The sequence below is a fragment of the Enterobacter sp. BIDMC109 genome (assembly GCF_001037885.1).
Classification (GTDB): Bacteria; Pseudomonadota; Gammaproteobacteria; order Enterobacterales; family Enterobacteriaceae; genus Enterobacter; species Enterobacter hormaechei_C.
Window position 1 is genome coordinate 4355679 of record NZ_KQ090002.1, and the last position, 57671, is coordinate 4413349.

The following is a 57671-nucleotide window of genomic DNA, read 5'->3' on the forward strand; positions in this document are numbered from 1 at the left end:
AGGCGACGGCAATATTCAGCTCACCGCCAGCGGAAGCGTGCAGGCCAATGCGCCGCTGAAGCCGACGGTGAATGGGAAGCTGAGCGCGGTGAATATGGATAAACGGCAGGTGCAACAGACGATGACCGGCGGGATGGTGTCGACGGTGGCTCCGGCACAGTAAATAGCCGGGTGGCGGCTTCGCCTTACCCGGCCTACGATCTAATGTAGGCCCGGTAAGCGAAGCGCCACCGGGCATTTTTCCAGCTCAGAGGTGAACCACCACCTCATCCCCCTCGGCTTTCACCACCACCCCCCACTCGCTGCCCACATGTGAACCGCCTTTTACGCCGCCGACCTTCTGCACGTTGCGCAAGCACACCGACCAGTTTTGCGCATCTCCCGCGCCGGTAAAGGTCACGACGTCGCCCTGACGTGACGCCTTCAGCGCAAACACTACAGAACCGTCCGCCGCAGGCACTTCACTCACCGCCGTTGCGCCATCGCTCAGGTTGAAGAGCTGGAAGGCCGTCCCCTCGTGCCACGCATAGTCTGGCTTCTGGTTATTGTTACCCAGCGCCAGCAGCGTGTTGTCGCGCACATAGACCGGCAGGCTCAGGAAATCATGCTGCTGCTTATGCCAGCGGCTACCCTGAATTTCGTCGTTGTGCCACAGGTGCGTCCAGCGCCCTTCCGGCAGGTAGAACTGCACGTCGCCCGCCTCGGAGAACACCGGCGCCACCATCATTGAATCCCCCAACATGTACTGGCGGTCGAGGTAATCGCACGCCGGATCGTCCGGGAACTCCAGCATCATCGCCCGCAGCATCGGCGTGCCGGACTCGCGCGCCAGCACAGCCTGACGATACAGGTACGGCATCAGCTGGCATTTCAGCTGCGTAAAGTAGCGCACCACGTCGCAGGACTCGTCATCGTACGCCCACGGCACGCGGTAGGATTTGCTGCCGTGCAGGCGGCTGTGGCTGGAGAACAGCCCGAACGCGCACCAGCGTTTGTAGACGTGCGCCGGAGCGGTGTTTTCGAACCCGCCGATATCGTGGCTCCAGAACCCGAAGCCGGACAGGCCAATCGACAGCCCGCCGCGCAGGCTTTCGGCCATCGACTCATAGTTGGCGTAGCAGTCGCCGCCCCAGTGTACCGGGAACTGTTGCGCCCCGACGGAGGCAGAACGAGCAAACAGCACCGCCTCTTCTTCTCCCACCGTCTCTTTCAGCACGTTCCACACCAGTTCGTTGTAGATGTAGGCGTAATGGTTATGCATCTTCTGCGGATCGGAACCGTCAAACCACTGGACCTCCGTCGGGATACGCTCGCCGAAGTCGGTCTTGAAGCAGTCGACGCCGATCTCCACCAGGCCTTTCAGTTTGTCCGCATACCACCGGCACGCGTCCGGGTTGGTGAAGTCGTAGATCGCCAGCCCCGGCTGCCATTTGTCCCACTGCCACAGGGAGCCGTCCGGGCGCTTGAGCAGGTAGCCCTTCTCTTTCAACTCCCGGAAGATCGGCGATTTCTGGCCGATGTACGGGTTGATCCACACGCAGACCTTCAGCCCTTTCTCTTTCAGGCGGCGGATCATGCCTTCCGGATCCGGGAAGGTCACCGGGTCCCACTCAAAATCGCACCACTGGAAGGCCTTCATCCAGAAGCAGTCGAAGTGGAAGACGTGCAGCGGCAGGTCGCGCTCGGCCATGCCGTCGATAAAGCTGTTAACCGTCACTTCGTCGTAGTTGGTGGTGAACGAGGTGGTCAGCCACAGGCCGAACGACCATGCAGGCGGCAGCGCCGGACGCCCGGTGAAGCGGGTATAGCGGTTCAGCACCTCTTTCGGCGTCGGGCCGTCGATCACAAAGTACTCCAGATATTCCCCTTCCACGCTGAACTGCACCTTGGAGACTTTCTCGGAGCCGACTTCGAACGACACGTTTTCCGGATGGTTTACCAGCACGCCGTAGCCGCGGTTGGTCAGGTAGAACGGGATGTTTTTGTAAGACTGCTCGGTGCTTGTGCCGCCGTCGCGGTTCCAGGTTTCGACCGTCTGACCGTTGCGCACCAGCGCGGTGAAGCGCTCGCCCAGGCCGTAGACCGTTTCTCCCACGCCCAGATCCAGACGTTCAAACACGTAATTGCGGTCGGTGTTGGTATCCTGCACGTAGCCGTTATTTTTCAGTTGGCTGCCGGTAATGCGCTGGCCGTTGCGCAGGAAGTCCAGCGCCCAGAACTCGCCTTTAGTGACGCGCACGCTGATGCTGCCGCTTTTCAGCTCGGCAAATTCGGCGTTGTTTTCAATCCCGACCTTCACGTCTTTCAGGACGTTCAGCGGATAGTGCGGGCCGTTGTTCAGCGCGCCCTGGAAGTGCTCAATGCGCACCCCGATAATCCCCTCCTGCGGAGCAAACAGGCGCACCGTGAACATCAACGTGTCGAGCTGCCAGGTGCGTTCGCGCACGTCACGCGGCGCCACGTACACCACCAGGTCATTGCCCTGCTGCTCCACGTCGAACACCTGCACCGGATACGTCACGTTAAGGCCCGGTTGGATAAGCCAGTTTCCATCACTGATTTTCATGCTTACGTCCTCTTAGTTCTGCAATTCTTTGCTGACCGGCAGGTTTTCAAACTCCTGCTGATTGCGGCGCGCGCCCTGCGCCAGCTCGCGCAGAATTTTGGTCAGGAAGGGGGTTTTCAGCATGTAGTAGCGTTTGGCGATAATGGCGCTCAGCACGTAGCAGATCGCCGGTGCCAGGGTAAACAGGCCGATAATGATGCTGATGGTCGCGCTGTTCTGGGTTTTGGCTGCCGCGTCGTAGCCGCCGCCTGCCAGCATCCAGCCTATCATCGCCCCGCCCAGCGCCAGGCCGAGCTTCAGCACAAACAGCGTGCCCGCGAAGCTGATGCCGGTCAGACGTTTGCCGTTGGTCCATTCGCCGTAGTCGACGGTATCGGACATCATGACCCACTGAATCGGCGTCACCAGCTGGTGCAGCACGCCGATAACGAAGATGAAGCCGAACATCAGGACGGTGGCATGCATCGGCACGAAGAACATCGCCACGCTGACCACCGCCAGCGCGGCGTTGGTCCACCAGAAGATGCTGACCTTACATTTCCAGTCGGTAAGCGGTTTCGCCAGCGCGGAGCCGATCAGGTTGCCGACGCAGTAGGTGGTGAGGAACGCGACGAACACCTCCGGCGAGCCCATGATCCAGGTGCAGTAGTACATCATCGCGCCGCCGCGCACGCAGACGGCGAGGATGTTGAGGATGGTGAGCACGCCGACGATGCGCCACTGGTCGTTGTGCCAGATGTCGCGCAGGTCTTCCCGCATGGAGGTGGTGCTCGGCGGCACCTGGATGCGCTCTTTGGTGGTGAAGAAGCAGAACGCCAGCATCAGGAACGCGACCACCGACAGCACGGCGATCCCGCCCTGGAAGCCGAATGCCTTATCGTCGCCGCCAATCAGGTTCACCAGCGGCATCATCAGCACCGTAGAGAGCATGCCGCCCGCCGTCGCCAGCACAAAGCGCCACGACTGGAGGGAGATACGCTGCGTCGGGTCGTTGGTGATCACCCCGCCCAGCGCGCAGTACGGGATGTTGACCACGGTATAGAGCAAGGTCAGCAGGGTGTAGGTGATGGCGGCGTAAACCATTTTACCGTTGAGGCTGAGGTCCGGCGTGGTATACGCCAGCACGCAGACGATGCCGAACGGGATCGCGCCGAACAAAATCCACGGACGGAACTTGCCCCAGCGGCTGCGGGTGCGGTCGGCAATCAGCCCCATGCACGGGTCGGAGATAGCATCCAGCGCGCGGGCCAGCAGGAACATGGTGCCGACAAACCCGGCGGGAATACCAAAAATATCGGTGTAGAAAAACATCATATAAAGCATGACGTTATCAAAAATGATATGGCTGGCGGCGTCTCCCATGCCGTAGCCAATCTTCTCTTTTACTGACAAGACTTCGCTCATATTTTTATCCTTCACGCTGTAGGGGGCGCTGAGACCGGTTACCGTTTTTTAAACCATTGTTTCAGGGGCGGGTATTGCGTTTTCTGGTTAAGAGATTACGTTTCTTGTTTTTTGTGATCGGGATAAAAGTTGGTGAGCACGAAATGCTAACCTGAGGATTTTCTTAAGAATTAGCTGAAACAGGGGGGTTAAGGTCAAAAGAGAGGTGAAAAAAGTGGTGTGGGGTATGTGGTAAATGCCTGAAAGTAGCTATAATGCGCCCCGCCTCCATGTAGCAATGCAGGCGCGGAAGATCGTCATCTCCGGTGAGGTGGCTGGACTTCAAATCCAGTTGGGGGCGCCAGCGTTCCCGGGCAGGTTCGACTCCTGTGATCTTCCGCCAAAAATACAGCTAAATCTACTTTCAGAGTTAATAACATGTATAAATATCTTCCCTCAGAAAGAATCGATATACTTGAAAATAACTTAATATGTTTTAATAACCCTTTAAATTTTAACGACCCATTTGAATTCAATACTTCTCTTAACTTTAGTAGCTTTGAATCCAATTTATACGATTCGTTAAGCACTGTAGACCTTCTCAAAGAATTTCCAGCTGAATTATTAAATCAGATTGAAAAACTGCCTAAAGAAATTGTCAGTAATTTACTTAAAGATGCAAAAAAAACAATGCTCTCGATGTATAAAAAAGAAAGAGGAAATATAATAAGAGCAGCAGATACTACAATGCAAAGTTTTAACTCTAAGTTGATAGGAATAACGAGGATTCTATCATTAACAGAAACCCCTACGAATATTTTGATGTGGGGACACTATGCACAGGCCCACAGTGGGTTTATCATTGAATTTGATATCACTCATCCATTTTTCTCACAACGTCGCGGCCAAAAAGATGAATTTGGTTATTTACGAAAAGTTATATATCAAAAAGAATATCCATTCTTGGATCCATTCTCAGACGATCAAATAAATCATTTCCTAGTAAAAAGCAAAGACTGGGAATATGAACATGAATGGCGAATGTTGTTACCACAGGCCAATTCTGGTAAAACAATTAATGTATGTGAAAAAGAATTTGATCTCTATGAACTACCATCCGATGCTATCAAAACGATAATTTTTGGTTGCAATACCTCAGAACATTTTAAAACTAAAATGTTCAGGTTAATAAGTTCACGAACCGACTATGAACATATCAGTTTTATACAGGCTAAAAAATCAAATTCAAGATTTGAGATTGTATTAGACCCGTTATGACTACTTTTTTAATCTATTTAATTCATTTCGACCTAAATTTTTTAACCAATTCCCCAAACTCATCCCTTCAGCCTTCGCCGCAGCCTCAAACTGGGCCTTCAACTCTGGCGTAATACGTATCTGAAAAGTCGGTGCTTTTCCGGATTTTGACTTATTAGGATCGCGTTTAGCTGTTGACATGTACGTACCTAAAAGAGCAGTATATCTTCATTGAGGTACGTACCTTAACATATAACGACCTCAGATTGGAACGCCCTCGCCAGGTGCTCGCAACACCAGACGAGAGCTAACCTCACCAACTATCAAGGAGTTGATTATGGCTGATTCTCATTCTACCCCAGACACCGACCAATCCGGAACCGAGCGTTCGTTAATTGTGGGATACCGCCCGAATGTTTACGACAAATCCACGCCGAAAATCATCCTTTCCGGTAAGTGGTTGCGCGCAGCGGGGTTTGATACCGGACAGCAGGTCACGGTAAAGGTCATGAAAGGATGCATCGTTCTGGTGGCGTATAACGAGCAGGAGCAGCGTTTGCAAGATGATTATAAACGGACGAAAGCAAAGCTTATTGAGATAGAGGACGCGCTTGCAGCGATCCAAATTCCACATGCTGGAAAGCGCCTCGCAAAATCAAATACAAACCACCTGGCTTAGCGGCTGTTTCTGGCATACTACCTGCCTGGTGCATTAGATGTGGAGGCGACATGGCAGATAAAGACGTAATCCAATCCCCGGCAGGCGAATTTGTTATGTTTGCCAGTGATGATGGAACGGTTCGCATCACATGTCGCTTTGAACATGAAACACTCTGGCTGTCGCAAGCAGCCATTGCGTCTCTTTACCAGGTCACCCCTCAAGCTATTACTCAGCATATTAAAGCTATTTACGAAGAAGGTGAGCTTGAACAAAAAGCAACTTGTAAGGCTTACTTACAAGTTCAGCAAGAAGGTCAGCGCAAGGTCAATCGCAACACACTTCACTATAGCCTGCCCGTCATTCTCGCCATCGGCTATCGCGTCCGATCCACGCGAGGTACGCAGTTCCGCCAGTGGGCCACCCAAACGCTCCAGGAATACCTGGTTAAAGGCTTCGTTATGGACGACGAGCGCCTGAAAAATCCGCCTGTGGGATCTTCCGCCGTCCCTGACTATTTCGATGAAATGCTGGAACGCATTCGCGATATACGTGCCAGCGAACGCCGGGTCTACCTTCGCGTGAGGGAGATTTTCGCATTAGCTGCTGACTATCAGCCGTCGCTCAAAGAAACCACGCAATTCTTTCAGACCATCCAGAATAAACTGCATTTTGCCTGCACTGGGCACACCGCTGCTGAGTTGATTCACCAACGTGCGGACGCCACTCAACCGCATATGGGGCTGACCAGCTATAAAGGCGAAGAAGTCCGTAAAAGCGATGTCACCACCGCAAAAAATTATCTGTCTCAGGATGAGGTGAGCGAGCTTAATCGCGTCGTTAATATGTGGCTCGATTTTGCCGAAGATCAGGCCAAACGCCGCAAGCAGGTATTTTTACGAGACTGGCAAACCAAGCTCGATCAGTTTCTGCAATTTAATGACCGGGACGTTTTAGAAGGAGCAGGCAAAATCAGCAAGAAAACGGCTGATGAAAAGGCGTGCTCAGAATACCTCGAATATGAAAAAAAGCAGCGCCTGCTGAAAGAGGCCGAAGGTGAGAAAGATATTGTCGGCTTATTAAAATGGGATAAGCAGGCTAAGCGCTAATCCCGGCATAGGTTCATTATTCAATGATATTCATCATTTCAATATTTGATGCTTTTTTAGTGACTATTATTCTTGCGATGGAAGAATAGTCATAAATCAACATTATAAATTTTTAAACGTCAATTGATACCATCCATATCTCGCAACTACAACTTTCTATTAAACCAACCGAAATTCTTTAACATTCCTGTTTTGAAATGAAAGTCACAATTTAAATCCATTATGAAGAGTAGTTTCCCTCAGTCTATAAAAGGAGATTGAGATGGCTATACCTGTTTACTTATGGCTCGAGGATGATTCAGGCCGGAGGATTAATGGATCTGTCGATATAAAAGATCGCGAAGGTTCAATAGAAGTGATTGAATTTATGCATTCTATAGAACAACCTATAGATAAATTCTCCGGTAAAATCACTGCAAAACGCATTTGTAGTACCTATGCATTCATGAAAGAGATTGATTCATCATCCTCTTATCTATACAAAGCCTTATGCACTGGGCAAACACTTAAAAAAGCAGAGTTCATATTTTACAGAATCAACTATAACGGACTTGAAGAGGCTTACTTTAAGACAACTTTAGAAAATGCAAGAGTAGTTCAAATTGAACCACTCATGTTTGACATTAAACTACCGCGAAACGAACGCTATACACATTGTGAATATGTAGATCTAACATATGAAAAAATAACATGGCATTACATAGATGGAAACATCATTCATTCTGATACCTGGAAGGAACGCGCTTAAGGAGAAAGTATGTCCTGGGAATATGATGTAAAAGAGCACAAATTTTATCTGGATGGTGTCTACCAATTTGATGCAGATTACGCAGGTGCTAGTGGTTACAAAAACGATCCGTCACAAGAATGTGTAAAAAACAGCGGACCGCTGCCACGAGGTACCTACACTATTGGGTCCCCTCATAATTCAGCCCACACCGGGAAATATACTCTCAGCCTCACGCCCTACTCGACAAATGATATGTGTGGTAGAGACTCATTTAAAATACATGGTAAAAGCAGTTTGCACCCTGACGACTCTTCAGAGGGCTGCATCATTGCTCCTCTGAGTGCCAGAAGGAGTATCTGGAAAAGCAACGATACGGTATTGATAGTCAAATGAAGCGTTTATTTTGTTTATTGCCATTACTCGTTGCAGTCAGTTCGCACGTCTCAGCAACGGAAATGACCGGCTTCGCGACCGAGTATTACGATGAAGACGGATCACTGACGGAAATTTCTACAACAGTGCCCCTTTCACCGACCATCGCTATAAGCAAGCAAGCCGTACGAATGGAGGTTACTCACCTGTCAGATATCACCAGCACACCAGTTAACAAAGACAGCTCAGCACGCTGGGTCTGCCTTCATGACGACGATGGCACGAATTACTGGTTCATTTCTGATAACGAAATGGGTGCAGGATTGTTAACTGCGCTAGTTATTGCCAAAGATGGCATCCATAAAGAGTGTGCTAAAACAACGGAACCTGTCAGCGTCTCAGTCGCGAATGTTCCATTGTTGAATGCTACTCACAGGAATCTAATTGAAATGTTCGGCAAGAAAGGGATCGCCAAAAAGAAAGCGATACTTTTTTATCAGGAGACGCCAGTACAGAATGGATTCATCCAGAGTAATACGGTCTCGTATTACTTTGATGGCGAAAAATTGCGCGGCGTAATTATCGGGCAAATAACCAGTAACTAGCTTGCAGGCTCCCTCTTTTACAGAAGAGGGCGTTAAGCCTGTCCACTCAACCGCATATGCAACAGCGGAAACGGATTCCCCTGCCCATCCAGTTCTGAACGCCCGACCTGCTCAAACCCCATATGACGATAAAACGCCACCCCCTGCGGATTCTGCTCGTTCACATCCACTTCATTTACGCCGAATTCTGCAATGGCATATTGCAGCAGCATTTTCCCGATACCCTTCCCCCGGCTCGCATCATCCACAAACAGCATTTCAATGCGATTTTTATCCACGCCCAAAAAGCCGTGAATAATACCCACGTCATCCCGGGCAATCACAACCCTGAGATTAGGCAAATATGCGTTGAGCAATAACGGACGCAGCGCCGCGTTATCGCTTTCCTGCAAAAAGCGGTGCGTGGCGCGAACGGACGACTCCCAGACTGCGACGAGGCGTTCAAATTGTGAGGGGTGTGCGGCTTCTATTTTCATGATGATATTCCGGTTGAGTAAAGTTTCAGGGCAGCAATGTAATGATATTCAGCTCTGCGAAGTGCGCCACACGCCAGGCGTACAACCATACTCCGTCTGAAAATGACGAATAAAGTGCGCGCAGTCGCTGAACCCCATCCGCTGCGCAATATCCGTCACGCTTTGCTGTGAGTTCTTCAGCAGCCAGCAAGCATAGCGCAGTCTGGCACTGCGGATAAATTCGCGGGCCGTTTTGCCGAATTCTGCGTGGAACAGACGGTTGAGCTGGCGTTCACTCAATGCCACTTCTCGCGCAAGCCCGGCGGTGGTGAGCGGCCGGGTCAGGAACTGTTCTATCAGCATGACGGCGCGGCGCAACCGCGAGTCAGGGATAAGCGCAAAATTCGCCGGACGCGGGGTGGCAATTTCATGCGGAACGAGCGACAAACGCTGACAGGTGGTGCTGGCGATATCATCCCCGGCATGGGCGCGGATAAGCTCAGTTGCCAGCGTCAGGGTGGAAATACCGCCCGGGCAGGTCAGCACATCGCCATCGTCGATGAAATCATACCCTTGCTCAGCATAAACCAGCGGGAAAGCCTGCCGAAATGCATCAAGGTGGAAAGGATGGATGGACGCTCGTCGTTCATTCAGCAATCCTTCCTGTGCGAGGACAAAACTGCCGGTGCCAATGCCAATGAGCGGAACCCCGGCATGGTGGGCATGTGCCAGATACGCTTTATCCCCCTGATACCCTAAGTCCAGATACTGCAATTCACCGCCGATAACAGCAAGGTAGTTAAAACTGTCCGGCGGCGCATGGGGAGAATCCGGTCTCATGATAATCCCCGCATTGCTGATAATCGGGATATCAGGAAATTCACTTATCAGGCTGATTTTAAATGCTAATTTATCCTGAGCTTTCGCTGCATAACGCAGCGCCTCCAGCAACCCGGAGACGGCCAGGAGTGAATAACGGGGCCATAATATCAACCCAATATGCAGACACTTTTCCGGTACTGATTTCCCCCCATCGGAGGAGTCAAATACACTTTTCATTTACTTGCCAAATTTAAAATTAATTACATTATCGCAACATGTTCTGTCGCACTTTATATTTCTAAGATAATCCTGATATTTTAAATCAAGCATAAATGAGACGGGAGGAAAATATAATGTTTTTCTCGTTTATATCATTCTTTTTTTGAGCCACGACACACATATGTCGGTAATGTTCCTAAGGTAAAGATATAGTTACCATTATGTTGTTCATTGATCCGCATATAAATACTCTTGCCCGGATAGACAAAGAATTGCGGTTCATATTTTTCCAGCCAGCTGTCGTCGACATTATCGTCCGGGAACGTCATATTTTTTTCTGACGTCAGCAAATAGAGATGATCTTGTCTCTCCACCCGAAAGGAAATTTTCCTGTCGATGGTTTTACCCGGATCGCTCTTTGCCCGGCCATTCATGCTCAGGGTGCCGAATTTCCCGTCGAAGGTGTAATTCAGCCAGACCGTCAGCGTCTCATCCGGATGGTGCTGGACCAGATTAGCCTGGCATGAAAAAGGCTGAACGTAAGTTCGGTGCCACAGGTAATAGCCCGTCAGCACGCCTGCCGTGACGAGGCCCGTCACGATGATATACAGCATCTGCCGAAAACGAGTCATGCTAGCTATCCTTCAGGAAATAATCAGATATACAGCGGTTCGGTTCTTTCATTGGCCGGTCGCAGCGAATAACCGACGCACGAGGAAGCAGAGCGTACCAGCTGATGTAAACCCAGGGATATTGCGCGCATTCAGCCTTGAATTGTTCCACATAGGTCAGCGCGGAAGCGCGTTCAGCGTAGGTCTGAATGTCGTTCGCAAGATAAACGCGACAGGCTCCGACGGATGCCGCAAAACGGTAATCCTCAACAAAACGGTTTTCTGTGGCGTTCATATATCCCGTCACGCCTGCCCCGGCCAGGATGATCAACAGCCCCATGACAACTGCCAGCCAGCGCGTGGGCTTCCTGACAACGGGCGCTGCTGGCGCGGAAGTTGTAGATACCTCCTCGATCGCTGGCGCCTCCACACATTGTTCCTCTGCGGGTTGAGGCGCGACAGGTGAAGACTCTCTGACGGTTATTTGCGTGTCGCTTGCCAGCGTCAACCCAATCCGGGGAATGGTAACGATAGGGTCAGTTTCAAAACCAATCTTTTTGAGCCCTTTGCGCAGGATGGAGATGTTCTGGTAATAGGTATTGGAGGAGACAAGCATGCCGCGGCTTTGCCAGACAATATCAAGGAACTCTTGCTGAGTGACAATCGACCCCGCTCTGTCGATTAATAACAACAGGCATCGGCCTGCTGGCGAATTTAACACAACCACACGGTCAGGATTGTTGATATCACGTAACGTGCTGGCCGCAGGATGAAATTCGACGATATTATTTATAATGTAATGCTTATGCATAGGGGCAGTATGAATTCTCCGGTTAACAGATGTTGAACCTGGGTCACCGCATGTATGGGATGACATTCACGTCGGGATTAATGTGACTGATTAACGTCATGCTGTATATCTTCGCCATTGGCGAAAAATCTTAATTTATATTTCATCCCTTAAGCTTCACTGAACCTGCATAAGAACTCAACCCTTGTAGAATGCGGCTTGCAGAGCCGCTTCATCCGCGATCATCCTCATTATGATGTTTTGTGAAGTGAATTTCCGCTCCACAGATGTATCTGACTACCGGCAGCATCTCATTTATCAGGGCCTCATCTTTTGGCGCGCTCCTCGCCTCTTGACATTGACAAATATCTACATAAAAAAACATTGTACGCCACGGACATGCGTGTCTGAAATATTCAGCATCCTTAAGCCTTAAGTTTTCTCAACCTGACCAATATCAATAACTTACATGGTTTTTGTATGCTTTTAAGCCACCTTTCTATCAGTTTTTATCGATGATAACATTCGTAAATTGTTATTCCCCGTCAGCAACTTCACACCCGCACTGACACCAGACGACAAACTCCTTACAAAACGTTTATCAAAGCTAAATTTTCATTAAAAATAGCGGCTATCATAATTTACAGAAAGCGAAGCGGAATAAGACCAATCAGAGGGAAGCGTCGTAACCGGTCTCGATCTTAGTAATTAATACAATTTTAGATTAATTCAGATTACCTCTTTATTGGCCGACGTATAGTAGGCCTACAGTATGCAATACGTCATTGCTTCGAGAATACTGGCGATAACCTTATAAATAATTCGCCTGATTACTATTATAAATCGAGGAATAACATGACGAACAATAGCCAAATAACACAGCATATAACTGTTGCACTGATGGGCGGCGATCATTATGCAAGAAACGGCATTAAAACGTTATTAAGCAGCATCCGCGACGACCTTCACATCATTATCATCGAAGGAGGTTATCAGGAACTGGATAAGGCGCTGTCGTCGATTCGTATCGATATCTTATTTATATCCGGCGCAGAGAAATACCATACAGGGTATGACTCACTGAAATATTTAAAAAAAATCAAAGTCACGCAGCCTGAAGTGATTATCTGCCTGTACTCAACCTCTGCCCATTCCCTGTTATGGGTCCGGGAAGATATTGATGCCTATATCTCGCTACAGAACACGGTTTATCAGTGGCGGATAAAGCTAGCAAAAATGGTCGATAGCCATTATCGGCCCCAAAAGCAGCCAGCGGCGTTATCGCTGACGCCTGGAGAAAGGAGGGTATTAAAGGAACTCAGGAACGGACTGGATATACGTTACATCGCAGAACTGGAGAAACTTTCTTATCGCCGCGTGAGCGCCTTAAAAAGCTCAGCGATAAGGAAACTCGGGCTCAGGAATAAGACAGATTTGCTGGTCTTTTTAACCAGTTAGACCTGCCGCTTTCAGAGCAAATCTCGGAATAAAAAAACCAAGGAACTATGAAATGAAAGCACGCCTTACTTGCCATTCTCTGCTGGCATTAAGCATTGCCGCCCTGCTGCCAGCGGGCTCAGCACTGGCCGCCACCACCAGCGGCGGCACGGTTAACTTCAGCGGTAAAGTGGTGACCTCCGCCTGTGCCATCAGCGCCGGTAGCGCCAATATCGACGTCGACATGGGTGAAGTGCGTACCGCCACGCTGGCTGCCGCAGGCAGTGAAGCCAGTACCGCAAAAGCCTTCTCCATCACCCTGGAAGATTGCGAAATCGCCGATACTTCCGCGTCCACGGAAGATAACCCTATTGCCGCAACGACCGTGGCTATCACCTTCACCGGTACACCGGACAGTACCGATGTGAATAGCCTGGCCGCGGGCGTAAACGGCGGCGCGGGCTCGGCGCAGCATGTCGCTATCCGACTTTATGACGAACAGGGCAACGTCGTCAGGCTGGGTGAGCCGGCAGCAGCGATCCCCCTGCGTGCAGGGGCGAACATCCTGAACTTCAGCGCGAAATATTACTCCCCACTGGGCAACGCCACGGCGGGTGATGCCAGCGCGGTCGCCACCTACACCGTGACCTATTCGTAATCTTCAGGCCCGGTCTGCTGGCCGGGTCTGACTCAGCTTTCAGGAGACGCACTATGCGCGTAAACACATGGATTTGTCTGGCTGGCACGTTATGTTCATCCGCCGTGTACGCAGGCGGCGTGGGGTTAGGCGCAACGCGGCTGATCTACACCGGCGCGGCAGCGCAGACGATGATGCAGGTAAGAAATACCCATCCTGATGCCACCTTCCTGATCCAGTCATGGATGGAAGACGAGAAGGGGAGCCGTACCAACGACTTCGTCATCACGCCGCCGCTGTACGTCATGAAGCCCGCCAGCGAAAGCGCGGTGAAAATCATGTTCAGCGGCGACGCCCTGCCAGCCGATCGCGAGACGCTGTACTGGATGACGGTCAAAGCTATCCCACAGCAGGTTAAAAACGGTTCCGGCAATTCGCTGCAATTCGCCTCTGCCAACCGCATCAAGGTCTTTTATCGCCCGGAGCGGCTCAGGGAAGGTGCAGGGGAGGCATGGAAAAACCTTGCCGGCGCCTACCGCGCGGGCAAGGTCACGCTGACCAACCCAACGCCGTATTACCTCACCACCATTAACGTGAAAATTGATGGCAGGCCGGTGTCGCCCGTCATGGTACCGCCGAAATCCAGCGTGACGCTGGCAGACACCTTCAGCCATGCGAGCAGCTTAAGCTACCAGACGATTAACGATTATGGCGCCTGGACGCCCGTTACCCGCACGTCATTGTCCCAATAATAAAAACAGTAAGGCGTGACCACATGAAAATTAAAATCCTGTGCGCCACGGCGATCGCCCTGGTGATTCGGCAAGCCGTGGCTGCCGAAAGCGAGCTGCAATTTAATCCTGCGTTTCTCAACGGCGAGCGCGCCAACAGCGCCGATCTCGCCTGGGTCAACGCCGGGAGCGCGTTGCCGCCGGGCGAGTACAATCTTAACGTGTATATCAACACCCAGTTCGCGTTCACAGGTAACGTCACGTTTCGCGTCGCTGAAAACACCGCCGGTGAAGCCCTGCCGTGCCTTACGCCTGCGCAATTCGCCGCACTTGGCATCGACAGCCGTCAGGCTAAAGGGGGTGAGCTGCCGCCTGCGCAGCGCTGCATTTTTTTAACCCGGTCATTCGCCGATACCCGGTTTGATTTTGACCAGAGGACGCTTACCCTCAACTTCACCGTACCGCAAAGCGCGATGCGCGCTCTGCCGCGCGGGTACGTCAGCCCGGAGAGCTGGGAGTCCGGCATCCCTGCCGCGTGGCTGAACTATGTGGTCAATGGCGCGAATAATGACTACCGGGGCGAGACGCGCACGCGGGAACAACAGCTGTTTGTGAGCCTCAACAGCGGCGCCAACCTGGGCGCATGGCGGCTGCGTGATTTCACCACGTGGACCAAAGAGAGTAACGAGCTCACCCACGTCCAGACCTGGCTACAGCGGGATATCCGCGCCCTGCGTGCCCAGGTTTATGCCGGTGAAACGTTCACCTCATCGCAGGTGTTTGACGCCGTTGGCCTGCGTGGGGTTGCCCTGAAGACCGATGACAATATGTTGCCCGCCAGCCTGAGCGGTTACGCGCCCGAAGTGCGTGGCATCGCGCGCAGCAATGCCACGGTGACGGTTCGCCAGAACGGTAACGTCATCTATCAAACCTCCGTTCCGCCGGGGGCGTTTGTGCTGAAAGATCTCTATCCGACCTCTTCCGGCGGCGATCTCGCGGTCACCATTCAGGAGAGCGACGGTAGCCAGACGCAATACACCCTGCCCTTTGCCAGCGTGCCGAATCTGGTGCGTAACGGTCAGGTCAAATATGCTCTGGGGGCGGGGAAATACCGCCCTGCGGGCAATCAGATCTCGCCCTCCTTCGCGCAGGGCGAGCTGTTCCTGGGCTGGAGATACGGCCTCACGTTTTATGGCGGGGCGCAGTTTTCCGATCGCTACAACGGCCTGGCCTTCGGTATCGGGCAGAATCTCGGCCGCTTTGGCGCCTACTCCCTCGACCTCACCCATGCCCGCAGCCAGCTGGCTGATAACCAGCACTACACCGGTGATTCGGTGCGCCTGCGGTACAGCAAGCTGCTGAACGATATCGGTACGCGAGTCAATTTCTTCTCGCTGCGTTACTCAACGGCAGGGTTTTATACCCTCAGCGATACCACTTACAAAGGCATGGCGGGCGGAGCGCCAAAACAGACCGTGGAAGACGATGGCACCGTCACCACTCACTACGACACGGTTTACAACCTGCATATGTCGCGTAAGGCAAAAAATCAGCTGCTGTTGTCGCAGCCGATGGGCGAATACGGCGCGCTGTCGCTGTCCTGGGATCAACAAACCTACTGGAAAACGTCAAAAACCACGCAAAGTTTGCAGTTCGCGTGGAACGCGACGTTTCGTAACCTGTCGCTTGGCATCAGCGCCCAGCGTAGCTCTGGCCTGTACGACAACAAGAAAGACAATATCCTCGCGTTGTCCCTGTCGGTGCCGCTGGGTAACCCGGCGCTGTCGACCCGTCTCCGTTTTACCGCTACCCATGCGGATCCCGCTGGCACCACCGCCAGTACCGGTGTCAGTGGTTATCTGCCGGGGCAGGAGAATCTTTTCTATAGCGTCAACCAGCGCTACAGCGCGCAGCAGCACTACGGCGGCGATGCCGCGCTGCAATACGAGGGCGCGTGGGGAGACTATAACCTGGGCTACAGCTACGCCGGTGACTCCCGCAACCTCAGTTACGGGATGAGCGGCGGTGCGGTGCTGCATGAGGATGGTCTGACGCTGAGCCAGCCGCTCGGGAACACCAATATTCTGGTGAAAGCCCCGGGCGCCAGTCATGTCGCCGTGCTCAACCACAAGGGCATCAAAACCGACAGCCGGGGCTATGCGGTGATCCCGTACGCCACGCCGTATCGCGTTAATCAGGTTGCGCTGGATGTCACCACCGTGGGCAATGACGTGGAACTTGAGAACGCCATCGCCAATAAAATCCCCACCGACGGGGCACTGGTTCGCGCCACCCTCACCACGCGTCAGGGGGCAAAAGCGATGTTTATCGTACGTCACGCTAAAGACGTGCTCCCCTTCGGTACGCTGGTCTCGTCAGAGGATGACAAAGCCAGCGGTATCGTCGGCGACGGCGGCAGCGTGTATCTGACCGGCCTGTCAGCGGAGGGAACATTGCATGCCGTATGGGGGCGCAACAGCGCCCAGCGCTGCACGATCCGCTATGCGCTGAACCCGCAGAATTATCACGCCCGCACCGGGCTTTATTCCCAGGAGGTCATATGTCAGTAACCATCCGGTTCCTCCCCCTGATCCTGCTGATGTTCATCACCGTTCCCGCGCGCGGCTATGACGTGCTGGTTTCCGTGACCGGCAACGTGATCGGCAATACCTGCATTGTCTCGGAAGATTCGAAGGAGCAAAACGTGCCGCTGGGCACCCTCGGCGTGAAGCAATTTAGCGAGGCGGGCGCGGTCAGCAATATCAAAACGCCCTTCACGCTCACCCTTGAAGCATGCGGCCCCACCTTTGCTGGCGTGAAAATCCGCTTCAGCGGTACGCCGGATGACGAGAACCCGCAGCTTCTGAAAGTCGCTGACGGCGGCGCGACCGGCGTGGCGGTGCAGATTCTGGATAAAGACAGCGTACTTATCCCGCTGGACACCCAAACCGCTGCTTACGGCGCGGCGGGGGATGACAGCGTAAAAATGACCTTCTATGCGCGACTGGCCGCCACGGGTGCGCCGGTCAATGCCGGAGACGTTTCGGCAGTGGCGACCTGGACGACGGAGTATCAATAATGCGTTTACTGTTTTTAGCCCTGTTTTTCATGTCCTCTCAGGCACTTGCCCTCTCCTGGACATCGGATATCACCCTTTCGCCAACGCCCATGTCGTGGTCCGGCCCGGCAGACTCCATCGTGCCTGGAAAGACGATCGGCTCTGAATGGAGCGCCTCTGCGAGCGTCTCGGAAGTGTTCTGGTGCGGCCTGGTATTTACCTGCTCCAAAGGGACGCTGGAGCCGAGCAGCAGTATAACCGCCACCGGCATCACGGTTATTCTTGATGGCGCAAATTACATGGTATTTGAAACGGGCGTGCCCGGCATCGGCTTCATTCTTGGGCTTAAAGATTATAACGGCACCACCTATGTCCCGATGCAGACGGGCATTACGCAGAGCTATCCGGCCGATGGGACTAACGGTTACGCCACCGCACTGGGCTGGTCGGCAAAAGTGACGTTTATCAAGACCGGCGTTCCGCTGAAATCCGGCGTATACCAGACCCCGACCATTAACGCGGCGATCCTGACGGCCTATAACAACGAAGTGAAAACCGCGCAGGTGATCATCAACCCCACCACCATCACGGTGACGGCAAGCGGCTGCACGGTAGGCACGAAAAGCGCCAACGTCGACCTGGGCACCATTGATATTCACACGCTGCCCAGCGTAGGCAGCACCTCGCCGTCGGGGGAGTTTAACGTCAGCCTGACCTGCGATGAGAACGTGGCGGTTAACGCAGTGATGACCGATCAGACCACACCGTCAAATACCTCGTCGGTCGTGACGCTGACCGGGGACTCCACGGCCTCCGGCATTGGCGTACAGTTTTTCTATAACGGTACCGGGCCGCTGATGATGGGGCCGGACAGCTCGTCCGCAGGTACGACGGGACAGTTTTTCATCCAGACCACCAGCTCGGCACAAACGCTGTCCCTGCCGTTCCAGGCGCAGTACATCCGAACCGGTGAACTGGTCCCCGGCTCGGCCAACGCCCTGGCAAGCATCACCTTTTCGTATCAGTAGGTTAGTGCTTCACCCACACCAGCTGATCGACCCGGAAGCCCAGCTCGCGTGCGGTGTTCAGGTAGTCCTGTTTTACCGCATCCGGAATGGTCGGGGTGCGCGATAAAATCCACAGATAGTCGCGGTTCGGGCCGCTGACCAGCGCGTACTGGTACTTATCATCCAGCTTGATCACGTTATAGCCGCCGTAGAACGGGCCGAAGAACGATACCTTCAGCGCAGCCGTGGTCGGTTCGCCGGTAAAGTACGCCTTTCCTTCGCTCTCATTCCATTTTTTCTTCACCGGATCGTAGCCGCGGTTCAGTACGCTGATACCGCCATCGCTGCGCTTGCCGTACGTCGCGGTGACCTGTTCCAGACCGCGCTCGAAGCGATTTTCCAGTCGGGCGACTTCATACCATTTGCCGAGATAGCGGCTGGCATCAAAGCCGGTAATGGGCTGCACGCCTTTCGGCGGCGTGGGAGATTTACAGGCAACCAGCGTCAGCGCAATGGCGACACCGGTAACGACAGGCCATAGCCTCATGAGAACTCCTTTCATTTACGCGGTTGGACGTTAAGTGTAGCGCACCCGTGCGGCGCTTCATCCCGTCGGGGAATATTCGTAGTATATTGAGACAACTCCTTCTCTTCGGATGCAGACATGGCTTACTCCATCGGCGAATTCGCCAGACTCAGCGGCATCACCGCCACCACGCTGCGGGCGTGGCAGCGACGCTATGGCTTGCTCAAACCCGAGCGTACGGACGGCGGTCACCGCCTGTACAGCGATGAGGACGTTCAGCAGGCGCTGAAAATCCTCGACTGGGTAAAAAAAGGCGTACCCATCGGTCAGGTAAAATCACTGCTGGAACGCCCTGCGCCGCGCCGCGCCAATAACTGGCAAACCCTGCAACAGGCCATGCTGCAAAAGTTGCAGGAGGGGAAAATTGAGTCCCTGCGTCAGATGATTTACGACGCCGGACGCGAATACCCAAGGCCAGAGCTGGTCACTAACGTGCTGCGTCCGTTGCGCAGCCAGATATCGGCCAACGTCGCCGCCGCCATGACGCTGCGTGAGATCCTCGACGGCATCCTCATCGCCTATACCTCGTTTTGCCTTGAGGGCGATAAAAAAGCGCCGGGCGATAACATCCTCATCAGCGGCTGGCATCTGAACGACCCCTGTGAGATCTGGCTTGAAGCTCTGACGCGCACCGGCCAGGGCCACCGCATCGACATACTGCCGGTTCCCCCTGCCGCGCTGGCCCCGGAAATTTTCCCGGACCGCAAATGGCTGCTGGTCACCAGCGGTAAACTTACCGCCGCGCGGAAAAAGCAGGTTGCGCAGTGGCAGCAGCAGGTTTCCCTTGAGGTGATTATCCTCTGATTATTTTCTGCTGAGGCAATCTTCACGAAAAGTTGAATATTTTTTCGCACAGCGAGTGCTAACGTTTTCCTGTCACCGACAACTCAACAGGAAAACACGATGAAAAAGACACTCCCTCTGATGATGCTGGCTACAATGGCTTTCGCGCCTGCCGCGTTCAGCGCCCCGGCAGGCACCCTGAGCGTTCACGTTCTGGACCAGCAAACCGGTATGCCGCCAGCGGATGTGGCCGTCACGCTGGAGAAGCAGGAGCAGGACAAGTGGACCCCGATTGCCAGCGGTAAAACCGACCACGACGGGCGCATCAAATCGCTCTATCCGCAGGATCAGGATATGGCGCCTGGCGTGTATAAAGTGACCTTCAAAACCGCCGATTACTTCCACGGTAAAAAGCTGGACTCCTTCTTCCCGGAAGTGCCGGTGCTGTTCACCGTCACCCGCACCAATGAAAAACTGCACATCCCGCTTCTGCTCAGCCAGTACGGTTACTCAACCTACAAGGGCAGCTGATTGCTCTTGATTTTAAAGACGATTTAAAAATAATCCCGCCAATACTTGGACAAATACGCATTGTTGTGTAACTTTTAGGTATGAGATCGGGAGGTGCACACCATGACAACAAAACCTGTGCTGGGTATTAGCGGATGTTTGACCGGTTCCGCCGTTCGCTTTGACGGCGGGCATAAGCGTATGGGCTTTGTGATGGATGAGCTGGCGCAGTGGGTCGCTTTCCGTCCGGTATGCCCTGAAATGGCTATCGGCCTGCCCACGCCTCGTCCGGCGCTGCGTCTGGTGATGACCACCGGCGGCGAGACAGAAATGCGGTTCAGCAAAGCGCCGCACGATGACGTCACGCAGAAGATGGCCGCATTTACGGCAGATTATCTGCCGAAAATCGGCGATCTGGCGGGTTTTATCGTCTGTGCAAAATCCCCCAGCTGCGGCATGGAGCGCGTGCGGCTGTACGACGAAAACGGCAACCGGGGCCGCAAGGAGGGTGTCGGGCTGTTCACCGCCGCCCTCCTTGAAACTTTCCCCTGGCTGCCCGTCGAAGAAGACGGTCGCCTGCACGATCCGGTACTACGGGAAAACTTTGTTGAGCGCGTTTTCGCTCTCCACGAACTGAACGTAATGCGTAAAAATGGCCTGACGCGCCGTGCCCTGCTGGACTTTCACAGCCGCTATAAGCTTCAGCTTCTGGCGCACCATCAGGCAGGCTACCGTGAAATTGGCCCGTTCGTGGCATCACTGCACGAGTGGGACGATTTGGACGCGTTTTTCGTGGCCTATCGCGACAAGCTGATGACCATCCTGAAAAAACCCGCTTCGCGGAAGAATCACACTAACGTGCTGATGCACATTCAGGGCTATTTCCGTAACCAGCTGAACAGCCGCCAGCGTGGAGAACTGCGGGATGTGATCCTGCATTACCGGGACGGGCTGCTGCCGATCCTCGCGCCGCTGACGCTGCTGAAGCATTATCTGGCTGAATACCCTGACCGGTATCTGATGACGCAAAACTACTTTGATCCCTATCCTGATGATTTGGGTCTGCGTCTGGCCGTTACCTGATAAGAAAGAAGCGAAGGCTCTGTTGACCCACAGAGGCCCAAAGCAGTACCCCGTTTAGACGACACCCTCACTGTCGTCTTTTTTTTGCGCTCAGCGTAAAATACTGTAATTCTGTACAGGTTAAGCGTGCATAGCGGAGTACCCCGATGATCAAAAATTTGCATATTCAGAACTACCGCTCAATTCGCGATATGTCGCTTGAGCTGGAACAGCTCAATATCGTGTTCGGCCCCAACGGCACCGGAAAATCTAATATTTATAAAGCGATTTACCTGATGCACAGCGCGGCGCAGGGGCAATTCTCCCAGGCGCTGGCGAACGAGGGGGGAATTTTGAAAGTGTTCTGGGCGGGAAAAACCCGCAGCGACCAGCTGCGACGCATGAACCTGGCGGTGGAAACGGAAACCTATGAATATGAGCTTCAGGTCGGGTTCGTGGAAAAGCTGCCCTACCCCTCACAGTTTCAGCTCGATCCGGTGATCAAGGAGGAATCTATCTGGCTCGGCGGACAGCACCGTCGCCCGTCGTCACAGCTGATGAAGCGTAAGAATCAGGCGGTATTCCTGAACAACGTGCATCACGAAAAAGTGACCCACAGCGGCACGCTGTATGAGAACGAGTCGGTGTTCGGTCAGCTCGGTGAACCGCACCTCTACCCCGAAGTGTCGCAGATGCGCGAGTCCCTGCGTAACTGGCGATTTTATCACGAGTTTTCCGTCTCATCCGGCTCGGCGATCCGTGCCCCGCAGGTGGGCTTTCGTTCCCCGGTGCTGGCCAGCGACGGCGCGAACCTGACCGCCGCGTTTCAGACCATTGTCGAAATTGGCGACGAGCTGCTGCTGATGCGCATTCTCGACCAGGCCTTCCCCGGCTGTGTGTTTTACAGCGACAACACCGGCGGGCGCTTCCGCATGATGATGCAGCGCGAGGGGCTGAGCAGACCGCTGGAACCGGCAGAGTTCTCCGACGGCACGCTGCGTTTTTTGTGCCTGGCGGTGGCGCTGTTAAGCCCGCGCCCTCCCGCATTCATCGCCCTCAACGAACCGGAAAACAGCCTGCATCCGCAGATGCTGCCCGCCCTGGCAAGCCTCATTGCCGAGGCCAGCCGCTATTCGCAGATCTGGCTCACCAGCCATTCGCCGGAGCTGGCGCATTTGATTGAGAAGCACCGATCGTTTTCGCTGTATCAGCTGTCGATGGCGGAGGGGGAGACGAGGATGGAGAGGCTGGGGTAATTGCCAGGTGGCGCTACGCTTACCTGGCCTACTGGCGAGTACGAAACGTCTTGCGCCACTCCGCCGGGCTGACGCCAAAGCGCGCCTTAAACTGCTGCCGATACGTCACCGCTGATAAAAACCCCACCTGCCCGGCGACGTTTTCGATTGGCAGGTTGCCGGACTCCAGCAGGATCTGGCTGCGCCGCAGGCGCTCGGCGGTAAGCCAGTCGGCAACGCTCATGCCCGTCGCCTTGATAAAATGGCGGGTCAGCGTGCGCCGGCTCATCGACACCACTTCCGCAAGAGAGTCCAGGTTATGCGGTTCGGAAATATGCTGCTGAAGGTAGTCAATCAGACAGTTAATCCGCCCATCACGGGTATCTTTCGGCACAGGTTGCGCAATAAACTGCGCCTGCCCGCCCTCTCGGTGCGGCGGGACGATCATCCGGCGGGCAATCTGATTGGCGACGACGCTGCCAAAGCGCTGGCGGATGATGTACAAACAGCAGTCGAGCGCGGCGGCGGTACCCGCCGAGGTAATCATATTGCCGTCATCCACGTAGAGGGCGTTGATATCCAGTCGGACGTCCGGAAATAGCGACTGGAACTGGCGTTCAAACTCCCAGTGAGTGGCGGCCCGTTTGCCGCTGAGTATGCCCGCATAGCCCAGCACAAACGATCCCAGACACAGCCCAACAATTTCCGCCCCGTTGTCTCTGGCCTGAACCAGGCTGTCGAGCAGCGTCTGAGGCGGGCGCTCCAGAACGTGCTGCCAGTAGGGTACAACCACAATTTCAGCCGATGCGATCGCGGAAAAATCCTGCGTCGCATGCAGGGCAAAACCGTCTTTCGAGTTCAGGAATCCCGGTTTTTCAGCGCAGATCGTGACGTTAAAGCGCTTTTCCCCGGATACCGTGTCGCCAAACAGGATGCAGGGGACGGAGTAGTGGAACGGGCTAAACCCGTCCACCGCGACAATGGCAACGTTAATAAGCGGCATCTGTCTCTCCTGTCCCCTTTAACAGTCAGAATATAACGGTTTCGCCGTCCTGGGGAATGCTCACCGCGTCACCTGCCTCGTTGGCATCAACATACTCGCGCAGCGCGCGGCGGGTCAGCAGGCAGTGGTTGAGAGCTTCCATATGGGTCGCGACAAGCTGCGCCTGTGGCAGCTGGAAGTGGACGTTCAGCACATCTTGCTCGCCCATGATAATTGGCCCGAAGCCAATCACATGCGCATAACCGGCATTAAGCACCACCACATCCGGCTGGTGTTTTTGCAGGTCGGCGGCCACCTCTTCACGCCAGATCGTATCCCCTGCGATATAAAGCGTCTTCTCATCGGGATGACGGAACACCACGCCGCAGGCTTCCCCCAGAAACTCTGCCAGCTCCGGCACGGCGTAAGCGCGGTCAGTACCGTGCTGGCCGCCGTGGGTTTTCACTATCCGGATATCGCCGTACGTTGTTTCCCCGGTCATGATCGTCAGGTTGGTAAATCCCTGGCTGCGCAGCAGCGCGGCATCACTATCATTTTGCACGTAGATCGGCTTGCCTTTGGCGATCAGCTCAACGGCGTACTGATCCCAGTGATCGGCATGGGTATGGGTGACGATCACCGCGTCAGCATCCAGAAGCGTTTGAACGTCAACGGGAAGATCGACCATCGGGTTGCGAATATCAGCCCGCGCCGTGCCGGGAAAACCCGGATAAGTGCCTTTTGGCGCCAGCATTGGGTCGATTAAAAAGCGTTTTCCCGCGTAAGTGATCAGCTGGGTGGCATTGCGAATTTGCGTAATGTTCATGGGCTATCCTCCGGTTGGTATGAGAAGGAGAATAGCCCCAGGGTGCCGTTAAGAATGTGGGCTAAAGGGCGATGATCGATGAAATCGGGTCAATCGATAAACCGCTTGCGCACCCTTTCCAGCGGCGCAATCAGCAGATTGATAAGCGGCTTACGATCGATAACGATATCGGCGTTCACCGTCATTCCGCCCATCAGCATGCGCTTTTTCTTGTCCGGGTCGGTAAACCAGGAGGGGACGCGCACTTTAGCCAGGTAGTAGTTCTGCCCCTCCTGGAGCGGGATCAGCGCCGAATGGGCATCAATGTTTACCTCATAGAAATCGGACAACGTCGCCTCCACGGAACCGTATTTGTCTACGGGCCAGGAGTCGAAGCGCAGCTTGACCTTATCGCCTTTCGCCACGCGCCCCACCCCCGTTGCCGGAACATACAGGTACCCCTCCATCGTCGCCGCGGTATTTTTACGGATCACCACCACCACCTCGCTATTTTGCGTAATGGCCCGGCCAGGCGGGAAGTTAATCGCCACCACGTAACCATCGGAAGGGGCCAGCATCGCCATGGTGGAACTTCCCCGGCTGGACAGGTTGCGGTCAATTTCGCTGATGCGGTTTTTCACATACAGCTGCTCTTCGCTCAGAGAGTCAATTTGCGACTGGGTGCTGTCGGTCAGGCTGGTTTTTCGTGCCTCAAGCTCAAGAATAGTGCTCTCCTCCAGCGTCAGGTTGAGCTGCGCATTGAGCACATCGTTGTGGCTTTTATCGAGATCCACTTTGGAGACATAGCCCTTCCCGGAGACGGATTTCCACGCCTCGTAGGTGTCGGTGCTGTTTTTTAACAACGCGCGCAGCTTCTTCACCTTATCGCGGGAAACGGCGATCTGCTTGTCGGTGAGAGCCAGCTGCTGCGCCAGATTTTTGCGATACGACGCAATCGAGTCCTCAATGGCCTGGATGCGCTGCTCGCTGCGCTTCTTCTCCGCTTCCATCTGCTGGCGGTCAAACTGCACCACCGAGCCCTGCTTGCCGCCATAGTCCTGCGACACGGTGAACAGCGGATCGTTTTCCTTCACGTACTGACCTGGCCGTACGGCAAAATCCACAAGCGTACCGGACTCCCGGGCGCGGACTTCCACATCGCCCTGCGCCGGGATCAGCACCCCACGTGCCAGCGTGGTTTCCGAAAAATTAAAGACGATGGCAAAAACCAGCAGGCAGAGAAAAAAGGTGATGAACAAGGTCAGCACGGCTTTCAGCCGTGGCGCGTTGATGTGATAGCTTTTTGAGAAATGATGCGGGATCAGCGCCCGCCGCTGTCGGCTTCGGTTTTTTAATTTCACGATATGTCATCCATGATAAATCACTGAAAGATCGTCCCATGCACTCCAGAGCGTGGGGGTTTTGCGCAGCGCGTTCAGCGTGTCGGCGGCGGCCTGACGGTAATCCTCTGGCGCATACGCCTGACTCTCCAGCCCAAACTCCACCGCATGCAGCGAACAGATCGGCAGCAGCGTTCGGACGCTGTAGCCATAGCGCGATAAAAACCGCGTTGAGACATCCGTTAACCACGCCTTTTGATCCCCTGCCTGGGTGGAGAACAGCGGCGCATCCGGCAGGCGTTCGTCCATCAGCAGCACCGTCACCAGGCGGTGAGGGGCGAAAAACGAGCTGGCGCGTCGGCCTTCGTGCGCGGCCATTAGCTTATGCAGCGCAGGGTGACGGGTAATAAACTGAAAGCGCACATCGGCTGGCGCGGTGGCGAGCAGCGCATCCACGATCAGACCAAAGCCCGCCCAGCGCATTCCCAGAAGCAGGGTGCGAGATGAACTGTAAAACGCCTGCTCCTGCGTCCACTGCGCCACGTACGCGTGCAGATCGAAGCGGACGTTGCGCGCCCAAAGCGCGGGCGGGAAGATCTGCTCCACGAAGTTAAACCCGCTCAGCTCATGGGCGTTCTGATGCAGAAAATCAGCCGGGACATCGGTCTCCGGGCAGCGCATAAACTGGCTGTAGTTTTGCGTGATCCGGTTTGCCAGCAGCGTGCGCCCGGCCTGGCGCGCGCAGAGTCGCGCATAGAGACGCGGCAGAAACATCATTGCTCACTCTCCCGCAGGGTGCCGTTTTCCATGGTATAGAGACGCCCCTGGCAGCTCACCACGTCCGGCGAGTGGGTGACAAACACCAGGCCAATCCCCAGGCTACGCAGGTTCGCCAGCACTTTCTGCGCGGTCGTTTTATCCAGGTTCGCCGTCACTTCGTCACAGAGCAGAAGCTTAGGCTGGCTGTACAGGGCGCGCGCCAGAACCAGACGCTGCATCTCCCCGGCAGAGAAAAAGGTGTTCCCCGGCAGCATCTCCGTTTCGTAGCCGTGCGGCAGCCTGGCGACGACGTGGTCCACCTCCGCCAGCCGACACGCGGCAATGACCTGCTCTTTATCCGGTGCGCTGTCAAAGCAGGCGATGTTGTCCAGAATCGAGCCGGTGAAGAGAATATCGTCCGCATGGACGATGCGGATGTGCTGACGCAGCGAGGAAAGATCGCACTCCTCAATGGGGATCTTATTGATCCGCAGCGTGCCAGACGATGACAGCAACATGCCGGAGATCAGACGCAGCAGCGTGGTTTTTCCCGACCCGCTCTGGCCCACAATCACCGCTTCTTCGCCCTGCTTCAGGGTCATATTGATATGCTGTAGCGTGGCCTCCCGGCCAGGATAGGCAAATGAGACATCCTCAAATTGCAGACAGACCGGCGAGGTGACAATCCGCTTCCCAAACTGGCTGGTTTCAGAGGGGGCAAACAGCAGGTCGCCCACGCGATCCAGCGGCCCCTTGAGGGCATTTTTGTCCAGCAGCTTCTGCGCCACCTGCACCATGGCATCGGAAAAATAGCGCTTATAGCTGATATAGGCGTAAAGCATCCCGATGCTCATCTGCCCTTCCAGGATCAGCCACGCGCCAAAGCAGACCACCAGCAGCTGCTCGGCATTGATCACCAGCAGCGAAGCCACGTCAAAGCGGGCCAGCAGCCGCTCTTTACGCATCAGCCCGGCGATGTGCTCACGCTGTGATTTGTCCATCACCGCATCCCGGGCCTGCTCCATATTGTTCGCTTTGAGCGTAATGATCCCTTTCTGCGTCTCCACCAGCAGGGATTCATACTGGGCGGTGCGCTCGATGGAGTCATCCACCGCGCGTTGATAGGGGCCGATCAGCGAAAAGCGGATCAGGAAAAACACGCCCATCAGCAGCATTGTCAGCAGCGCAATTTTGACGTTATACAGCAGCATAAACAGCAGGCTGGTGACGGCGATCAGGCTGGAAAAGAGAATTTGCACGTAACCATTGCTGATGAACTCCGCGCAGGCGTGGAGCGATTTCTCAATAGCCAGCACGATGCCCGGCGGGCGCGAGCGGAACCAGCTGGTCTGGGTGCGCAGCATGTAGTGGCGCACGGACTGGCTTAAATCGTCATAGGCAATGTTACGCATCAGGATCTCAAGCAACTGCTTGAGGAATTTACCGATGACTTCAAAGATAAAGACGATAGCGAAGATCGCGGTGAGCAGGATCACCAGATCGCTGTCGCTGCGGGAAATGGCCTCATCCATAATCAGCTGCACGTAGGTGGGGCTTGCCAGCATGGTGATGAGGGTAAAAATACAGAGCACAAACAGCAGCAGCTGGCGCTGGAACAGGCTCGGGGATTTATTGGCTAACCGGCCAAGCGTGAGCTTTTCATCCGGGGATTTCTTTTTGAAGCACGGCGTGGGCTTAAGCTCAAGAACATAGCCGGAAAAGAGTTTTTCCGCCTCTTTCAGACGGTAACGACGCACGCCGCTGGCGGGGTCGTGAACGGTCACGCTGCGGCTGTCGATCTTCACGATGACCACGAAATGGTTGCCGCGCCAGAAGGCGATGAGCGGCAGCTCAGACGTTTCTATTTCAGTGATTTCGCCTTTAAGCACCCGGCCAGACATATTTTTATCGCTGGCAAGGGTCATCAATTCCGCCATTGAGGTTCCCGCATCGGCGGAAACGGAAATCTCCCGGCGCAGCTGGCTGACGGAGACATGGTGGTCGTAGTGCCCCAACACCATCGCCAGGCAGGCCAGTCCACATTCGGTAAATTCATGCTGGCGAATAACAGGGGTCTTACCCTGTTTTTTATACTGAAAGAGCGAAAACATAATGATCCGTGGCTGAAATAAAAAAATGGCCCGGCAATGCGGGCCATGCGTACAACGTGCTTCTCGCTTAGGCGCTGAAGAAACCGCCGATGAAGCCGCCCACCAGGCCGAACACGCCGCCGATGGTGCCGCCCAGCGCCCCTAACATCTGGCTGCCCGCGTTATAGCCCGCGCTTGCGCCCTGAATAGCGGCAGCAAACGGATCCCAACCACCGATGATGGCCTGTGCTTTTTTGAAATCAATAACTTGCATGAGTCTTTTCCTGTTAACGTGAATTAGTTGTAGCTACCAACCAGCGCACCCAGGAAGCCCATTGCGCCACCCAGAATTCCGCCAACCACACCGCCAACCATGCCCATGATGCTTGCGCCGGTGTCGTAACCCAGCTGTGCACCTTTAACCAGACCAGCGAACGGGTTTAACGCGCCACCGATAATGTCTTTCGCTTCTACGAATGAAATCGCTTTCATTTTTATCTCCTGTAGTGATGGATCTTTAGCATGATGCTAAAGGCTAATTTCCTTTTATGAAGGAAAGCGGTTGCTACGGGCAGGTGGTAAGCGGAATGATTTTATTGCCATAAATAATCATCCGCCTTGCAGCCTGCCCGGCATTATCTATTTCCAGCCGTTGCCCCGGCGGAATATATTTTGAATTGTTGTATTGCGTACTGCACCCGACCGAGGAAACATATTTAAAATAGGTATTCCCGGTATTACTCACCACCCCGTTGCTAAACGCATAATCAAAATGTCGTGTCCATGGACGGACAATCAAAATAGCCTCAAGCGAGACCACCACATCCGACTGGATGCGCTGGCCTTTGCGCGTGATAACCTTTGCCTGGAGCGGCGTCTCGGTGAATTTTACGCGATAGTATCGCTCTTTGTTGTCATGCGGGCCGGTATAATAAAATTTAAAACCCGCGCGTTCACCGCTCCCCAGCGTTAATTGCTTAGGCGAATACATGACTTCGCCGTCTTTTATTTCGGTTTCTTTTCCCTTCTCTTTAGGAACGTCTACCTGAATAAGCGAAACGGTATAATTCTGACGCTCGCTGGTATCGTTTTTTATCGGCTGAAAAACAACTTCTCTTTCGGGAAGAAAATCAATATTCAGACTTTCGATAATTAAAGCATTTGCCCCTGTGGAAATGAAGCAATTTATTGCAAAAATAGCCAGGAATTTTCCAGTCATGGTTGATTAATTCCAGGATGCGCTAACATCTATTCTTCCCTGCGCGGTCACTTCGCCAAACCAGCTATTTCCGTCATAGGTGGTTTTCGATACCGGATTATCCATAACGAACTGGAGGATCAGCGGTGTTTTCCAGAGCCACATATCGGTCACGCCGGAACTCATTTTGTCCCACTCTTCCGCATGGGTGGCCGGCGCCGGGATCGACAGTACTTCGCCTTTACAGTTGTGCGCCATCAGCGTCTGGCTTTTCCCCACCAGCACGTTGCCCGGAATGGGAACCGTGAAACCGTTGCCGCTAAAGGCGCAGTAGTCCACCCCATTCAGGCTTTGGGTAGGCCCGGTGACTTTTACCGTGACCGCAATCGCCGCATCTTTTTGCGCCCCGCTGTAGGTGATGGTGTAGGGGATCTCAATGGGCGCTTCGCCGATAATGCCTTTCCCGGAGCCGCCCAGACCGTCAGGATCGAGGGTGTAATCCGGGTTGTCTGGCACAATCTCCAGCCCGGGCTCGATAGGGTTAATCACCAGGCCGCCCCCCGGCTGGAAGCAGAAATCCGCCGCCAGCGAGCTGTTGCCGGGCGTCAGACACAGGCTGACGATATTGCCAATGTTGCTGCCGTCCCCCGCCTGCGCCACGCTCAGAATTAACGCTTTCGGCAAAAAGATTTTAAGGGACGCTTTGCCGCCGTTTTTCTGCGGCGCTGCAAGGAAGGTGTTCGCCAGGACACGCGTATCGCTCAGGATACCGCCGGAGATACTGTACCAGGTGTTTTCATCGAAGGTCAGCTCGGCGGCAAGCCCGGTGCCGCCGCTCATGTGCGATTGCAGCACGCTGTTGACGCGGGAAGAGGTGAGCGCCAGCCCCCCGTTGTAACCGGAGATATCCTCCCCAACAAACGTGTATTCGAGCAGGTCGCACAGGACGCCAGAGACCGTGTTGCGGGTGTATTTGGTGCAGGTGGCCCCCGTTGATCCATCGACAATCGTCACCTCACCGCTGATCGGGTCAATCCCCAGGTTAAGCGCCCTGGCGTTGGTCATGGTCAGCGTGCCCACCTTGTGAAGCGTATTGGTGGTGGTCACTTTGTTGATGGAGCTGATTTGCGGCGTGGAGGTGATGGTCACTTCATCCCCTGGCGCGGCGTTGAGCAGATAGTTAAAGAACGGATCGCCCAGGACCCAGCGCCCGTATGACGTGCCGGGCTCCATCACCGGCGGCTTAACCACCATCGACGTGTCGGTATAGCTGGTCGTCGGGGTGTACCCCGTGTTGCCGCAGGACGAGGAACACGCCGTCCCTTTGAAGAACGGAGAGGCGCTGGAACCGGTCACCGAAAAGTCGATGGTCAGCGCGCTGCCTGCCGGACCGCTGTAGCTGTTGTCCGGGATGTAAGTGGCGATACCGTTATTCGTTTTCGCACTCAGGGTCGGCCACTCGCGCGAACCGTGTAAAAACGCGGTCGACGTGCTGTTCAGACTAAACAGCCCCGCGCTGTTTCCCGTCCCGTTATTGTCCGGGTTATTAATGGCGAAATAGGGCAGCTCCTGCGCCTGGGCCGCCGCGCTCATCAGCAGTAAATTAAGAGCGAATATCTTTTTCATCGTCACGTTCCTGCGTTCCTTTTGCTTCCTGCCAGACGAAATCGCCTTTGTCGCAGGAGATGTCCCCGAGCCACAGCGCACCGCGGTTAGACTCGATGTCCAGGCGCACTTCGCAGACGCTGTCGTCCGGCGTGGCGATACTCAGGACAGGGTTGTTCTTATCAACGTCGATCACGAAGCGTCCGTCGTTTTCCGTCCGGGTCAGCCCGACATGGTTTTTGATCTGCATGGCGCCAACCGGGGCCCCGTTTGCATCCACAAGACGACCAAACAGGGTGACGATTTTCTTCACCTGCGGCTTCATCACCACGGTATTACCCGGATAAACCGTGATATGGCGACGCGCATTCGCGCCAATCTCATAGCTTTCCGTACCGGTTTCACTGTTCATCACTTCCAGGTCATAAGCCTGGTATGCCGGCAGCGACAGCCAGGTCTTATCCCCTTTGATGCGTTCTGCCCGGCCGTTAAGCTTCAGGGTCAGCGCTTCATCAGATTTGAGACCGGTACTGACAATCACCCCTGCGCTTTCGGTGCCTTTCCCGGCGGCGATGGCCTCTTTGGACCAGCCCACGCTGCCGTCACTGGTCAGCGTGGAGTTCCAGCCTTTACTCATGCCGCTCTGGACGCTGAGGATGTTGCTGTTCCACGGCGTGTCGAAGTTCACGCTGCCGCCGCCGCTTACGCTGCGATCCTGGCGGCTGTTAAAGGCTTTCGAGACGTTGGCGGTGGCCGATTTCAGGTAATCGCCTTCAAACTGGCGGCTGGCGCTGACGTTCAGCGCTGTGCCGGTATCGCGATTGTGGGAAACGCCAACCGACACGGTATTGCCGAGCGGTATGGCGAAATCGAGCATCACGTAACGATCTTTCTCTTCGTAATACCCGTCGTATTTGTTGCGCGACATTCCCACCCGCAGGCGCGCCGTGCCGTAGCGACCGGCGTATAACCCCTGGGAGTAGTCCAGCTGATAGCGTTTGTAGTGATAGAGGTCGTCCTCCTGGCGCATCAGGCTCAGGTTGCCCGCCGAGGGCAGGCCGAATGACGGCAGGCTAAAGGAAGCGCCCCAGGTGTTGCCCTTGCTCTCATAGATATCCAGGAATTTGCCGCTGGAGAGCTGTTCATGGGAGTACCAAACCGAACCGATCTGCCACGGCAGGCTGAGATTCGTCCCATAGTTGGCGCGATACGTTCCGTCGGAGGCGGCCATGGTCTGGGTATTCACCGAGAAATAGCCCGTCAGGTTCAGGGAGGCCCACAGCTCGCTGACGATGTGTTCCCGCATCATGTAGGTAGAGGCGTTCCAGTCGACCATCCCGCTGCGCTTGCTGAACGAGGCTCCCACCAGCGACATGGTGTCTTTATGTTTGGTGTCGTAATCGTAGTAGTAGGTGTTATCCTGCTCGTTTTTGCGTTTCGCGTATTTTTTATAATTGACGACGGATTTATCGCGGCTATACATCCCGCCCCACATCTGCCAGCGCAGCGTTTCCGACACGTTGCTGGAGAACGGTTTATTTACGGTGTACATGCTGCGCGACACGGTGCGGCTTCCGCTCACCACTTCAACTTCGACGCTGTAGATCCCGTAGGGCAGGCTGCTGGTGTCAATTTCATGGTTGCCGACGTCAAAGCGCTGAATGCCGATAAGCTGCCCGTCACGACGAATACGGGCCTCGCCCGCCGTGGGAAAATAGACCACCACCGGCGTCAGAGAGAGCGTGTTATCGCGCTTGCGGGAGTTGGCCTGGTTGCCCATGGAAACGCCGTAGACTTCACCGCCGGAAATCCCGCTGACGCTCGCCAGAGACTGCATCGCCCAGCCGTTCAGCATGCCCGCGGCGTAGCGCATCCCCTGATAGTCGCGCTCCCACATAACCGCGTTCATCTGGGTATCGCTGCTGTTCTCGTTGACGTAGCCAGAGCCGTCGATCAGGACATGATCGACGCCCATTGAGATCCAGTTTCTCGCGTTCAGATAGCCCGACGACCAGCTGTCACCGTAGCCGCTCTCGGTGTGATACGCTCCGAGGTTGTAGGAGAACGTGCCGCTCAGGTCGTCAGACTCCGGCGCATCAATGTCCACCTCACGCGGGCGAATATTCACCCCGTAGTCGCTCTGCGACAGATTCAGCAACAGGCGCATTTTTTTCTGATCCAGTTCGAACGCCGAACCCGCGCTAACCGGAATACGCATCTGGTCATCAAACTGCTTATCGTTAATGCTTTGCAGTAACGCCCGCATCTCTTTTGACAGACGAATGCCGTTATCAGACTCCTGGACCTGAACATCCCTCAACCCCAGCTTCAGATCTTTTGCAAAGAGCGTCACGTCACCGATACGAACATATTCGTTCGCCGTGCCTTCGTGGTTCCCTTGTTGTGCTGAGTGTGGACGCGTATTCACCAGATAGACGGGAATTTTGATCCCCTGCTCCAGCAGTGCATAAAGCGAGTCGGGAAAACGGTAATTAGCGATAACCACGGAGCTTGAGGCTGCATGCGCAAGCGCGGGCAGCGTGCCGGATGCGCAAGCCATCATCACCGGCAACACTAATTTATTTTTCACCATGCATCCTTACTTAACAGGAATGAACTGTTTCAGGTCCCATATTCCGAGATGAAAATGGTTATCCGTAACGTTGATATCCTCGATAGCGCGCGAGGTCTCTGGCATCAGGTAGAAGTTTTTGCTACACGGCGTGCCGGGGGATTCCGGATTCGGCTTCAGGCAGGTCCCGGTCGCATTGACGCGAAACGAGGTGTTCCCTTTATTGGTTATTTTTCCCGCCACATAGACGAAATCAATCTTCTTATCCCGGGGCTGAACCACCAGAATGGTGCTCACCACCGCACGCGTCATCCCGGTGCCGTTTTTTGGCGAACCGCTGTCCACCTCTTCGCTTACCCCTTCATCCGTGAAGGTAATGCGGTAGTAACGCTCTTTGTTATCGGCGTTCCCGTGATAGTAAAATTTGACGATATTGCTGGTACCGGCGGGCATTACCATGCGCGTGGGCGTCAGCAACAGTTCGTCCACTTTCTCCGGATTAATGACGATCCCTTCATCCATTGGGCTGCTGATCCGCTGTGCGCGAACAGAAACAATACGCACGCTGTCTGCTTCGTTTTTTATTTCCTTGGCGGTGGAGTCAGCATCCGCAGAAATAATGGTGGTGACTTTTCCCACATTAATGGCCAGCGCGGAGGAAGAGATAAATAATAAAAATAAGAAGGTGGATTTGAGGTTAAACATGCTATTTCCCTAAACAGGGGCTTGCGCCCCTGGATCGATCAGGCCTTAGCCCCAGGTTGCGCGGAACGCAACAGACACGGTCCCTTCCCACAGGCTGTTGGTCAGGTCTTTGAACTCTTTCGCAGTACCCGCGTTGTCCTGAGCGGAGTCAACGTAGAAGACGAATTTGTCCTGGCCGGTAATTTCGGTATCTGCCGCCGCGCCTGCGCTGGTGGTCAGGTTCCACAGGCCAGAAGAGACGCCGGTGTTAGAAGAAGAATCAACCAGCGTGGTCCATGCGGTCGATTTCGCCCCCACGGTGCCACCGATAGAGCCCAGGTCGTTACCGCCCCAACGCGCACCCACTTTCAGCTTGGTCGCTTCACCACCCACGCTGAACAGCGTGTTGTTTGAATCGTCGAGGATAGCTTCGAGTTTGAAGCTGGTCGCCGTAGAGTGATCGCCACGGATAGCCACATCAAACAGACCGGTATCGGTGTTGAAAGATTTGGTATTGGCGCTGTAAACGAAGTTCAAAGCACGCGTTGGCGTAACAACCAGATCGGATTCGCTGTCTTTGGTCGCGGTTGCCTGCCAGGTGGCAGAAGCCGTCGTTTCAGCTGCATTAACTGCGCTCAGGGCAGAAACAGACAGCAGGGAGCCCAGAACGATAGCGTTCAGTTTGTTCATTTATTTAGTCCTTCAAAAAAGAATCCACGTGTATAAAAAGGGGAGCCCCTTTTTCGAGGCGGAGTATAGACAGCCGCAAAATAACGAGGCAATACAGAAAAATTCACTCGACGGAGAGTAACAATAAAAATATAAATAAATTTCTCGTATCTTATTGTTACGTATTGAGTAAATTACTCAATTTCCCGAGTAATAGATAAATATCGATTTTTCAATAAAGAGAAATATCAGGACGTCGGGACAGCTACACACATCATTACAGGCAACACCAGCCCCTTAATTAACCACGCATGTTTTTTTACGCTGGTAATATAGAAGAAGTTGATATTATCAAGTAACATTTCGTTTACAACGCCATCCGGCGCCGCATCATCTTCAGATTTATTCAGCTTTTTATCCTTAATATAAAAGATGTTGCTGCCGTCGACCTTTTCCACGCTGAGCGTGTAATTTCTGTCAATCAGGTAGCTTTTGCCCTCTTTCTTGAGTACGCCTTTATGAATAACCGTCACAACATCTTTGTTGTTAAACAGGAAAAGCGTGGTTAGCGACATATCGGTTGACTCACCCGTGGAATAGGTTTTCCAGGAAATGGTATCTGACTGGCAGCCAAACCCCTCATCCTGCGTTCTGGTAAAATAGACCCATAACAACGCGATGACAGACAGCGCCAGTACGATACTGAACAGTACACTCATTTTAGTCCTTGACATATTTTAACTCCCGGTCAGGCTTCTGTAAGAAATGCAGTTCTTATAATCGTCGATACTGTCCTGCTGATAACAGATGGCCAGGAAATAATTTTCTATCTGCGACTTTTTAAACCTGGGATAGTAAGCATCTGCAACCTGATGCTGACAGTCGATATGTTGACTGGCGATGACCTCTTTTACGTGATTAAAGTAGTGCTGTCGCGGCTGATACATATTCTTATCGATCAGGTATATCGTACACCTGTCCACTTTACCGAGCAGATGCATATCAGAATCTTTCAGGCTCTCGGCATAGGAATCCCGCTGGTGCAACAGTAAAACAGCGGTGCCGGTAACAATAATCAGTAATAACGTGCAGAGAGAAATAAAGAGTCTGTGCAGCGATATTATTTGTTTAGGCGGATCGGCATCTTTCTTATGCGCTAGCGTATCGAATGCTTCAGAGGCAGATTCTTCGCTAAGCGTTGAAATAACCGGCGGCCTGACCGTGTGGTGTTCAATATGCGCGGCAAGGCTAAATCCCTTGCCACGTATCGTTTTTATCAGTAAAGGGTCGCAGCCTAATGTACGAAATGCTTTTCTGATTTCACTTATGGCAACATTCAGACTCACCGAAGAACCAGAGAAACCATGATCCTCCCAGACCTTCTTTATCAGGTCGTCTCTGTCGAGTGTTTTACCATTATTGATGATAAGTTCATAAAGCAGACGACCCGCCTGGTTAGATAACTTAATGGATGACTCTTCCTCTCCATTAATCATGATCATACCGGTGTCGACTTCTTAAAGCATTGTAAGATCAATGAGATACTTCATATTATTATTACGCCATTGTTAAATTTTTGTGCATTTGCCAGGCAATAATAAGTCTAAAGTTTGTGTGGTCAAGTCGCGTGATATTAATTGAGAGATGAATTCATAAAGCTTCATTAATTAACGATTATTAAAGCATTAATAAAAATCTTCGAACCAACGCATTTAGGTTAAAACATTAAAAAAAACATACTGACAAGATTATAATCTTAAACTTTAGAAGTTGTTGGAATAATGTTTTGTTATGTACTTTTTTAGTGCAACATAATATCGTCAAAGCATTCTCCCGAGTCGCCATGCGTCTAGCCGGTACATCAGGGACATGTGTAGCCGATTAACATTCATTTTAAATAACACAAATCTTCATGGAGTTTATCATGTTCAAATCGATCATGACCGTATCACTGCTGGCCGCCGCTATTGCCTCTACCAGCGCAGTGGCCGCAGACAATTCGGCGGGTGGTATCATTAACTTTACCGGCGCTATTACCGATACAACCTGTACCATTAACGGCGGTAAAAGCGCGGACTTTACCGTTGCGCTTTCCCCTATTTCGGTAAAAGATGCGGGCACCACGGTTGGCCTGATCACCCGAAATAAAAAATCTATTGCGCTGACATTCTCTGGTTGCTCACCAGCAGCCGGAACGACCGGTACCCCGCTGAAAGTGTATTTCTCCAGCGCGGATAATATTTCCACTGACGGTAAATACCTGCTGAATAACAGCGTGAACGAAAGCGATGCCAGCGTGGCACGTAATGTCGGCTTTGCGTTAGTGGAGCCAGGTTCGTCTACGCCTATTACCCTGAACCAGCCTTACACGACAAATATTATGGGTACAGCGACCGCGCCAGATTCCGAAACGCTGACGCTGGACGTTTATTACTATAAAACAAACGCCGCTGCCGCCACCGTGGGCGAGTTAAGCTCCAACGTAACGTATACCATTTCCTACCTGTAATAGTGATTATTCAGGCTCTGTTTTCGCAGAGCCTGTATTTAAGGTTGCAATCATGCGCAAGGCAATTTTGCTGGCAGGCTTACTGCTAAGCACGGGTCACTCATGGGCCAATATTGTCATTAATGGCACCCGTGTCCTTTATCCTGAAAATAACAAAGAGGTGATCGTCCAGTTAATGAATACGGGCGATGCGCCGGCTCTGGTACAATCCTGGATAGATGACGGTGATATTAATTCCACGCCGGAAACAGCCAATGTGCCGTTTCTGTTGTCGCCGCCGGTGATAAAGGTTAACGAACATAATGGTCAACAGCTTCGTATTAAAAAGCTGCCGTCCAGCTTGCCTGCGGATCGCGAATCCGTCTTTTTCCTGAATGTCCTCGACATTCCGCCCAGACCTGAAAATCTGCAAAACCAGAATACCGTTCAGCTGGCGATTAAATCCCGTATCAAACTTTTTTATCGGCCCGCTGCGCTGAAAGGCACGCTGGATGACGCGGTGGCGAAACTGACGCTCGCCGCCGACGGCGATCGCTTTCGCATTACAAATAACAGTCCGTTCCATATTACGGTCGCCAATATTTCGCTGGGTAAAACGAAATTGCTCCAGGAGTCCCCGATGGTTTCCCCGTTTGGGCAGCTGACGGTCGCCGCCAAAAATACGGTTAAGCGCGGACAGACCTTCCAGCTGATGTATGTGGACGATCTTGGCGCGTATAAAACCCGGACTTTCACCAGTCAGTGATCGGAAAGACTCACCATGAAAATGAAACAAAACAGACTCTGTCTGCTGGCAGTCTGCACGCTTCTGCTTTCGCATAAATCAGGGGCCGTCTCGTTTGATCCCTCCCTGCTTGCTGGCGCATCCGGTGAGTCCGATTTGTCTCGCTTTTCCGAAAACAACGCCATGCCTGCCGGCAGTCAGGAGATGGATATCTACGTAAACGGCAGCTGGAAGGGACGTTATACCGTCATCTACGGCGAACAGCGTGACGACATCCGCCTTGCCTGGAAAGATGCCCGGTCGCTGGGCATCAACACCACGTCCGTGCCTGCGCCCGCCATTGCGCACGGGCAGGTCCAGCTGCGCGATCTGGTTCAGGGCGGTGAAGTCAAAACCGATACCAGCACCCTGAGTCTGGCGCTTACCGTTCCGCAGGCGGCCGTGCAGCGTACTGAAGAAGGTTACATTGCCCCCCAGTTCTGGGACGAGGGGATCCCGGCGCTGATGCTCTCGTGGAACACGACCTGGTACAACACCCGCGCGAAAGGCACTGCGAAAGACACAAATGATGATTTTTATGCCGGGCTGGATTCCGGCGCCAACCTGTTCGGCTGGCAGTTTCGCGACAGCAGCGCCTGGCGGAAAACCGCCAGCGGAGAGAGTAGCTGGCAGAATAATACCCGCTACCTGCGCCGTCCCCTGGCCTCGCTGAAATCCAACCTGACGCTGGGTGACTTTTATATTCCTGGCGATCTGTTTGATTCCCTGCGCGTGCGCGGCGTGTCGCTGGCGTCGGATATGAAGATGCGCCCAAATTCACAGCAGGGTTTTTCACCGGTGGTTCACGGCGTGGCACGGACGAACGCCCTGGTGAAAGTTATCCAGAATGGCAACGTGATCTATCAGGAGAACGTGCCGCCGGGCCAGTTTACCCTCGACAGCATTCAACCTACCGGGTCCGCGGGCGATTTGCTGGTAGTGGTGCGTGAAGCGGACGGTTCACAGCAGTCCTTCACGGTGCCGTTTTCCGCCGTGCCCGGGATGCTAAAAGAAGGGGTGAGCCAGTACAGCGTAGTGGCGGGTAAAGTGCATCAGAACACGCTCGATGCCGAACCCGCATTCATGCAGGCCACGCTGCGCTACGGGTTTAATAACCTCATCACCGGGTATACCGGGACGATTATTAGCGATAACTACCAGGCCGGGCTTGTCGGTACCGGGTGGAACCTTCCGTTTGGCGCGGTTTCGTTTGATGTCACCCACGCCAAAACCACCCTACAGGATCGCACCAGCAGCGGTCAGAGTTATCGCGTGTCGTACAGCAAATTTATCGATACCACCGCCACCAACTTCACCCTGGCGGCCTATCGCTATTCCACTAAAGGCTATTACAGCTTCAGCGACGCGCTCTATTCGCGCGAAGGGTATCAGCGCCTGAGAGCGCAGTACGACGACTATGAAGATCGGTTTGGCGTTGCGCCCGACATGTCGCTAAGCACCTGGGACGCCCTGCGCGCGGCGCAGCCCAAAAATACCTTTACGCTTAACCTTAATCAGCGCCTGCTCAATAACTGGGGCACGGTGTTTGTCTCCGGCACACAGCGCGATTACTGGAACTCACAGCAAACCACGCGCGAATATCAGATGGGCTATTCCAACGCCATCGGCCGCGCCAGCTATACCCTGTCGGCCAGCCGGGTACGGAACAGGGACAGTGAAGAAGAGACGCGCCTTTACCTCTCCCTCAGCCTGCCGTTCTCGCTGTTTGATAACAATGCGTGGATCACCTCCAGCCTGACGGCCAGCGATTCGCATTACGAGCAGAGCAATATCAGCATGAGCGGGAACGCGCTGGCGTCGAACCGCCTGAGCTATACCCTCTCCGGCAGTAATGCGCGTGGGGGTAAAAATGCGGCAAGCGTTAACGCCGCGTACCGTTCGAACTTCGCGACACTCGGTGGCTCTTACAGCGAATCCTCCGACTACCGCCAGACCGGGCTCAGCGGGCGCGGAAGCCTGGTGGCCTACCCGTGGCACGTTCTCGCCTCAAACGAAACCGGCACAACCATGACTATCGTCGATGCGCCAAAGGCGGAGGGACTGATGGTGAACGGCGATGAAAGCATTATGACGAACCGCGATGGCGTGGCGCTGGTCCCTTACGCCACCCCGTATCGCAAAAACGCCATTACGTTAACCGAAACGGAAAACAGCGCTGGCGCGGAGGTGATCGGCAATATGGCTAACGTGGCTCCTTACGACGGGGCGGTGAGTTATATCCGCTTCGACACCGATAAGCGCCAGTCATGGGTACTTCATGCGACGCGCACCGACGGCAAACCGCTGCCGTTTGGCACCGAAGTGCTGGATGAACACGGTGGATCTGTCGGGTATGTCGGCCAGGCCAGCGTACTGTATATCCGTGCTGAACAGCCGCCACGCACGCTCAACGTGCATCTCCGCGGCGGAAAGTGCGAAATCTCCTCCCCGGCCTGGGGGCTGAACAGCTCCTCATCGGTTTGCCATTAATTACGGATTATCAAAATGTTACGATCATTCATGTTCCTGCTCCTCACCAGCATTAGCGGGATGAGCTATGCCACCTGCTCCGGCAGCAGCATCGTTTATGGCACACCGATTACCATTGATTTATCGGATAAGCTGAGCCCGGCCACGCCCACATGGACCGGCAGCTTCAGCACCCAGTACAGCGGCTCGTTCAACTGTACGACGGGTAACAGTGAATTTTCTTACACGCCGATCCTCTCGACCGACAGCAAATACGCGACCATCCTCGGGTTCAGCAATAACAAGTATATGGTGCGGGCGGAGATCACCAATCCCCCGGCCAATAAAACCCTGTCTGCCAGCGGTAGCCATACGGCGTCTGAGCTGAACACACCGTTTACGGTTCGCTTCACCCTCGTTAACCAGAGCGGTACCACCCTGACGGGGGATACGGCGAACATGAGCGACGTTCTGTTCGTCAGCGACATGAGCGGGTTATCCATCTGGGAAATCATCACCTGGCCAATCAATCAGGTCATCAAGATAGCGCAGTGGTTATTCAGCGGGTTCAAGTGGCCTTACGACAACCGCGATATGTTTGGTCAACCGATGATCATCAAATACGCGCCGAAACTGACTACCTGTTCCTTTGATAATGCGGGGCTGACCGTGGCGCTGCCGACGCTCGGCATTCCCCAGCTCAGTGCATCCTCACAGCCGGGGCTGACGCCTTTTTCACTGAACATGAGCTGTCAGAACGTCGGGGTTAACGGCAATTCCGATCGGTCAATTGAGATGTTTCTGTCCAGCACGCAGCTGCTTTCGACCGACAGCTCGGTGCTGATCGACAACAGCAGTAGCGCGGCGCAGGGCGTGGGGCTCCGCCTGATAAAACGTGACGCCCCGCAAACGCCGGTGACCTTCTCTACCTCAACCACCAGCCGTGGCAACGCCACGATGATTTTCAGCGTGGCGGCTGGCGCGGCGCTGGACGAACATTTCACCCTTCCGATGGCGGCGTACTATTACGTGTGGGCGCCCGCCCAGGTGAGCCAGGGTAAGATCAATACATCGGCTACGCTGAATATTATCTATCCCTGATGTGAACTATTCCTCCATCTTTCCAACCGCTTGCACATACTTAATCAGTTCGCTGTGGTTGGAAAGATTCAGCTTTTTCATTGCATTGTGTTTCTGTGTCGCAATGGTACTGACCGAACGGTTTCGATGACGGGCAATCTCCGTCGTTGAAAATCCTTCCACGATAAGATGAAGCACCTCCCACTCTCTGGCCGAGAGGATGGAACGCGCCCGGGAGCCGGACCGCATTACCCGCCTGAGCCACGAAGAGATCGACGGTTTTTGCCCGTCCGCCATGAGCAACGCGGGTAATTCCTTTTTCAGTTCAGTCAATTCATCCTGCTGACTGATGGTTAATTCAAATTTCATCTCCAGAACTTTTTTTAACAGCCCGTAAGGCAGCTCGGGCACCAACAGAACACGCCTGACGTGATGGGTTTTACATAAAGATGTAAAACGGCTGCTGACCTCCGCACTCCACTCTTTATGATTAAGCAGATAATTAAATTCAGTGAAGAAAACATCCACGTTATTATCCGCCACCGCCGCCAGTGCCTGTTCTGTGGAATCGACCTGAGTAATGTTCAGTACGTAATCGGGTAAAAGATCCTGGAGCGCCCGGAATATTATCTCTTTAAATATATTTATTTTGTAAAACACCATTACCCTTACGATACGTTCAGTATTATTCATGTCTTTTCTAAATTCTCGTGACCGGAGGAAAATGATAATAGTTTATGTACTCACCACTCACAACCTCTTCGCGCCAGGATTTTATCCTTCTCAGGCTTAAAAATCTGAACAAGGACATTAAATTCATAGAAAAAATTCTATTTTATTCTGCGCGCCGTTTCCCCTCGCAGATAAAGCCCTGTCGATAACCCTGCCACGATCACAATTTTTCTTACAGAAACAGCAGTAAATCACTGAAAAGGCGGTGGATTAACCCCATTAATCAACCGTCTGATGCTTATTATCCGCTCATTTACAGAATAAAAATCTGGCATGAATATTATTAGAAGATTAAAACAATTGCATATACCATTAAAACCATTTTTCAATTTTATCTTCCGCTAATAATTGGCTTCAGCTTTACTCGACGGTTTGTATTGGCTTACATTGATGCCATCGCATCGCGTTATTTAAAAAGTGCTCGCTATTCTTTTAATAAGAGAGTGCGAACCGCCATTTTCTCTTATATGGACTGTTTACTCAGCGAAAGGAGAATGCCAATGCAAAATAAAAAAACAATTCACGTTGCCGTTGTTGACAGCTGCGAATTCACGATGATTGGCCTGCAATCGCTTGGAAAGCGTGAGCCTGATGAAAAACACGACGTTATTTTCCATGGATTTACCCATATCGAAGAACTTGCTATGAGTGAACAACTCTTTGATATCATCATTTATGATCCGTTGAATACGCGTCATTTCCGGGTGACGACGAATGACGACATTCTCTGTATTAAACAGAAACAAGTGATGGCGAAGATCTATATCTATTCGTTATCCGCCGGCTATTTGAAATTCAAACATGTTGATGGAGTCATCAGCAAAAGAGTCTCCCTGGGGGATATCAAAGCGCTGTGGCAAATACTGATGAGCCAGACGCCGCAAGAGTCTGGCCGTTACAACGTAGGCATGACGACCCGCTTACGCACCCCGGCGAGGTTGTCCAGCGAGGAGGCCAGCGTATTGCGCGGCTATTCCTGTAATCTCAAAACCAAGCAAATCGCCCGTCAGCTGGGGTGTAACGTCAGGCTGGTTTACTTTTATAAGAACAACGCCATGAACAAGCTTAAGGCCGTGCGTGGCCCCTCGTTTTACCAGAGCATTCGCTGGATCCTGAATTAAGAATTTGACCGTGTGTCGTTTGCCTTTTGTTCCCGTGTCCGCGGGAACCTTTTTTCATTTCCTGAAGGCTGTTCCATGTATACCGTTCTTCCCTCTCCCTTGTTGCAACGTATCTCAGGGCTGCGATTCCAGCCGCTTGTCGATCTTCATTCGGGCCAGGTGTTCGCGCATGAAGTTCTCGTGGAGATCCATAACGTCAATCTTGAGGTGCTGTTTGCCTCGCTGCCCTCGCGCAGCGCGCTGCAAATCTTCTTCTGGCAGGCCAACACCCTGTTACAGATACCCGCCCGGGACGCTTACTGGCTAAACCTTCCGGCAGAACACCTTCTCAACGAACGCGCTATCCGGTTGTTGCTGGCGTTACGCCATCAGCAGCGGTTAACGATTGAAATTCAGGATCCCCTCACCATCACACGGCTGAGCGAGGATGAGCAACGTCGCCTTCATGCCACGCTTGTTCGGTTAAAAGAGGCGGGATGGCAAATCTGGCTGGACGATTTAACCCGGGAGTTGGCTGAGGCGTTCGCGCGGCTTGCGCTGCCGCTGGATGGGGTAAAAATTGACCGCTCAGCGCTGCGCGAGCGCGCGCCGCTTGCCCCGTTTGTGCAGGAGGTCAGGGCAGGTATCGCGCAATCAATTCTTATCGAAGGCATCGAGAATTCGCGGGATCTGGCGCGCGCGCGCGCGTCCGGCGCGCAATTTGGTCAGGGTTTTCTGTGGCCCGAAAGCCGAACCGATGCCCGCGTAACACTTTGACGGCCAGCAGAGCGCTGGCCTTTTTACCGGGGCTTACCAGCCCGGCACCGCACCACCGTTAAAAATGGTCTCCGCCGCTTTCGCCACTTCCGGCGACTGATAGGACTGGATAAATTCCTTCACGTTTTCGGCGTCTTTGTTCTCTTCACGCGTGACCACAATATTCACGTAGGGTGAGTTTTTGTCTTCGATAAAGACGCTGTCGTGTACCGGAGAAAGCCCCGTTTGCTGGAGATAGGTGGTACTGATGATGGCCACATCCACTTTCGGATCGTCCAGCACGCGCGGCAGCTGCGCCCCTTCCAGCTCCATAATCTGTAAGTTTTTCGGGTTCGCGGTAATATCCAGCGCCGTTGGCAGCAGCCCAACATCCGGTTTAAGGGTAATCAGCTTCTCTTTTTGCAGCAGCAACAGCGCGCGGCCAAGGTTGGTGGGATCGTTTGGAATCGCAATGGTTGCGCCGTCCTTCAGCTCAGAGACCGATTTAATCTTTCGGGAGTAACCCGCCATCGGGAAGACGAAGGTATTGGCCACGGCGACCAGCTTGTAATTGTGCGCCTTGTTATCTTCTGCGAGGAACGGGCGATGCTGGAAGACGTTGGCGTCCAGTTCGCCCTGGTTGGTGGCATCGTTGGGTAGCAGCGAGCCGCTAAAGCCCACCAGCTCAACATCCAGACCGTATTTCTCCTTTGCCACCTTTTTGGCGACTTCCGCCACGTCCTGCTCAGCGCCATTGATCACGCCGACTTTAATGTGTCTGGCATCATTGCCGCCCTGATCACAGCCCGCGAGCAGCAGGCCAGTCAGGAGAAGCGCACCCAATCGAAGTTTCACGAGACAGTTCCTTTTGATAGACGTTTTGAAGACTATATCGACAACGAGACGGCAGGCTAAAAAACGAAAAGGAATCAGTAAGACGGTTAAGTTATATGCGGCCTGTTGCCGGGTGGCGCTGCGCTTACCCGGCCTACGTGACGGGGGAAGTGTAGGCCCGGTAAGCGTAGCGCCACCGGGCGATGGGCATCAGGCTACGGTAGTCCAGGCGCAAGCAGAACCGCTTCCCTCACGCCTGCCGACGCAGCGGCGCTTCGCGCAAAAACCACGACAGCGCGAACGCCAGCACCATAATCCCTGCCGCCAGCATGAACACCGCATGGATCGCCGAGCCGAACGCATCCAGATAGTCCAGACGCAGGGCATCAGGCAGATGGTGAATGGCAACGGGATTAAGCTCGCGCGGCAGTTCCGCCCCTTCCGGCAGCCTGTCGATCAGGCCTGATTGCAGAATATGGGTGAACACCGCGCCAAACAGCGCAACGCCAATCGCCCCGCCAATGGAACGGAACAGCGTCACCCCAGACGTCGCGACGCCGTATTGATCGGCTGACACGCTGTTCTGCACCGCCAGCACCAGCACCTGCATCACCAGTCCCAGCCCCATGCCCAGCACGCCGGTAAACAGGTACAGCTGCCAGGTTGGGGAGGTGATTGAAATGCGCGTCAGTAATACCATCCCCACCACGCCGAGCAGCGTGCCGAGGATCGGGAACAGACGATATTTCCCGGTACGGCTGATGATGCGCCCGCTGATGATGGAGGTGAGCAACAGCCCCCCCATCAGGGGGATCAGCTGCAAACCGGCCTGCGTCGGCGTGGCGTCTTTTACCACCTGTAAATAGAGCGGCAGGAAAGTGACGGAGCCAAACAGCGACATGCCGATAATAAAACCGATCAGGCTACAGAGCAGGAAGCTGCGGTCGCGGAAGAGCGACAGCGGGATAATCGGCTCCCACGCCAGCCGCTCTTCGTAGATAAACCCGGCGATCCCCGTCAGGCCGAAGGCCAGAATGCACCACAGCTGCGGGTCGCTCCATTGGCGGATCGTCCCGCCCTCGGTGGTAAACAGAATGATGCACAGCAACGCCATGCTGAGGTAAATCGCCCCCAGGTAGTCAATCTCATGCTTGCTGCGCCGCGCGCTGCCGTGGAAAACCGCGCCAATCACCAGCAGGGCAAACAGCCCCAGCGGCAGGTTGATGTAGAAAATCCAGCGCCAGGATGCGTGCTGAACGATAAACCCGCCGATCAGCGGCCCTATCACCGTCGCCAGGCCAAACACGCCGCCAAACAACCCCTGATAGCGACCCCGATCGGCAGGCGGGATCACGTCCGCCACGGCAGCCATGCTGATCACCATCAGACCGCCGCCCCCCAGCCCTTGCAGGGCGCGCATCAGCACCAGCTGGGTCATGTTCTGCGCCAGACCGCACAGCGCGGACCCTACAAGAAACAGCACAATCGCGATTTGCAGAACGATTTTTCGGCCAAACAGATCGCCGAATTTGCCGTACAGCGGCACCACGATGGTCGAACTGAGGATATAGGCCGTTACCACCCACGAGAGCTTATCCAGCCCGCCCAGCTCACCGACGATGGTCGGCAGCGCGGTGGAGACAATGGTCTGATCCAGCGCCGAGAGCAGCATCACCAGCAGGAGTGCGCTGAACAGCAGCTTAATCGACGGCGCCTTTTTCGCAGGTTGAGTCATTACGTCGGACTCCATAAGACATCACTTGAAATTAATTAATCGTATAATTAATATTTGTGGAAGTGATGAATAAGATCAAGAGATACGGTGACCATGCCAGCACAAAAGGACAATTCTGAACCCCGCCGCCCCGGTCGGCCACGCGGCGGCAAGCGCGTTACCGCCAGCCGTGAACAGCTGCTGGACATCGCCCTGAACCTCTTTTCCCGCCAGGGGATCGCCAATACGTCGTTGAACGCCATCGCCCGCGAAGCAGGCGTGACGCCCGCCATGCTGCACTACTACTTCAACTCCAGAGAACAGTTACTGGATGCGATGATTGAGGAGCGCTTCCTGCCGTTACGCGAGCGGATCGGGGCGATTTTCGCCGACAACCGGGATTCGCCGGTGGATGCCCTGACGGAAATGGTCAGGGTGCTGGCCGAACTGGCGGAAAAGTATCGCTGGTTTGCCCCGCTGTGGATGCAGGAGGTGATTGGCGAGATGCCGGTACTGCGCACCCATTTGCAGGCACGCTTTGGCGATGAGAAATATCACACCACGCTGGCAACCATCAAAGGCTGGCAGCAGGAAGGAAAGCTGAATCCGGCGCTGGCCCCCGAACTGCTGTTCACTACGCTGCTGAGCCTGGTGCTGGTGCCGTTCTCCCGCATGCGCAATGACGAGAGGCTTAGCGCCCTCTCGCCGGAGATCGTGGTGCGCCACGTGTTAGCCGTGATTGGCACCGGGATCGGCGGTTAAAGATGTTTGGTCAGATAGTGTCTCTGCATTCCCTGATAAGGGTAATCCTGCAAGGACATCTGCACCTGATAACCCTGTTTTTCATAGAACGGACGCGCCTGGAAGCTGACCGTATCCACCAGCGCGTGACGACAGCCTTTGCGACGGGCCTCCTCTTCAGCCGTTTTGATAAGCTGGCTTCCCACGCCCGTTCCCCGCACGCTGTCGCTGACCCACAGATAGTCGATGTTCAGCCAGTCGCCTTTCCGTACGCCGATTAACCCGCCCAGCATGACGCCATTGTCGTCTCGCATATATACGCCAATATCGCCGCCAAACGTCGCCAGATCTAAAAACTGCGCGTTATAGGCTCTTAGCCCCGTTAATAATTCTTCTTTTTCTTCGGCTGTGACATTATCTGTAATGCTCAGATGCATAATTCTCTCCTTATTTTCAGCGCAATCTGAATATCTCACAGCTTAACCTTCATAAAAACTCCTTATTTTCTCCATTGTTTATACCTGGAAATATTCATTCAATATGTAAATAAAAAAAGCCTTTCCAATAGTCTCCGAAAACGTATAATGAGAACGATCATTCTCACTTTTTACGGTAGCCGACAATGAGTACAAAGCTGGAAGAACGACAAAAACTGCGGCAGGACGAAATCATTACCGCCGCGCGCCGCTGCTTTCGCGCCAGCGGGTTTCACGCTGCCAGCATGTCGCAGATCGCCAGCGAAGCCAGGCTCAGCGTCGGACAAATCTATCGCTATTTCAGTAACAAAGACGCGATTATTGAAGAGATGATCCGGCGCATTATCGACTCACGTATTGAAGAGATGCAGGGCAAAACCCTGGTTGAAGGGATGCCGCAGGCGCTTGCCTGGCGCCAGACGCTTAACGAAGACGATGACGCGCTGATGCTCGAAATGTCCGCAGAGGCCACGCGCAATCCGCTGGTGGCAAACATGCTGATCGAAGCCGAAGCCCGCATGTTCGCCAACGCCTGTGAGCACCTGAAAAAGCAGTTCCCTCACCTGAGCGATGAGCATATTCGCTGCTGCGTGGAGATTACCGCCGTGATGATCGAAGGCACGATTTACCGTCGACTCACGCCTTTAAAAGTACCATCAGAACAATTAGAGCCTATATACCAGAATATTTTAAATATGATTTTCTCTGCGAAGTAATCGCATGTGAATAATTAGCGGAAATAAGTAATTTCCCTTTTTTCATTTCTGGCTCAGCCAGAGATGCGGGATCGCTGTGCTTTTAATTAGCCCTCCTCCCTGTTAAGCGATTAACAGGGCAGGCTTCGTTCACCCTGGAAAAAGATTATGAAAACCATAACAACCTCCATCGCGGCATTACTCCTCCTGACAGGGTGCGATAATGCGCAAACATCTGCTCCTCAACGTCCTCTTCCGGAAGTGGGGATTGTCACACTCATGAGCCAGCCGGTGTCCGTCGTCAGCGAGCTGACCGGCCGCACCGCCGCCGCAATGAGCGCCGAAGTGCGCCCCCAGGTAGGTGGCATTATCCAGAAGCGCCTGTTCACCGAAGGCGATACGGTCAAGGCCGGGCAGGCGCTGTATCAGATCGATCCTTCCAGCTACCGCGCCGCGTATGATGAAGCCGCCGCCGCACTGAAACAGGCGCAGGCGCTGGTGCAGGCCGACTGCCAGAAAGCCCGGCGTTATGCGCAGCTGGTGAAGGACGACGGCGTATCACGTCAGGATGCGGAAGACGCGAAGTCCACCTGCGCGCAGGACAAGGCCAGCGTCGAGTCAAAGAAAGCCGCGCTGGAAAGCGCCCGCATTAACCTCAACTGGACCACCGTCACCGCGCCGATTGCCGGACGTATCGGCATCTCCTCTGTGACCCCCGGCGCGCTGGTGACCGCCCAGCAGGATACCGCGCTGGCCACCATTCGCGGGCTGGACAGTATGTACGTCGATTTAACCCGTTCCAGCGCCGATCTGCTGCGTTTACGCAAGCAAACCCTCGCCAGCAACAGCGATACGCTGAACGTGTCGTTGATTCTCGAAGACGGCAGCAGCTACAGCGAAAAAGGCCGCCTGGCGCTGACCGAAGTGGCGGTGGATGAGTCTACCGGCTCAGTCACCCTGCGCGCCGTCTTCCCGAACCCGCAGCATCAGCTTCTGCCGGGCATGTTCGTCCGCGCCAGAGTGGATGAAGGCATCATGAATGACGCGATCCTCGCCCCGCAGCAGGGCATCACCCGCGACGCCAAAGGCACCGCCACCGCGCTGGTGGTGAACGCCAGCAACAAGGTCGAACAGCGTCAGCTGGAGACGGGCGACACCTACGGCGACAAATGGCTGGTGCTGAGCGGTTTGAAGGCGGGCGATAAGCTGATTGTGGAAGGCACCGATAAAGTCACCGCCGGGCAGGAAGTGAAAGCTGAAGAGATGAAAACCAACGGAGGAAACGCCTGATGTTTTCCCGTTTCTTCGTGCGTCGCCCGGTCTTTGCCTGGGTTATCGCCATTCTCATCATGCTCGCCGGAATGCTGGCGATCCGCACGCTGCCCGTTGCGCAGTACCCGGACGTGGCTCCGCCGTCGATCAAAATCTCCGCCACCTATACCGGTGCCTCCGCACAGACGCTGGAAAACAGCGTGACGCAGGTGATCGAGCAGCAGCTCACCGGGCTGGATAACCTGCTCTACTTCACCTCCACCAGCAGCTCGGACGGGTCGGTGAGTATTAACGTCACGTTTGAACAGGGAACCGATCCGGACACCGCTCAGGTACAGGTGCAGAACAAAGTCCAGCAGGCGGAATCGCGCCTGCCGACCGAGGTGCAGCAGTCCGGGATCACTGTCGAAAAATCCCAGAGCAACTTCCTGCTGATCATGGGCGTATATGACAAAACCGACACCGCCAGCAGCTCGGATATCGCCGACTGGCTGGTGAGTAATATGCAGGATCCGCTGGCGCGCGTGGATGGCGTCGGTAGCCTACAGGTGTTCGGTGCAGAATACGCGATGCGCATCTGGCTCGACCCGGCGAAGCTGGCGTCGTACTCGCTGATGCCCTCCGACGTGCAGAGCGCGATTGAAGCGCAGAACGTGCAGGTTTCCGCCGGTAAAATCGGCGCGCTGCCCTCGTCGAACGCCCAACAGCTGACCGCCACCGTCCGCGCTCAGTCGCGTCTGCAAACGGTCGATGAGTTCAAAAAGATCATCGTCAAGAGCCAGTCCAACGGTGCGGTGGTGCGCATCAGCGACGTCGCGCGCGTGGAGATGGGCAGCGAAGATTACACCGCCACCGCGAAGCTGAACGGCCACCCGGCGGCGGGTATGGCGGTGATGCTCTCACCGGGCGCCAATGCGCTTAACACCGCCACGGCGGTAAAAGATAAGATCGCCGAGTTCAAAAAGTCGATGCCGGAAGGCTACGACGTAGCCTATCCGAAAGACAGCACCGAGTTCATCAAAATCTCCGTTGAGGACGTGATTCAGACCCTGTTCGAAGCCATTATCCTCGTGGTGGTGGTGATGTACCTGTTCCTGCAAAACATCCGTGCGACGCTGATCCCGGCGCTGGCGGTGCCGGTGGTGCTGCTGGGCACCTTCGGCGTGCTGGCGCTGTTCGGTTACTCCATCAACACCCTGACGCTGTTTGCGATGGTGCTGGCGATAGGGCTTTTGGTGGATGACGCCATCGTGGTGGTGGAAAACGTCGAGCGTATTATGCGCGACGAAGGGCTGCCCGCCCGGGAAGCGACCGAAAAATCGATGGGCGAAATTTCCGGCGCGCTGATCGCCATTGCGCTGGTGCTCTCTGCGGTATTCCTGCCGATGGCCTTCTTCGGCGGCTCTACCGGGGTCATTTACCGCCAGTTCTCGGTCACCATTATTTCGGCGATGTTCCTCTCCGTGGTGGTGGCGCTGACCCTGACGCCCGCGCTGTGCGGCTCGATCCTGAATCACACCGCTCCGCACAAAAAGGGCTTCTTCGGCGCGTTTAACCGCTTCTACAGTAAGACCGAGCACGGCTATCAGAACAAGGTGCTGCGCGCCCTGCGCCGTTCCGGTGGCATGCTGGTGATCTACGCCCTGCTCTGCGGCGCGATGGGGTTCGCCATGCTAAAACTGCCGGGCAGCTTCCTGCCAACCGAAGACCAGGGTGAAATCATGGTGCAGTACACCCTGCCCGCCGGCGCAACCGCGGTGCGTACCGCCGAGGTAAGCCGCCAGGTACGCGAGTGGTTCCTCACCAAAGAGAAAGCCAATACCGACGTGATCTTCACCATTGAAGGCTTCAGCTTCAGCGGCAGCGGCCAGAACGCCGGGATGGCGTTCGTCTCCCTGAAAAACTGGTCAGAGCGCAAAGGCGAGGAAAACACCGCCCAGGCCATTGCCCTGCGCGCCACGCAGGAGCTGAGCACCATTCGGGATGCCACAATTTTCGCCATGACGCCCCCGGCGGTGGATGGTTTAGGCCAGAGCAACGGCTTTACCTTTGAGCTGATGGCCAGCGGCGGCACCGACCGCGACGCGCTGCTGAAACTGCGTAACCAGCTGATTGGTGAAGCCAACCAGGACAACTCGCTGCACGCCGTGCGCGCCAACGATCTGCCGCAGATGCCGCAGCTTCAGGTGGATATTGATAACAACAAAGCCGTGTCGCTGGGGCTCTCCCTGAGCGATGTTACCGACACCCTCTCCAGCGCCTGGGGCGGCACCTACGTGAACGACTTCATTGACCGTGGCCGCGTGAAAAAGGTCTACATCCAGGGCGACAGCGACTATCGCGCGGTGCCATCGGATCTTAACAAATGGTATGTGCGCGGCAGCGACAGCACCATGACCCCGTTCTCCGCCTTCGCCACCACCCGCTGGGAGTATGGCCCGGAAAGCCTGGTGCGCTACAACGGCTCGGCGGCGTATGAGATTCAGGGCGAAAACGCCAGCGGCGCCAGCTCCGGTACGGCGATGAGCAAAATGGAGCAGCTGGCGAATAATCTGCCGTCCGGCAGCACCTGGGCATGGAGCGGTTTGTCGTTGCAGGAAAAACTGGCGAGCGGTCAGGCAATGAGCCTCTATGCCCTCTCGATCCTGGTGGTGTTCCTGTGCCTGGCGGCGCTGTATGAGAGCTGGTCGGTGCCCATTTCGGTGATCCTCGTGATCCCGCTTGGGGTGCTTGGCGCGGCGGTTGCCGCCTCCCTGCGCGGCCTGAACAACGACGTCTATTTCCAGGTGGCGCTGCTGACCACCATCGGTCTGTCGTCGAAGAACGCCATTCTGATTGTCGAGTTTGCCGAAGCCAAAGTGGCCGAAGGCTACTCCCTGACGCGCGCCGCCCTGCGGGCCGCCCAGACGCGTCTGCGTCCGATCATCATGACCTCGCTGGCGTTTATCGCAGGCGTGACGCCGCTGGCGATTGCCACCGGCGCCGGGGCCAACAGCCGCGTGGCGATCGGTACCGGTATTATCGGCGGGACGCTGGCCGCGACGCTGCTGGCCATCTTCTTTGTTCCTTTATTCTTTGTACTGGTGAAACGTCTGTTCTCCGGTAAGCACGCAAACCGGAGGTCATAATGTTTCGTGTAACCGTATTAACGTTAGCGCTGCTGAGCGCGGGCTGTGTGTCATTAGATCCCACGTATCAGCGCCCGGACGCCCCCGTCCCGGCGACGTTGCCGGGCGCCCATGGCGAAGCCAACGCCGTGGTGAGCCAGTGGCAGCAGGTGATGAATGATGCGCGGTTGAAAAGCGTGGTGACGATGGCGCTCAACAGCAACCGCGACGTGCAAAAAGCGATTGCGGATATCGACGCCGCCCGTGCCCAGTATGGCGAAACGCGCTCGTCCCTGTTCCCGACGGTGGACGCGGAATTGAGCCACACCCGCAGCCGCACGCTGGCGAGCGGCGTCGCGACAAGTGACGAAGCCAACGGCGCGGTCTCCAGCTTCGAACTGGATCTGTTTGGCCGCAACCAGAGCCTGTCGCGTGCCGCGCGTGAAACCTGGCTTGCCAGCGAATTCACCGCGCAGAACACGCGCCTGACGATGGTCAGCGAGCTGACCACGGCGTGGGTGACGCTGGCGGCGGATAACAGCAATCTGGCGCTGGCGAAGTCCACCCTGGAGAGCGCCGCAAACTCGCTCAAGATTGTGAAGCGCCAGCAGGAAGTGGGCGTGGCAGCGGCAACGGACGTCAGTGAAGCGATGGCGGTTTACCAGCAGGCGCGCGCCAGCGTGGCGAGCTACCAGACGCTGGTGATGCAGGACAAAAACGCTCTCAACCTGCTGGCGGGCGATACGGTGCCCGAGAACCTGCTACCCGGCACGCTGGAGAGCCTGAGCGACAACGCCATCACGCTGATCCCGGCGGGCGTCAGCTCCAGCGCGCTGCTGCGTCGTCCGGACATTCAGGAGGCGGAACATAACCTGCTGAGCGCCAACGCCAACATCGGCGCGGCGCGCGCCAACTTCTTCCCGACCATCTCGCTCACCGCCAGCGCGGGCGTCGGCAGCGATTCGCTGTCGTCCCTGTTCAGCCACGGGATGAAGGTCTGGTCGTTTGCACCTTCCATCACCCTGCCGCTGTTCAGCGGCGGCAACAATATGGCGCAGCTGCGCTATGCGGAAGCCGAGAAAAAAGGGTTAATTGCGACCTATGAGAAAACCATCCAGAGCGCGTTCAAGGACGTGGCCGACGCGCTGGCGCGGCGCGAAACGTTGAGTGAACAGCTTGATGCCCAGCGTGAATACGTGGCGGCGGAGCAAAAAACGCTGGATGTGGCGACGCGCAGTTACAAGGCTGGCGCGGGCGATTATCTGACGGTGCTCACCGCGCAGCGGTCGCTGTGGTCGGCGCAGGAATCACTGATTGCCTTGCAGCAAACCGACCTGGAAAACCGCATCACGCTGTGGCAGTCGCTGGGCGGCGGGATTCAGTAACATCACTGCCGGGCGGCGCAACGTTGCCCGGCCATCAGAGTAAATACCTATGGCAAAACTCTCTTTTTCTTTCGCGGCCATCCTTGGCCTGCTGACGGCTATCGGGCCGCTGTGTTCCGATTTTTATCTTCCGGCGCTGCCGGAGATCGCCACCCAGCTCAACACCTCCACAACGTTGACGCAGCTTTCTCTTACCTCGGCGCTGATTGGCCTGGGGCTGGGACAACTCTTTTTCGGCCCGCTAAGCGATCGCATCGGACGTAAAACGCCGCTGCTGTTCTCACTTTTGCTGTTTGTACTGGCTTCAGTGCTTTGTGCCAGCACGCAGAATATTTACGCCCTGATCGGCTGGCGATTTGTGCAGGGCGTTGCCGGGGCGGGCGGCTCCGTACTTGCCCGCTCCATCGCCCGTGATAACTATCATGGCACGATGCTAACGCAGTTTTTTGCCCTACTGATGACGGTCAACGGCATCGCGCCCGTGGTGTCTCCAGTACTCGGTGGCTATATCGCGTCGCATTTCGACTGGCGGATGCTGTTCTGGGTAATGGCAGGGGCGGGTCTGGCGCTGCTGATCGCCAGCCAGCTTTTTATCCGCGAGTCCCTCACAGAGAAACAGGGCGGGGGATCGCTGACGCAAACCGCCAGGACGGTACTTAAAAATCGTCGCTTTATGCGCTACTGCCTGATCCAGGCCTTCATGCTGGCGGGGCTGTTCGCCTATATCGGGGCATCTTCCTTTGTGATGCAAAACGAGTATGGCCTGAGCGCCATGCAGTTCAGCCTGCTGTTCGGTGTGAACGGTATCGGCCTGATCGTCTCAGCGCTGATTTTCTCCCGTCTGGCACGCCGCCATCTGGCGGAAAGATTGATGCGAACAGGCCTCGTTCTGGCGGTGTCCTGCGCGGGGCTGACGTTGCTCTTTGCGTGGATGCAGCTTTCCGTTCCGGCACTGGTTGCACTCTTTTTCACCGTCGCCTTTAACAGCGGGATCAGCACCCTTGCGGGTTCAGAAGCGATGAGCGCAGTCGACGCGAAGGAGTCCGGCACAGCGTCAGCCATTCTGGGCATGCTGATGTTTTTATTCGGCGGGATCGCAGCGCCTCTCGCCGGTATCGGCGGAGAAACGATGCTGAAAATGAGTCTCGCGGTATTAGTAAGCTATGGCATTGCACTGGCGATCGGATCTCGCACGCAGAATGCGTAAATTCATACTTTTGGCTTGAATCGCGTTGATGAATGTAACGATATATTTCAGGGGAAGCATGTGACGTTCAAAGGAGGTTTCGATGAAATCTGCACACCTGGTTTGCCTGCTCGTTTGCCTGATTTTCGCTGCGTTTGTTCACGCGCAGGAGAAGAGCGCTCCGGAGAAAGAGGCGCAAATAAAACAGCAGGTCCTGAAAGATGTGAAGAAAACCTGTACCCCGCAGAAAAAGCAGAGCGATAAGGCCTGGCAGGCGATGATTTTGTCGTCTGAGGCGAACCAGCTGCTGATCAAAAACGCCATCACCGCCGTGAAGCGTGACAACCTGGACGCCTACTGGGATGCAGTCAGTCAGGTGGATTGTATGGAAGATTACTGAGGGTTGAGCGCCGGGTGGCGCTGCGCTTACCCGGCCTACATCACACGTTTAACGCTTCCGCACATCAGGAATAATTAAATCCCCGCGCAGAACGTAGGACCCGAGCATCTGCGTTTTCTCTGTCAGCCAGCTCACAATGCGCGCCGCCATGGCGTCCATGGAATACTCAATGGCCGGGATCACCGGAATACCCGGCAGATGCAGCGAACCGCCGAGGCTGAAAACCATGATGTCTTCCGGTACCGATTTATTAAACGCCTGTAACTGCGGGATCACCCGCTGGGCTTCCTGCTCGTCCGCCACCAGCAGCGCGTTGAAGTTCAGCGTGGACGCGTTGTTGAGTAATTCCTGAAGCGCAACGGACGATGAAGTCGCGTCCATAAACACGAGGTTGCGATTAAAGGGCAGGAAGTTTTTCTCCAGCGCGTGTTTGTAGCCCAGCAGCACCTGATCGGCAAAGCCGCTGCCGTGCGGGTGGATCAGCGCTATCTGGCGACGCCCCTGGCTGGTGAGATAGTTACAGGCCGTTTCGGCCGCGAACGCGTGATCGAACTGAATGCTGTTGGCGTTATCGGCTTCCATACAGTCGACCAGAATCACGTTGTCCATGTCCACGTCCAGCGGGAAACGCGCGCCAATCACCAGAATGTCATCACATAAGCCGCAGGAGAGTTCTTCAAGGGCGTTCATCACTTCTGTTTTTGTGTGTGCAAAACGCAGCAGCAGATGTTTTTGATGCTGGCTGAGGTGTTTTTCCAGCGCGTACAGGTAACCGGTGGTCTGGTTAATGTTTTCCTGCGCGCAAATCACCCCAATGCAGCCCGTCGACTGGCTGAGCAGCGACTGGGCGATCACGTTGGGACGATAGTTCAGCTCATCCACCGCTTTCAGAACAGCCTGGCGGCTGGCTTCTTTAACGCCACGCGACCCGCTCAACACCCGTGATACCGTGGCTTTGGACACCCCGGCCAGACGCGATACATCGTTGATTGTAGACATCTCTCTCCCCTGTCAGACGCAACTGGCGTCTGTAATTTCCATCACCGCTACGGCTCACATTATAGCCAGAACGGAGTATATCCGTTTCCGTTTTCCATGGAAACCGATTTTCCGTTTCCACTCAAT

General features: G+C 54.6%; 57 protein-coding genes and 1 tRNA gene (1 of these 58 only partly in view). 31 read left to right on the forward strand and 27 right to left on the reverse strand.

The window, feature by feature from the left end:
* Positions 1–163: the 3' end of an AsmA family protein gene (locus SK62_RS20510; protein WP_047718477.1), read on the forward strand. The gene continues 1532 nt to the left of window position 1, outside the view; only the last 163 of its 1695 coding nucleotides appear in the window; the start codon falls outside the window, past its left edge; it ends in the stop codon at positions 161–163.
* A gap of 84 nt (positions 164–247) precedes the next feature.
* On the opposite strand, the gene yicI is transcribed toward SK62_RS20510, so the two are convergent.
* On the reverse strand, positions 248–2566 hold the full coding sequence (yicI, locus tag SK62_RS20515; RefSeq protein ID WP_047718474.1) for an alpha-xylosidase: 2319 nt from the start codon (positions 2564–2566) through the stop codon (positions 248–250).
* Positions 2567–2578: 12 nt separating this feature from the next.
* Positions 2579–3970 (reverse strand): glycoside-pentoside-hexuronide family transporter, encoded by a 1392-nt coding sequence (locus tag SK62_RS20520; RefSeq protein WP_047718472.1) that lies wholly within the window; start codon positions 3968–3970, stop codon positions 2579–2581.
* Between the two features lie 287 nt (positions 3971–4257).
* On the opposite strand from SK62_RS20520, the gene SK62_RS20525 reads away from it, so the two are divergent.
* Positions 4258–4352 (forward strand) — tRNA-Sec (locus SK62_RS20525).
* Between the two features lie 35 nt (positions 4353–4387).
* Complete coding sequence (locus SK62_RS20530; protein ID WP_047718470.1) at positions 4388–5227, forward strand: DUF2971 domain-containing protein; 840 nt, start codon at positions 4388–4390, stop codon at positions 5225–5227.
* On the opposite strand, the gene SK62_RS22570 is transcribed toward SK62_RS20530, so the two are convergent.
* Positions 5228–5407 carry a toxin-antitoxin system HicB family antitoxin gene (locus SK62_RS22570; protein ID WP_071847017.1) on the reverse strand — a complete coding sequence of 60 codons (180 nt, stop codon included), beginning with the start codon at positions 5405–5407 and terminating at the stop codon, positions 5228–5230.
* Positions 5408–5543: 136 nt separating this feature from the next.
* Between SK62_RS22570 and SK62_RS20535 the strand changes: the two genes are divergently transcribed.
* The 5 genes from SK62_RS20535 to SK62_RS20550 all read left to right on the forward strand — a co-directional run bounded on the left by SK62_RS20535 (position 5544) and on the right by SK62_RS20550 (position 8680).
* Positions 5544–5885 (forward strand): SymE family type I addiction module toxin, encoded by a 342-nt coding sequence (locus tag SK62_RS20535; RefSeq protein ID WP_006812446.1) that lies wholly within the window; start codon positions 5544–5546, stop codon positions 5883–5885.
* A gap of 50 nt (positions 5886–5935) precedes the next feature.
* Positions 5936–6973: a virulence RhuM family protein gene (locus SK62_RS20540; protein ID WP_047718468.1), complete on the forward strand. Its 1038-nt coding sequence runs from the start codon at positions 5936–5938 to the stop codon at positions 6971–6973.
* 262 nt (positions 6974–7235) lie between these two features.
* A complete protein-coding gene (gene tssD / locus SK62_RS20545) occupies positions 7236–7721 on the forward strand; it encodes a type VI secretion system tube protein TssD (RefSeq protein WP_017383637.1) in 486 nt (161 codons plus the stop codon).
* Between the two features lie 9 nt (positions 7722–7730).
* Positions 7731–8096, forward strand: a complete 366-nt coding sequence (locus SK62_RS22575; RefSeq protein WP_072051083.1) for a tlde1 domain-containing protein — start codon at positions 7731–7733, stop codon at positions 8094–8096.
* Positions 8093–8680: a hypothetical protein gene (locus tag SK62_RS20550; protein ID WP_226879429.1), complete on the forward strand. Its 588-nt coding sequence runs from the start codon at positions 8093–8095 to the stop codon at positions 8678–8680. Before SK62_RS22575 ends, SK62_RS20550 begins: the two co-directional genes overlap by 4 nt.
* 32 nt (positions 8681–8712) lie before the next feature.
* Here the strand turns inward: SK62_RS20550 and SK62_RS20555 are convergent, their stop codons facing one another.
* The 4 genes from SK62_RS20555 to SK62_RS20570 all read right to left on the reverse strand — a co-directional run bounded on the left by SK62_RS20555 (position 8713) and on the right by SK62_RS20570 (position 11598).
* Complete coding sequence (locus tag SK62_RS20555) at positions 8713–9156, reverse strand: GNAT family N-acetyltransferase (RefSeq protein ID WP_047718466.1); 444 nt, start codon at positions 9154–9156, stop codon at positions 8713–8715.
* A 48-nt stretch (positions 9157–9204) separates the two neighbouring features.
* Entirely contained in the window at positions 9205–9975 is a 771-nt protein-coding gene (locus tag SK62_RS20560; RefSeq protein WP_223230145.1) for a GlxA family transcriptional regulator, read from the reverse strand.
* A 353-nt stretch (positions 9976–10328) separates the two neighbouring features.
* The gene (locus SK62_RS20565) at positions 10329–10808 is read right to left on the reverse strand and encodes a hypothetical protein (RefSeq protein ID WP_017693981.1); all 480 of its coding nucleotides are present in this window, start codon (positions 10806–10808) and stop codon (positions 10329–10331) included.
* Position 10809: 1 nt separating this feature from the next.
* Positions 10810–11598 carry a winged helix-turn-helix domain-containing protein gene (locus tag SK62_RS20570; protein WP_047718465.1) on the reverse strand — a complete coding sequence of 263 codons (789 nt, stop codon included), beginning with the start codon at positions 11596–11598 and terminating at the stop codon, positions 10810–10812.
* An 834-nt stretch (positions 11599–12432) separates the two neighbouring features.
* Here SK62_RS20570 and SK62_RS20575 point away from each other — a divergent pair.
* From SK62_RS20575 to SK62_RS20600, 6 genes are read left to right on the forward strand one after another with little or no spacing between them, the layout of a single operon-like run.
* Positions 12433–13035, forward strand: coding sequence for a helix-turn-helix domain-containing protein (locus tag SK62_RS20575; RefSeq protein ID WP_015570068.1), 603 nt, complete (start codon positions 12433–12435; stop codon positions 13033–13035).
* Positions 13036–13087: 52 nt separating this feature from the next.
* A complete protein-coding gene (locus tag SK62_RS20580) occupies positions 13088–13672 on the forward strand; it encodes a fimbrial protein (protein WP_015570069.1) in 585 nt (194 codons plus the stop codon).
* A gap of 53 nt (positions 13673–13725) precedes the next feature.
* The gene (locus tag SK62_RS20585) at positions 13726–14403 is read left to right on the forward strand and encodes a fimbrial biogenesis chaperone (RefSeq protein WP_047718464.1); all 678 of its coding nucleotides are present in this window, start codon (positions 13726–13728) and stop codon (positions 14401–14403) included.
* Positions 14404–14426: 23 nt separating this feature from the next.
* On the forward strand, positions 14427–16952 hold the full coding sequence (locus tag SK62_RS20590; RefSeq protein WP_047718462.1) for a fimbria/pilus outer membrane usher protein: 2526 nt from the start codon (positions 14427–14429) through the stop codon (positions 16950–16952).
* Complete coding sequence (locus SK62_RS20595) at positions 16943–17461, forward strand: fimbrial protein (RefSeq protein ID WP_015570071.1); 519 nt, start codon at positions 16943–16945, stop codon at positions 17459–17461. Before SK62_RS20590 ends, SK62_RS20595 begins: the two co-directional genes overlap by 10 nt.
* Positions 17461–18468 (forward strand): fimbrial protein, encoded by a 1008-nt coding sequence (locus tag SK62_RS20600; RefSeq protein ID WP_017383645.1) that lies wholly within the window; start codon positions 17461–17463, stop codon positions 18466–18468. The genes SK62_RS20595 and SK62_RS20600 overlap by 1 nt, the downstream gene beginning before the upstream one ends.
* A 1-nt stretch (position 18469) precedes the next feature.
* Here SK62_RS20600 and SK62_RS20605 read toward each other — a convergent pair whose 3' ends face one another.
* Positions 18470–18994 carry a lipocalin family protein gene (locus SK62_RS20605; RefSeq protein ID WP_015570073.1) on the reverse strand — a complete coding sequence of 175 codons (525 nt, stop codon included), beginning with the start codon at positions 18992–18994 and terminating at the stop codon, positions 18470–18472.
* Between the two features lie 117 nt (positions 18995–19111).
* Between SK62_RS20605 and SK62_RS20610 the strand changes: the two genes are divergently transcribed.
* From SK62_RS20610 to SK62_RS20625, 4 genes are all read left to right on the forward strand, one after another.
* A complete protein-coding gene (locus SK62_RS20610) occupies positions 19112–19837 on the forward strand; it encodes a MerR family transcriptional regulator (RefSeq protein WP_017383646.1) in 726 nt (241 codons plus the stop codon).
* A gap of 99 nt (positions 19838–19936) precedes the next feature.
* On the forward strand, positions 19937–20347 hold the full coding sequence (uraH, locus tag SK62_RS20615) for a hydroxyisourate hydrolase (RefSeq protein ID WP_017383647.1): 411 nt from the start codon (positions 19937–19939) through the stop codon (positions 20345–20347).
* 102 nt (positions 20348–20449) lie between these two features.
* Positions 20450–21409, forward strand: a complete 960-nt coding sequence (locus SK62_RS20620) for a YbgA family protein (RefSeq protein WP_032646730.1) — start codon at positions 20450–20452, stop codon at positions 21407–21409.
* Positions 21410–21555: 146 nt separating this feature from the next.
* Positions 21556–22644, forward strand: coding sequence for an AAA family ATPase (locus SK62_RS20625; RefSeq protein ID WP_023302851.1), 1089 nt, complete (start codon positions 21556–21558; stop codon positions 22642–22644).
* A gap of 28 nt (positions 22645–22672) precedes the next feature.
* Here SK62_RS20625 and SK62_RS20630 read toward each other — a convergent pair whose 3' ends face one another.
* The 14 genes from SK62_RS20630 to SK62_RS20695 form a co-directional block, all read right to left on the reverse strand.
* On the reverse strand, positions 22673–23626 hold the full coding sequence (locus SK62_RS20630; RefSeq protein ID WP_017383650.1) for a GlxA family transcriptional regulator: 954 nt from the start codon (positions 23624–23626) through the stop codon (positions 22673–22675).
* A 25-nt stretch (positions 23627–23651) separates the two neighbouring features.
* Complete coding sequence (locus tag SK62_RS20635; protein WP_045338686.1) at positions 23652–24431, reverse strand: MBL fold metallo-hydrolase; 780 nt, start codon at positions 24429–24431, stop codon at positions 23652–23654.
* Positions 24432–24520: 89 nt separating this feature from the next.
* Positions 24521–25771 (reverse strand): HlyD family secretion protein, encoded by a 1251-nt coding sequence (locus SK62_RS20640; protein WP_017693988.1) that lies wholly within the window; start codon positions 25769–25771, stop codon positions 24521–24523.
* A gap of 6 nt (positions 25772–25777) precedes the next feature.
* Positions 25778–26527: a hypothetical protein gene (locus SK62_RS20645; protein ID WP_017383653.1), complete on the reverse strand. Its 750-nt coding sequence runs from the start codon at positions 26525–26527 to the stop codon at positions 25778–25780.
* Positions 26524–28620, reverse strand: a complete 2097-nt coding sequence (locus SK62_RS20650; protein WP_047718461.1) for a peptidase domain-containing ABC transporter — start codon at positions 28618–28620, stop codon at positions 26524–26526. The genes SK62_RS20645 and SK62_RS20650 overlap by 4 nt, the downstream gene beginning before the upstream one ends.
* Positions 28621–28687: 67 nt before the next feature.
* Positions 28688–28873: a hypothetical protein gene (locus SK62_RS20655; protein ID WP_001196016.1), complete on the reverse strand. Its 186-nt coding sequence runs from the start codon at positions 28871–28873 to the stop codon at positions 28688–28690.
* A gap of 23 nt (positions 28874–28896) precedes the next feature.
* Positions 28897–29091, reverse strand: coding sequence for a hypothetical protein (locus SK62_RS20660; protein ID WP_013094846.1), 195 nt, complete (start codon positions 29089–29091; stop codon positions 28897–28899).
* Positions 29092–29164: 73 nt separating this feature from the next.
* Positions 29165–29818, reverse strand: a complete 654-nt coding sequence (locus tag SK62_RS20665; RefSeq protein WP_006812468.1) for a hypothetical protein — start codon at positions 29816–29818, stop codon at positions 29165–29167.
* Positions 29819–29824: 6 nt separating this feature from the next.
* Positions 29825–31423, reverse strand: a complete 1599-nt coding sequence (locus tag SK62_RS20670) for a hypothetical protein (protein ID WP_023302845.1) — start codon at positions 31421–31423, stop codon at positions 29825–29827.
* On the reverse strand, positions 31401–33995 hold the full coding sequence (locus tag SK62_RS20675) for a CS1-pili formation C-terminal domain-containing protein (protein WP_047718459.1): 2595 nt from the start codon (positions 33993–33995) through the stop codon (positions 31401–31403). Before SK62_RS20675 ends, SK62_RS20670 begins: the two co-directional genes overlap by 23 nt.
* Positions 33996–34001: 6 nt before the next feature.
* Positions 34002–34679, reverse strand: coding sequence for an EcpB family pilus assembly chaperone (locus SK62_RS20680; protein WP_015570085.1), 678 nt, complete (start codon positions 34677–34679; stop codon positions 34002–34004).
* A gap of 45 nt (positions 34680–34724) precedes the next feature.
* A complete protein-coding gene (locus SK62_RS20685; RefSeq protein ID WP_003860995.1) occupies positions 34725–35348 on the reverse strand; it encodes a common pilus major fimbrillin subunit EcpA in 624 nt (207 codons plus the stop codon).
* A 227-nt stretch (positions 35349–35575) separates the two neighbouring features.
* A complete protein-coding gene (locus SK62_RS20690; RefSeq protein WP_017383656.1) occupies positions 35576–36046 on the reverse strand; it encodes a hypothetical protein in 471 nt (156 codons plus the stop codon).
* A gap of 18 nt (positions 36047–36064) precedes the next feature.
* On the reverse strand, positions 36065–36829 hold the full coding sequence (locus SK62_RS20695; protein WP_255360383.1) for a winged helix-turn-helix domain-containing protein: 765 nt from the start codon (positions 36827–36829) through the stop codon (positions 36065–36067).
* A 422-nt stretch (positions 36830–37251) separates the two neighbouring features.
* On the opposite strand from SK62_RS20695, the gene SK62_RS20700 reads away from it, so the two are divergent.
* From SK62_RS20700 to SK62_RS20715, 4 genes are read left to right on the forward strand one after another with little or no spacing between them, the layout of a single operon-like run.
* The gene (locus SK62_RS20700; RefSeq protein ID WP_017383657.1) at positions 37252–37836 is read left to right on the forward strand and encodes a fimbrial protein; all 585 of its coding nucleotides are present in this window, start codon (positions 37252–37254) and stop codon (positions 37834–37836) included.
* 52 nt (positions 37837–37888) lie between these two features.
* Positions 37889–38581, forward strand: a complete 693-nt coding sequence (locus tag SK62_RS20705; protein WP_015570089.1) for a fimbrial biogenesis chaperone — start codon at positions 37889–37891, stop codon at positions 38579–38581.
* Positions 38582–38596: 15 nt separating this feature from the next.
* A complete protein-coding gene (locus SK62_RS20710) occupies positions 38597–41089 on the forward strand; it encodes a fimbria/pilus outer membrane usher protein (protein WP_047718457.1) in 2493 nt (830 codons plus the stop codon).
* Positions 41090–41104: 15 nt separating this feature from the next.
* The gene (locus SK62_RS20715; RefSeq protein ID WP_017693993.1) at positions 41105–42169 is read left to right on the forward strand and encodes a fimbrial protein; all 1065 of its coding nucleotides are present in this window, start codon (positions 41105–41107) and stop codon (positions 42167–42169) included.
* Between the two features lie 6 nt (positions 42170–42175).
* Here SK62_RS20715 and SK62_RS20720 read toward each other — a convergent pair whose 3' ends face one another.
* Complete coding sequence (locus tag SK62_RS20720; protein WP_015570092.1) at positions 42176–42811, reverse strand: LuxR C-terminal-related transcriptional regulator; 636 nt, start codon at positions 42809–42811, stop codon at positions 42176–42178.
* A 569-nt stretch (positions 42812–43380) separates the two neighbouring features.
* On the opposite strand from SK62_RS20720, the gene SK62_RS20725 reads away from it, so the two are divergent.
* Complete coding sequence (locus SK62_RS20725; protein ID WP_017693994.1) at positions 43381–44001, forward strand: LuxR C-terminal-related transcriptional regulator; 621 nt, start codon at positions 43381–43383, stop codon at positions 43999–44001.
* Between the two features lie 75 nt (positions 44002–44076).
* On the forward strand, positions 44077–44757 hold the full coding sequence (locus tag SK62_RS20730; protein ID WP_017693995.1) for an EAL domain-containing protein: 681 nt from the start codon (positions 44077–44079) through the stop codon (positions 44755–44757).
* Between the two features lie 33 nt (positions 44758–44790).
* Here the strand turns inward: SK62_RS20730 and nlpA are convergent, their stop codons facing one another.
* Positions 44791–45591 (reverse strand): lipoprotein NlpA, encoded by an 801-nt coding sequence (gene nlpA, locus SK62_RS20735; RefSeq protein ID WP_020480549.1) that lies wholly within the window; start codon positions 45589–45591, stop codon positions 44791–44793.
* A 229-nt stretch (positions 45592–45820) separates the two neighbouring features.
* On the reverse strand, positions 45821–47320 hold the full coding sequence (locus SK62_RS20740; RefSeq protein ID WP_047718455.1) for an MDR family MFS transporter: 1500 nt from the start codon (positions 47318–47320) through the stop codon (positions 45821–45823).
* 78 nt (positions 47321–47398) lie between these two features.
* Here SK62_RS20740 and SK62_RS20745 point away from each other — a divergent pair, with 78 nt between their 5' ends.
* Positions 47399–48046: a TetR/AcrR family transcriptional regulator gene (locus SK62_RS20745; protein WP_017383663.1), complete on the forward strand. Its 648-nt coding sequence runs from the start codon at positions 47399–47401 to the stop codon at positions 48044–48046.
* On the opposite strand, the gene SK62_RS20750 is transcribed toward SK62_RS20745, so the two are convergent.
* On the reverse strand, positions 48043–48462 hold the full coding sequence (locus SK62_RS20750; RefSeq protein ID WP_015570097.1) for a GNAT family N-acetyltransferase: 420 nt from the start codon (positions 48460–48462) through the stop codon (positions 48043–48045). The genes SK62_RS20745 and SK62_RS20750 overlap by 4 nt on opposite strands.
* A 185-nt stretch (positions 48463–48647) precedes the next feature.
* Between SK62_RS20750 and SK62_RS20755 the strand changes: the two genes are divergently transcribed.
* The 6 genes from SK62_RS20755 (at position 48648) to SK62_RS20780 (ending at position 56546) form a co-directional block, all read left to right on the forward strand.
* The gene (locus tag SK62_RS20755) at positions 48648–49217 is read left to right on the forward strand and encodes a TetR/AcrR family transcriptional regulator (RefSeq protein WP_000104919.1); all 570 of its coding nucleotides are present in this window, start codon (positions 48648–48650) and stop codon (positions 49215–49217) included.
* 147 nt (positions 49218–49364) lie between these two features.
* Positions 49365–50486, forward strand: a complete 1122-nt coding sequence (locus SK62_RS20760; protein WP_017383665.1) for an efflux RND transporter periplasmic adaptor subunit — start codon at positions 49365–49367, stop codon at positions 50484–50486.
* Entirely contained in the window at positions 50486–53596 is a 3111-nt protein-coding gene (locus SK62_RS20765) for an efflux RND transporter permease subunit (RefSeq protein ID WP_047638032.1), read from the forward strand. The genes SK62_RS20760 and SK62_RS20765 overlap by 1 nt, the downstream gene beginning before the upstream one ends.
* Positions 53596–54960, forward strand: coding sequence for an efflux transporter outer membrane subunit (locus SK62_RS20770; protein WP_017694001.1), 1365 nt, complete (start codon positions 53596–53598; stop codon positions 54958–54960). The genes SK62_RS20765 and SK62_RS20770 overlap by 1 nt, the downstream gene beginning before the upstream one ends.
* Positions 54961–55009: 49 nt before the next feature.
* The gene (locus SK62_RS20775) at positions 55010–56167 is read left to right on the forward strand and encodes a multidrug effflux MFS transporter (RefSeq protein WP_047718454.1); all 1158 of its coding nucleotides are present in this window, start codon (positions 55010–55012) and stop codon (positions 56165–56167) included.
* Positions 56168–56249: 82 nt separating this feature from the next.
* Entirely contained in the window at positions 56250–56546 is a 297-nt protein-coding gene (locus tag SK62_RS20780; protein ID WP_003861030.1) for a YicS family protein, read from the forward strand.
* Between the two features lie 48 nt (positions 56547–56594).
* Here the strand turns inward: SK62_RS20780 and SK62_RS20785 are convergent, their stop codons facing one another.
* Positions 56595–57545 (reverse strand): LacI family DNA-binding transcriptional regulator, encoded by a 951-nt coding sequence (locus SK62_RS20785; protein ID WP_003861033.1) that lies wholly within the window; start codon positions 57543–57545, stop codon positions 56595–56597.
* Between the last annotated feature and the right edge of the window lie 126 nt (positions 57546–57671).

Coding starts and splice junctions, on each gene's coding strand:
- SK62_RS20600 (WP_017383645.1), top strand. CDS start 17,461: ATGCGTTTACTGTTTTTAGCCCTGTTTTTCATGTCCTCTCAGGCACTT.
- SK62_RS20670 (WP_023302845.1), bottom strand. CDS start 31,423: ATGAAAAAGATATTCGCTCTTAATTTACTGCTGATGAGCGCGGCGGCC.
- SK62_RS22575 (WP_072051083.1), top strand. CDS start 7,731: ATGTCCTGGGAATATGATGTAAAAGAGCACAAATTTTATCTGGATGGT.
- SK62_RS20530 (WP_047718470.1), top strand. CDS start 4,388: ATGTATAAATATCTTCCCTCAGAAAGAATCGATATACTTGAAAATAAC.
- SK62_RS20520 (WP_047718472.1), bottom strand. CDS start 3,970: ATGAGCGAAGTCTTGTCAGTAAAAGAGAAGATTGGCTACGGCATGGGA.
- SK62_RS20725 (WP_017693994.1), top strand. CDS start 43,381: ATGCAAAATAAAAAAACAATTCACGTTGCCGTTGTTGACAGCTGCGAA.
- SK62_RS20710 (WP_047718457.1), top strand. CDS start 38,597: ATGAAAATGAAACAAAACAGACTCTGTCTGCTGGCAGTCTGCACGCTT.
- SK62_RS20580 (WP_015570069.1), top strand. CDS start 13,088: ATGAAAGCACGCCTTACTTGCCATTCTCTGCTGGCATTAAGCATTGCC.
- yicI (WP_047718474.1), bottom strand. CDS start 2,566: ATGAAAATCAGTGATGGAAACTGGCTTATCCAACCGGGCCTTAACGTG.
- SK62_RS20610 (WP_017383646.1), top strand. CDS start 19,112: ATGGCTTACTCCATCGGCGAATTCGCCAGACTCAGCGGCATCACCGCC.
- SK62_RS20750 (WP_015570097.1), bottom strand. CDS start 48,462: ATGCATCTGAGCATTACAGATAATGTCACAGCCGAAGAAAAAGAAGAA.
- SK62_RS20605 (WP_015570073.1), bottom strand. CDS start 18,994: ATGAGGCTATGGCCTGTCGTTACCGGTGTCGCCATTGCGCTGACGCTG.
- SK62_RS20675 (WP_047718459.1), bottom strand. CDS start 33,995: ATGGTGAAAAATAAATTAGTGTTGCCGGTGATGATGGCTTGCGCATCC.
- SK62_RS20720 (WP_015570092.1), bottom strand. CDS start 42,811: ATGGTGTTTTACAAAATAAATATATTTAAAGAGATAATATTCCGGGCG.
- SK62_RS20755 (WP_000104919.1), top strand. CDS start 48,648: ATGAGTACAAAGCTGGAAGAACGACAAAAACTGCGGCAGGACGAAATC.
- SK62_RS20565 (WP_017693981.1), bottom strand. CDS start 10,808: ATGACTCGTTTTCGGCAGATGCTGTATATCATCGTGACGGGCCTCGTC.
- tssD (WP_017383637.1), top strand. CDS start 7,236: ATGGCTATACCTGTTTACTTATGGCTCGAGGATGATTCAGGCCGGAGG.
- SK62_RS20780 (WP_003861030.1), top strand. CDS start 56,250: ATGAAATCTGCACACCTGGTTTGCCTGCTCGTTTGCCTGATTTTCGCT.
- SK62_RS20745 (WP_017383663.1), top strand. CDS start 47,399: ATGCCAGCACAAAAGGACAATTCTGAACCCCGCCGCCCCGGTCGGCCA.
- SK62_RS22570 (WP_071847017.1), bottom strand. CDS start 5,407: ATGTCAACAGCTAAACGCGATCCTAATAAGTCAAAATCCGGAAAAGCA.
- SK62_RS20575 (WP_015570068.1), top strand. CDS start 12,433: ATGACGAACAATAGCCAAATAACACAGCATATAACTGTTGCACTGATG.
- SK62_RS20785 (WP_003861033.1), bottom strand. CDS start 57,545: ATGTCTACAATCAACGATGTATCGCGTCTGGCCGGGGTGTCCAAAGCC.
- SK62_RS20680 (WP_015570085.1), bottom strand. CDS start 34,679: ATGTTTAACCTCAAATCCACCTTCTTATTTTTATTATTTATCTCTTCC.
- SK62_RS20665 (WP_006812468.1), bottom strand. CDS start 29,818: ATGACTGGAAAATTCCTGGCTATTTTTGCAATAAATTGCTTCATTTCC.
- SK62_RS20650 (WP_047718461.1), bottom strand. CDS start 28,620: ATGTTTTCGCTCTTTCAGTATAAAAAACAGGGTAAGACCCCTGTTATT.
- SK62_RS20585 (WP_047718464.1), top strand. CDS start 13,726: ATGCGCGTAAACACATGGATTTGTCTGGCTGGCACGTTATGTTCATCC.
- SK62_RS20555 (WP_047718466.1), bottom strand. CDS start 9,156: ATGAAAATAGAAGCCGCACACCCCTCACAATTTGAACGCCTCGTCGCA.
- SK62_RS20685 (WP_003860995.1), bottom strand. CDS start 35,348: ATGAACAAACTGAACGCTATCGTTCTGGGCTCCCTGCTGTCTGTTTCT.
- SK62_RS20620 (WP_032646730.1), top strand. CDS start 20,450: ATGACAACAAAACCTGTGCTGGGTATTAGCGGATGTTTGACCGGTTCC.
- SK62_RS20760 (WP_017383665.1), top strand. CDS start 49,365: ATGAAAACCATAACAACCTCCATCGCGGCATTACTCCTCCTGACAGGG.
- SK62_RS20775 (WP_047718454.1), top strand. CDS start 55,010: ATGGCAAAACTCTCTTTTTCTTTCGCGGCCATCCTTGGCCTGCTGACG.
- SK62_RS20645 (WP_017383653.1), bottom strand. CDS start 26,527: ATGATGTTTCTGCCGCGTCTCTATGCGCGACTCTGCGCGCGCCAGGCC.
- SK62_RS20550 (WP_226879429.1), top strand. CDS start 8,093: ATGAAGCGTTTATTTTGTTTATTGCCATTACTCGTTGCAGTCAGTTCG.
- SK62_RS20740 (WP_047718455.1), bottom strand. CDS start 47,320: ATGGAGTCCGACGTAATGACTCAACCTGCGAAAAAGGCGCCGTCGATT.
- SK62_RS20595 (WP_015570071.1), top strand. CDS start 16,943: ATGTCAGTAACCATCCGGTTCCTCCCCCTGATCCTGCTGATGTTCATC.
- SK62_RS20705 (WP_015570089.1), top strand. CDS start 37,889: ATGCGCAAGGCAATTTTGCTGGCAGGCTTACTGCTAAGCACGGGTCAC.
- SK62_RS20690 (WP_017383656.1), bottom strand. CDS start 36,046: ATGAGTGTACTGTTCAGTATCGTACTGGCGCTGTCTGTCATCGCGTTG.
- SK62_RS20630 (WP_017383650.1), bottom strand. CDS start 23,626: ATGCCGCTTATTAACGTTGCCATTGTCGCGGTGGACGGGTTTAGCCCG.
- SK62_RS20765 (WP_047638032.1), top strand. CDS start 50,486: ATGTTTTCCCGTTTCTTCGTGCGTCGCCCGGTCTTTGCCTGGGTTATC.
- SK62_RS20625 (WP_023302851.1), top strand. CDS start 21,556: ATGATCAAAAATTTGCATATTCAGAACTACCGCTCAATTCGCGATATG.
- SK62_RS20535 (WP_006812446.1), top strand. CDS start 5,544: ATGGCTGATTCTCATTCTACCCCAGACACCGACCAATCCGGAACCGAG.
- SK62_RS20715 (WP_017693993.1), top strand. CDS start 41,105: ATGTTACGATCATTCATGTTCCTGCTCCTCACCAGCATTAGCGGGATG.
- SK62_RS20770 (WP_017694001.1), top strand. CDS start 53,596: ATGTTTCGTGTAACCGTATTAACGTTAGCGCTGCTGAGCGCGGGCTGT.
- SK62_RS20635 (WP_045338686.1), bottom strand. CDS start 24,431: ATGAACATTACGCAAATTCGCAATGCCACCCAGCTGATCACTTACGCG.
- SK62_RS20695 (WP_255360383.1), bottom strand. CDS start 36,829: ATGATCATGATTAATGGAGAGGAAGAGTCATCCATTAAGTTATCTAAC.
- SK62_RS20700 (WP_017383657.1), top strand. CDS start 37,252: ATGTTCAAATCGATCATGACCGTATCACTGCTGGCCGCCGCTATTGCC.
- SK62_RS20730 (WP_017693995.1), top strand. CDS start 44,077: ATGTATACCGTTCTTCCCTCTCCCTTGTTGCAACGTATCTCAGGGCTG.
- SK62_RS20655 (WP_001196016.1), bottom strand. CDS start 28,873: ATGCAAGTTATTGATTTCAAAAAAGCACAGGCCATCATCGGTGGTTGG.
- uraH (WP_017383647.1), top strand. CDS start 19,937: ATGAAAAAGACACTCCCTCTGATGATGCTGGCTACAATGGCTTTCGCG.
- SK62_RS20590 (WP_047718462.1), top strand. CDS start 14,427: ATGAAAATTAAAATCCTGTGCGCCACGGCGATCGCCCTGGTGATTCGG.
- SK62_RS20570 (WP_047718465.1), bottom strand. CDS start 11,598: ATGCATAAGCATTACATTATAAATAATATCGTCGAATTTCATCCTGCG.
- SK62_RS20540 (WP_047718468.1), top strand. CDS start 5,936: ATGGCAGATAAAGACGTAATCCAATCCCCGGCAGGCGAATTTGTTATG.
- SK62_RS20560 (WP_223230145.1), bottom strand. CDS start 9,975: ATGAGACCGGATTCTCCCCATGCGCCGCCGGACAGTTTTAACTACCTT.
- SK62_RS20660 (WP_013094846.1), bottom strand. CDS start 29,091: ATGAAAGCGATTTCATTCGTAGAAGCGAAAGACATTATCGGTGGCGCG.